49 protein-coding genes (2 of these 49 only partly in view) are annotated in these 56,736 nt (G+C 71.9%); 23 read left to right on the forward strand and 26 right to left on the reverse strand.

From position 1 onward, the window contains the following. From ACZ79I_RS14405 to ACZ79I_RS14420, 4 genes are all read left to right on the forward strand, one after another. On the forward strand, positions 1-226 hold the end of the coding sequence (locus ACZ79I_RS14405) for an APC family permease (RefSeq protein WP_471497572.1). 1,172 nt of this gene lie to the left of the window's left edge; only the last 226 of its 1,398 coding nucleotides appear in the window; its start codon lies beyond the left edge, outside the window; its stop codon occupies positions 224-226. 192 nt (positions 227-418) lie between these two features. Then, on the forward strand, positions 419-3,160 hold the full coding sequence (locus ACZ79I_RS14410) for an alpha/beta fold hydrolase (protein ID WP_471497574.1): 2,742 nt from the start codon (positions 419-421) through the stop codon (positions 3,158-3,160). Continuing rightward, positions 3,157-4,020, forward strand: a complete 864-nt coding sequence (locus ACZ79I_RS14415) for an ABC transporter permease (protein WP_471497576.1) — start codon at positions 3,157-3,159, stop codon at positions 4,018-4,020. Before ACZ79I_RS14410 ends, ACZ79I_RS14415 begins: the two co-directional genes overlap by 4 nt. Before the next feature lie 146 nt (positions 4,021-4,166). After that, positions 4,167-6,086: an AMP-dependent synthetase/ligase gene (locus tag ACZ79I_RS14420; RefSeq protein ID WP_471497579.1), complete on the forward strand. Its 1,920-nt coding sequence runs from the start codon at positions 4,167-4,169 to the stop codon at positions 6,084-6,086. 68 nt (positions 6,087-6,154) lie between these two features. Here the strand turns inward: ACZ79I_RS14420 and ACZ79I_RS14425 are convergent, their stop codons facing one another. Continuing rightward, on the reverse strand, positions 6,155-6,562 hold the full coding sequence (locus tag ACZ79I_RS14425; protein WP_471497581.1) for a rodlin: 408 nt from the start codon (positions 6,560-6,562) through the stop codon (positions 6,155-6,157). 257 nt (positions 6,563-6,819) lie between these two features. Between ACZ79I_RS14425 and ACZ79I_RS14430 the strand changes: the two genes are divergently transcribed. The 5 genes from ACZ79I_RS14430 to ACZ79I_RS14450 all read left to right on the forward strand — a co-directional run bounded on the left by ACZ79I_RS14430 (position 6,820) and on the right by ACZ79I_RS14450 (position 9,850). Beyond that, positions 6,820-7,230, forward strand: a complete 411-nt coding sequence (locus ACZ79I_RS14430; RefSeq protein ID WP_471497583.1) for a rodlin — start codon at positions 6,820-6,822, stop codon at positions 7,228-7,230. Between the two features lie 280 nt (positions 7,231-7,510). After that, the gene (locus ACZ79I_RS14435) at positions 7,511-7,702 is read left to right on the forward strand and encodes a chaplin (protein ID WP_381092495.1); all 192 of its coding nucleotides are present in this window, start codon (positions 7,511-7,513) and stop codon (positions 7,700-7,702) included. A 127-nt stretch (positions 7,703-7,829) separates the two neighbouring features. Continuing rightward, positions 7,830-8,486, forward strand: coding sequence for a chaplin (locus tag ACZ79I_RS14440; RefSeq protein WP_471497585.1), 657 nt, complete (start codon positions 7,830-7,832; stop codon positions 8,484-8,486). 362 nt (positions 8,487-8,848) lie between these two features. Then, positions 8,849-9,055 (forward strand): helix-turn-helix transcriptional regulator, encoded by a 207-nt coding sequence (locus tag ACZ79I_RS14445; RefSeq protein WP_471497588.1) that lies wholly within the window; start codon positions 8,849-8,851, stop codon positions 9,053-9,055. Between the two features lie 96 nt (positions 9,056-9,151). Next, positions 9,152-9,850, forward strand: coding sequence for a GNAT family N-acetyltransferase (locus tag ACZ79I_RS14450; RefSeq protein ID WP_471497590.1), 699 nt, complete (start codon positions 9,152-9,154; stop codon positions 9,848-9,850). On the opposite strand, the gene ACZ79I_RS14455 is transcribed toward ACZ79I_RS14450, so the two are convergent. Continuing rightward, entirely contained in the window at positions 9,753-10,796 is a 1,044-nt protein-coding gene (locus ACZ79I_RS14455) for a zinc-dependent alcohol dehydrogenase family protein (protein ID WP_471497592.1), read from the reverse strand. The two genes, ACZ79I_RS14450 and ACZ79I_RS14455, sit on opposite strands and share 98 nt — an antisense overlap. 67 nt (positions 10,797-10,863) lie before the next feature. Beyond that, positions 10,864-13,107 (reverse strand): MMPL family transporter, encoded by a 2,244-nt coding sequence (locus tag ACZ79I_RS14460; protein WP_471497594.1) that lies wholly within the window; start codon positions 13,105-13,107, stop codon positions 10,864-10,866. A 167-nt stretch (positions 13,108-13,274) separates the two neighbouring features. On the opposite strand from ACZ79I_RS14460, the gene ACZ79I_RS14465 reads away from it, so the two are divergent. The 3 genes from ACZ79I_RS14465 (at position 13,275) to ACZ79I_RS14475 (ending at position 16,924) form a co-directional block, all read left to right on the forward strand. Further along, complete coding sequence (locus ACZ79I_RS14465; protein ID WP_471497596.1) at positions 13,275-14,063, forward strand: TetR/AcrR family transcriptional regulator; 789 nt, start codon at positions 13,275-13,277, stop codon at positions 14,061-14,063. Between the two features lie 253 nt (positions 14,064-14,316). Further along, a complete protein-coding gene (locus ACZ79I_RS14470) occupies positions 14,317-14,556 on the forward strand; it encodes a heavy-metal-associated domain-containing protein (RefSeq protein WP_471497598.1) in 240 nt (79 codons plus the stop codon). 88 nt (positions 14,557-14,644) lie between these two features. Further along, on the forward strand, positions 14,645-16,924 hold the full coding sequence (locus ACZ79I_RS14475; protein ID WP_471497600.1) for a heavy metal translocating P-type ATPase: 2,280 nt from the start codon (positions 14,645-14,647) through the stop codon (positions 16,922-16,924). Between the two features lie 630 nt (positions 16,925-17,554). Here ACZ79I_RS14475 and ACZ79I_RS14480 read toward each other — a convergent pair. Further along, a complete protein-coding gene (locus tag ACZ79I_RS14480) occupies positions 17,555-18,844 on the reverse strand; it encodes a citrate synthase (RefSeq protein WP_471497602.1) in 1,290 nt (429 codons plus the stop codon). Positions 18,845-19,088: 244 nt separating this feature from the next. After that, positions 19,089-21,365: an SF1B family DNA helicase RecD2 gene (recD2, locus tag ACZ79I_RS14485; protein ID WP_471497604.1), complete on the reverse strand. Its 2,277-nt coding sequence runs from the start codon at positions 21,363-21,365 to the stop codon at positions 19,089-19,091. Between the two features lie 103 nt (positions 21,366-21,468). Between recD2 and ACZ79I_RS14490 the strand changes: the two genes are divergently transcribed. Continuing rightward, on the forward strand, positions 21,469-21,891 hold the full coding sequence (locus ACZ79I_RS14490) for a hypothetical protein (protein WP_471497606.1): 423 nt from the start codon (positions 21,469-21,471) through the stop codon (positions 21,889-21,891). Here ACZ79I_RS14490 and ACZ79I_RS14495 read toward each other — a convergent pair. The 7 genes from ACZ79I_RS14495 to ACZ79I_RS14525 all read right to left on the reverse strand — a co-directional run bounded on the left by ACZ79I_RS14495 (position 21,888) and on the right by ACZ79I_RS14525 (position 27,706). Then, entirely contained in the window at positions 21,888-22,118 is a 231-nt protein-coding gene (locus tag ACZ79I_RS14495; RefSeq protein ID WP_471497609.1) for a toxin-antitoxin system YwqK family antitoxin, read from the reverse strand. The two genes, ACZ79I_RS14490 and ACZ79I_RS14495, sit on opposite strands and share 4 nt — an antisense overlap. 134 nt (positions 22,119-22,252) lie before the next feature. After that, entirely contained in the window at positions 22,253-22,969 is a 717-nt protein-coding gene (locus ACZ79I_RS14500) for a hypothetical protein (RefSeq protein WP_471497611.1), read from the reverse strand. 565 nt (positions 22,970-23,534) lie between these two features. Next, entirely contained in the window at positions 23,535-23,903 is a 369-nt protein-coding gene (locus ACZ79I_RS14505) for a toxin-antitoxin system YwqK family antitoxin (protein WP_471497612.1), read from the reverse strand. Further along, positions 23,903-26,563 carry a hypothetical protein gene (locus tag ACZ79I_RS14510; protein WP_471497613.1) on the reverse strand — a complete coding sequence of 887 codons (2,661 nt, stop codon included), beginning with the start codon at positions 26,561-26,563 and terminating at the stop codon, positions 23,903-23,905. Before ACZ79I_RS14510 ends, ACZ79I_RS14505 begins: the two co-directional genes overlap by 1 nt. After that, positions 26,560-26,958, reverse strand: a complete 399-nt coding sequence (locus tag ACZ79I_RS14515) for a DUF6507 family protein (protein ID WP_471497350.1) — start codon at positions 26,956-26,958, stop codon at positions 26,560-26,562. The genes ACZ79I_RS14510 and ACZ79I_RS14515 overlap by 4 nt, the downstream gene beginning before the upstream one ends. Positions 26,959-27,003: 45 nt before the next feature. After that, positions 27,004-27,318, reverse strand: a complete 315-nt coding sequence (locus ACZ79I_RS14520) for a pore-forming ESAT-6 family protein (RefSeq protein ID WP_471497352.1) — start codon at positions 27,316-27,318, stop codon at positions 27,004-27,006. A gap of 61 nt (positions 27,319-27,379) precedes the next feature. Continuing rightward, positions 27,380-27,706, reverse strand: coding sequence for a hypothetical protein (locus tag ACZ79I_RS14525; protein WP_471497354.1), 327 nt, complete (start codon positions 27,704-27,706; stop codon positions 27,380-27,382). A gap of 225 nt (positions 27,707-27,931) precedes the next feature. Between ACZ79I_RS14525 and ACZ79I_RS14530 the strand changes: the two genes are divergently transcribed. Beyond that, complete coding sequence (locus ACZ79I_RS14530; RefSeq protein ID WP_471504954.1) at positions 27,932-28,858, forward strand: ribokinase; 927 nt, start codon at positions 27,932-27,934, stop codon at positions 28,856-28,858. 308 nt (positions 28,859-29,166) lie between these two features. Here the strand turns inward: ACZ79I_RS14530 and ACZ79I_RS14535 are convergent, their stop codons facing one another. From ACZ79I_RS14535 to ACZ79I_RS14545, 3 genes are read right to left on the reverse strand one after another with little or no spacing between them, the layout of a single operon-like run. Next, positions 29,167-30,006: a sugar phosphate isomerase/epimerase family protein gene (locus ACZ79I_RS14535; protein ID WP_471504956.1), complete on the reverse strand. Its 840-nt coding sequence runs from the start codon at positions 30,004-30,006 to the stop codon at positions 29,167-29,169. A gap of 38 nt (positions 30,007-30,044) precedes the next feature. Next, entirely contained in the window at positions 30,045-31,196 is a 1,152-nt protein-coding gene (locus ACZ79I_RS14540; RefSeq protein WP_471497614.1) for a dihydrodipicolinate synthase family protein, read from the reverse strand. Further along, a complete protein-coding gene (locus tag ACZ79I_RS14545; RefSeq protein WP_471497616.1) occupies positions 31,193-32,344 on the reverse strand; it encodes a Gfo/Idh/MocA family protein in 1,152 nt (383 codons plus the stop codon). Before ACZ79I_RS14545 ends, ACZ79I_RS14540 begins: the two co-directional genes overlap by 4 nt. A gap of 428 nt (positions 32,345-32,772) precedes the next feature. On the opposite strand from ACZ79I_RS14545, the gene ACZ79I_RS14550 reads away from it, so the two are divergent. After that, complete coding sequence (locus ACZ79I_RS14550; RefSeq protein WP_471497618.1) at positions 32,773-33,813, forward strand: LacI family DNA-binding transcriptional regulator; 1,041 nt, start codon at positions 32,773-32,775, stop codon at positions 33,811-33,813. A 297-nt stretch (positions 33,814-34,110) separates the two neighbouring features. Here ACZ79I_RS14550 and yczE read toward each other — a convergent pair whose 3' ends face one another. Beyond that, positions 34,111-34,773: a membrane protein YczE gene (gene yczE, locus ACZ79I_RS14555; RefSeq protein WP_471504959.1), complete on the reverse strand. Its 663-nt coding sequence runs from the start codon at positions 34,771-34,773 to the stop codon at positions 34,111-34,113. A gap of 74 nt (positions 34,774-34,847) precedes the next feature. Continuing rightward, entirely contained in the window at positions 34,848-35,645 is a 798-nt protein-coding gene (locus tag ACZ79I_RS14560; protein ID WP_471504962.1) for a glutamate racemase, read from the reverse strand. A 191-nt stretch (positions 35,646-35,836) separates the two neighbouring features. Between ACZ79I_RS14560 and yczR the strand changes: the two genes are divergently transcribed. Continuing rightward, entirely contained in the window at positions 35,837-37,324 is a 1,488-nt protein-coding gene (gene yczR / locus ACZ79I_RS14565; protein ID WP_471497620.1) for a MocR-like transcription factor YczR, read from the forward strand. Between the two features lie 21 nt (positions 37,325-37,345). Here the strand turns inward: yczR and ACZ79I_RS14570 are convergent, their stop codons facing one another. Beyond that, entirely contained in the window at positions 37,346-37,825 is a 480-nt protein-coding gene (locus ACZ79I_RS14570; protein ID WP_471497622.1) for a hypothetical protein, read from the reverse strand. A gap of 113 nt (positions 37,826-37,938) precedes the next feature. On the opposite strand from ACZ79I_RS14570, the gene ACZ79I_RS14575 reads away from it, so the two are divergent. Together ACZ79I_RS14575 and ACZ79I_RS14580 are read left to right on the forward strand one after the other, a co-directional pair. Continuing rightward, positions 37,939-38,904, forward strand: coding sequence for a bifunctional helix-turn-helix transcriptional regulator/GNAT family N-acetyltransferase (locus ACZ79I_RS14575; RefSeq protein WP_471497624.1), 966 nt, complete (start codon positions 37,939-37,941; stop codon positions 38,902-38,904). An 11-nt stretch (positions 38,905-38,915) separates the two neighbouring features. Continuing rightward, positions 38,916-39,716, forward strand: coding sequence for a sugar phosphate isomerase/epimerase family protein (locus tag ACZ79I_RS14580; protein ID WP_471497626.1), 801 nt, complete (start codon positions 38,916-38,918; stop codon positions 39,714-39,716). Positions 39,717-39,926: 210 nt separating this feature from the next. Here ACZ79I_RS14580 and ACZ79I_RS14585 read toward each other — a convergent pair whose 3' ends face one another. Then, positions 39,927-41,708, reverse strand: a complete 1,782-nt coding sequence (locus ACZ79I_RS14585) for a multicopper oxidase family protein (RefSeq protein WP_471497628.1) — start codon at positions 41,706-41,708, stop codon at positions 39,927-39,929. A 226-nt stretch (positions 41,709-41,934) separates the two neighbouring features. Beyond that, positions 41,935-42,522, reverse strand: a complete 588-nt coding sequence (locus tag ACZ79I_RS14590) for an RBBP9/YdeN family alpha/beta hydrolase (protein ID WP_471497630.1) — start codon at positions 42,520-42,522, stop codon at positions 41,935-41,937. Between the two features lie 50 nt (positions 42,523-42,572). On the opposite strand from ACZ79I_RS14590, the gene ACZ79I_RS14595 reads away from it, so the two are divergent. The 3 genes from ACZ79I_RS14595 (at position 42,573) to ACZ79I_RS14605 (ending at position 46,486) form a co-directional block, all read left to right on the forward strand. Next, positions 42,573-43,508, forward strand: a complete 936-nt coding sequence (locus tag ACZ79I_RS14595) for a LysR family transcriptional regulator (protein WP_471497632.1) — start codon at positions 42,573-42,575, stop codon at positions 43,506-43,508. Positions 43,509-43,927: 419 nt separating this feature from the next. Continuing rightward, positions 43,928-45,754, forward strand: coding sequence for a glycoside hydrolase family 3 protein (locus tag ACZ79I_RS14600; protein ID WP_471497634.1), 1,827 nt, complete (start codon positions 43,928-43,930; stop codon positions 45,752-45,754). A gap of 114 nt (positions 45,755-45,868) precedes the next feature. Beyond that, on the forward strand, positions 45,869-46,486 hold the full coding sequence (locus tag ACZ79I_RS14605) for a hypothetical protein (protein ID WP_471497636.1): 618 nt from the start codon (positions 45,869-45,871) through the stop codon (positions 46,484-46,486). A gap of 25 nt (positions 46,487-46,511) precedes the next feature. On the opposite strand, the gene ACZ79I_RS14610 is transcribed toward ACZ79I_RS14605, so the two are convergent. From ACZ79I_RS14610 to ACZ79I_RS14620, 3 genes are all read right to left on the reverse strand, one after another. Next, positions 46,512-47,936, reverse strand: coding sequence for a S28 family serine protease (locus tag ACZ79I_RS14610; RefSeq protein ID WP_471497638.1), 1,425 nt, complete (start codon positions 47,934-47,936; stop codon positions 46,512-46,514). A gap of 122 nt (positions 47,937-48,058) precedes the next feature. Then, positions 48,059-48,445 (reverse strand): hypothetical protein, encoded by a 387-nt coding sequence (locus tag ACZ79I_RS14615; protein ID WP_471497640.1) that lies wholly within the window; start codon positions 48,443-48,445, stop codon positions 48,059-48,061. An 89-nt stretch (positions 48,446-48,534) separates the two neighbouring features. Next, positions 48,535-52,278, reverse strand: a complete 3,744-nt coding sequence (locus tag ACZ79I_RS14620) for an ABC transporter ATP-binding protein (protein WP_471497642.1) — start codon at positions 52,276-52,278, stop codon at positions 48,535-48,537. 236 nt (positions 52,279-52,514) lie between these two features. Here ACZ79I_RS14620 and ACZ79I_RS14625 point away from each other — a divergent pair, with 236 nt between their 5' ends. Both ACZ79I_RS14625 and ACZ79I_RS14630 read left to right on the forward strand, forming a co-directional pair. Next, on the forward strand, positions 52,515-53,378 hold the full coding sequence (locus ACZ79I_RS14625) for an isocitrate lyase/PEP mutase family protein (RefSeq protein WP_471497644.1): 864 nt from the start codon (positions 52,515-52,517) through the stop codon (positions 53,376-53,378). Next, positions 53,375-53,641: a hypothetical protein gene (locus tag ACZ79I_RS14630; RefSeq protein WP_471497646.1), complete on the forward strand. Its 267-nt coding sequence runs from the start codon at positions 53,375-53,377 to the stop codon at positions 53,639-53,641. The genes ACZ79I_RS14625 and ACZ79I_RS14630 overlap by 4 nt, the downstream gene beginning before the upstream one ends. Positions 53,642-53,715: 74 nt before the next feature. Here the strand turns inward: ACZ79I_RS14630 and ACZ79I_RS14635 are convergent, their stop codons facing one another. The 3 genes from ACZ79I_RS14635 to ACZ79I_RS14645 all read right to left on the reverse strand — a co-directional run. Continuing rightward, entirely contained in the window at positions 53,716-54,636 is a 921-nt protein-coding gene (locus tag ACZ79I_RS14635) for a serine hydrolase (protein ID WP_471497648.1), read from the reverse strand. Positions 54,637-54,751: 115 nt separating this feature from the next. Further along, entirely contained in the window at positions 54,752-56,251 is a 1,500-nt protein-coding gene (locus ACZ79I_RS14640; protein ID WP_471497650.1) for a sensor histidine kinase, read from the reverse strand. Continuing rightward, positions 56,248-56,736 carry the 3' portion of a response regulator transcription factor gene (locus ACZ79I_RS14645; RefSeq protein WP_471504964.1) on the reverse strand. Its footprint extends 261 nt past the window's final position, so only the last 489 of its 750 coding nucleotides appear in the window; the start codon falls outside the window, past its right edge — the gene reads right to left on this strand; it ends in the stop codon at positions 56,248-56,250. Before ACZ79I_RS14645 ends, ACZ79I_RS14640 begins: the two co-directional genes overlap by 4 nt.

A 56,736-nucleotide genomic window follows, 5' to 3' on the forward strand; every position in this document is an offset into this window, starting at 1 on the left:
GCGCGGCGCGCACCGCCACGCCCCCGCGTGGCGGATGCCGCTGTGGCCCACGGTGCCGATCGTGCTGATCGCGGTCCTGGCCTATGTGCTCAGCCGGCAGGAGACGGGCTACCTGCTGTGGACCGGCGGCATCACGGCAGTCGCCACCCTGTACTGGGTCCTCTACCTCCGCCCGCGCCGCGAGACCCGCTGGCTGGTGTCGGTCCCGGAGGACGCGCAGGACTGAGCCGTCCACCGGGGCTCAGGAGGACCGGGTCCACCGGGGCTCAGGAGGACCGGGTCCACCGGGCCTCCGCGGGGTCCATGTGGCCGTACCACGTCCGCGGTATGCGGGAGTGGGGCCGTACGTCCGTGGGAGGTGCCGGAGTTCAGCCCGGCGGCTGCTTCGGTTGTCGGTGGCGGCCCGTACCGTTGACGCATGGATCTTCGACCGCCCGCCCTCCGAAGGCTGCGCCGAGGCACCGTGGCCGCCGTGGCCGCGGTGCTCCTCGGGTCGGCCGGTGCCGGCACATGGACGGCCGTCGCCTCGGACGACGCGCCCGCCGTGCACCGCACCGACACCGTCATGGAGATGGGCGGCGGGGTCCGGATCGACACGTCGTACTTCACCTCCGCCTCCGCCGGCCGCCGCCCGGCCGTCCTGCTCGCGCACGGCTTCGGCGGCAGCAAGAACGACGTCCGCGACCAGGCTCAGCAGCTCGCGCGCGACGGGTACGCGGTGCTGACGTGGTCGGCGCGCGGCTTCGGAGCGTCGACGGGGAAGATCGGGCTGAACGACCCGCGGGGCGAGGTCGCCGACGTCTCGCGGCTCGTCGACTGGCTGGCCCGGCGGCCGGAGGTCCTGCTGGACAAGCCGGGCGACCCCCGCGTGGGCGTCACCGGCGCGTCGTACGGCGGAGCGATCGCGCTGCTGGCCGCGGGACACGACCACCGGGTGGACGCGATCGCCCCGGCGATCACCTACTGGAACCTGGCGGACGCCCTGTTCCCGAACGGCGTGTTCAAGAAGCTGTGGGCCGGCGTCTTCATGAACTCCGGCGGCGGCTGCGCCCGCTTCACCGCCGAGTTGTGCACGATGTACGACCGGGTCGCGGAGTCCGGAAAACCCGACGCACGGGCACGCGCGCTGCTTCAGTCGCGTTCGCCCTCGGCCGTCGGCACGCACATCAAGGTGCCGACGCTGCTGGTCCAGGGCCAGTCAGACTCGCTGTTCCCGCTCGGCCAGGCCGACGCGGCGGCCCGTGCGATCCGGGCCAACGGAGCGCCGGTCGACGTCGACTGGATCGCGGGCGGACACGACGGCGGGGACATGGAGACCAGCCGCGTCCAGGCACGCGTCCGGGCGTGGTTCGACCGCTATCTGAAGGGCGACACGGGCGTCGACACCGGGCCCGCCTTCCGGATCACCCGTACCGGAGGCATCGACTCCACGGACGGCGCGGCCCAGCTGCGGGGCGCCGGCGGGGACAGATACCCCGGCCTGGAGAGCGGACGGCGGACCATCGCCCTCGACGGCCGCGAGCAGAGCTTCGCGAACCCCGCGGGCGCGAGTCCGCCCGCGGTCTCCGCGCTCCCCGGCCTCGGCGGGGCGGGCGGCCTGTCCCAGCTGTCGTCCCTGGGCCTCGGGGTCTCCCTCGACTTCCCCGGGCAGTACGCGCACTTCGACTCACGCCCCGTGCGCGACACCCTGTGGATCACCGGCTCGCCGACGGTCACCGTCCATGTGACCTCGACGAGCGACGACGCGGTGCTCTTCGGGAAGGTGTATGACGTCGGCCCCGGCGGCACCCCGCAGGTGCTGCCCGCCCAGCTGGTCACCCCCGTGCGGGTGGAGGGAGCCCGGCAGGGCAGGGACGTCACGCTGACGCTGCCCGCGGTGGACCACGAGGTGCAGAAGGGCCACCGGCTGCGGCTGGTCCTCGCCTCGACCGACCTCGGGTACGCGTCCCCGGCTGCGCCGGCCACGTACACGGTCTCCCTGAAGGGCGGCCTGGCGGTGCCCACGGCACCGGGCGTGACGACCGCGGCGGCCCCGCTCCCCTCCTGGGTCTGGTGGCTGCCGGCGGCCGGCGCGGTGGTGGCCCTGGCGCTGCTGCTGACGGGCCGCCGCCGCACCACGGCGCCGGCCCCCGACCCGGCGCTGGCCGACGTCCCGCTCCAGATCACGGACCTGAGCAAGCGGTACGCGAGGTCGGCGGACCTCCCCCAAGCTCTCGGCTCCGCTCGAGCAGGGGGGACCCCCATCGCGGTGCAGGACCTCTCCTTCCGTGTGGAGAAGGGCCAGGTCCTGGGCCTGCTGGGACCGAACGGCGCAGGCAAGACGACCACCCTGCGGATGCTGATGGGTCTGATCCGGCCGGACGGCGGCGAGATCCGGGTCTTCGGGCATGCGATCCGGCCGGGCGCCCCGGTGCTGTCGCGGGTCGGGGCCTTCGTGGAGGGCGCGGGCTTCCTGCCGCATCTGTCCGGCCGGGAGAACCTGGAGCTGTACTGGCGGGCCACGGGCCGCCCGCCCGGGGACGCGCACCTGGACGAGGCCCTGGAGATCGCGGGGCTGGGTGACGCGCTGGCCCGGGCGGTGCGCACCTACTCCCAGGGGATGCGCCAGCGCCTGGCCATCGCCCAGGCGATGCTCGGCCTGCCGGACCTGCTGATCCTCGACGAGCCGACCAACGGCCTGGACCCGCCGCAGATCCGCGAGATGCGCGAGGTCATGATCCGGTACGCGGCGGCCGGACGCACGGTCATCGTCTCCAGCCATCTGCTGGCGGAGGTCGAGCAGTCCTGCACCCACCTGGTGGTCATGGACCGCGGCCGGCTGGTCCAGGCGGGTCCGGTGCACGAGATCATCGGCTCCGGCGACACACTGCTCGTCGGCCTGGCGGCCGGCATCCCCGACCCCCTGGTGGAGAAGGTGGCCGCACTCCCCGGCGTGTCGTCGGCGCTGCGGACGGAGGGCGGGCTGCTGGTGCGTCTGGCGCCGGGGACGGCCGGCTCCGGCCCGGCCACCGGCGCCACCGCCGAGCCGGCCGGCTCCGGCTCCGCCGCTGCCGCGCGGCTGCTGGCCGAACTCGTCCGGCTGGACGTCCCGGTGGCCTCTCTGGGCCCCCACCGCCGTCTCGAAGACGCCTTCCTCACCCTGATCGGAGGCTCCGCATGAGCACCCTCGCACAGCGGGCCGAGACGGCCGACGGCTACCGGGCGCGGCGGACACTGCCGCTGCGCGTCGAGCTCGTCCGGCAGCTGAAGCGGCGCCGCACGCTCGTCATGGGCGCGATCCTGGCGGTGCTGCCGTTCGTGCTGGCCATCGCCTTCGCGATCGGCGGTGACCCCGGCGCCCGCAACGGCCAGGTCACGCTCATGGACACGGCGACCGCGTCGGGCGCCAACTTCGCCGCGGTCAATCTCTTCGTCTCCGCCGGCTTCCTGCTGGTCATCCCGGTCGCCCTGTTCTGCGGGGACACCGTCGCGTCGGAGGCGAGCTGGTCCTCGCTGCGGTATCTGCTCGCGGCGCCCGTCCCGCGCGCCCGGCTGCTGTGGTCGAAACTCGTGGTCGGGCTCGGCCTCAGTCTCGCGGCCATGGTGCTGCTGCCCGTCGTCGCGCTCGCGGTGGGCACGGCGGCCTACGGCTGGGGACCGCTGGAGATCCCCACCGGCGGCGCCCTCGCACCGGGCACGGCGGCCCAGCGGCTGGTCGTGGTGGTGGCGTACATCTTCGTGTCCCAACTGGTCACCGCCGGACTCGCGTTCTGGCTGTCGACGCGGACCGACGCGCCCCTGGGCGCGGTGGGCGGCGCGGTCGGCCTCACGATCGTGGGGAACGTGCTGGACGCGGTCACCGCCCTCGGCCACTGGCGCGACGTCCTGCCCGCGCACTGGCAGTTCGCCTGGGCCGACGCGGTCCAGCCCCGCCCCGAGTGGTCCGGCATGATCCAGGGCACGGTGGTCTCCACGACGTACGCGCTCGTGCTGTTCGCGCTGGCCTTCCGCGGTTTCGCGCGCAAGGACGTCGTCTCCTAGGGATCTCCCAGGGATCTCCCAGGGGTCTCCCCGGCCGGCCTCCGCCGAACAATCTCTGTCCGTGCCATTGAATTTCCTTAACTCGTGAGTAAGTTGACCTTCGAGTAAGTACGCATGTCCGCACCCGAGCCGCGACCGGAGCCGTCATGGGCGTACGCAGGGACCTGAAACGGGCACAGCGGCGCGGCGATCTGGCCGCCCGCACCGAGGTCGAGCTGATCAGGGACGAGAGCGGCACGGTCCGCGAGGTCCGCACCGCCCCGATCGCGCCGCGCGCCGCCACGGGCAGCACCGCCGACCTCCCCTTCACCAACGCCGCCGAGGCGCCCGACGCCGTGGTGCTGCGCCGCCAGGAGGGCACCGGCTGGCGGCCGGTGACCGCGGCCGCCTTCGCCGCCGACGTCACCGCCACGGCCAAGGGCCTGATCGCGGCGGGCCTGGAACCGGGCGGCCGGGTCGCGGTCATGTCCCGCACCCGGTACGAGTGGACCGTTCTCGACTTCGCGATCTGGGCGGCAGGCGGCCAGACCGTTCCCGTCTACGCCACCTCGTCCGCCGAGCAGGTCGACTGGATCGTCCGGGACTCGGGAGCCCGCTTCCTCGTCGTGGAGAGCGCCGAGAACGCGCACACGGTGGCGACGGCGACGTCCGGCCACCCGGAGCCCGCGACCGTCTGGCGGCTGGACGAGGACGCCCTCACTCTCCTCGCCGGCCTCGGCCGGGACGTTCCCGACGAGGAGGTCGCCAAGCGCCGCACCGCGCTCACCCCCGACACGGTCGCGACGATCTGCTACACCTCCGGCACCACCGGACAGCCCAAGGGCTGCGTCCTCACCCACGCCAACCTGCACGCGGAGGCCGCCAACACGGTCGAACTGCTCCACCCGGTCTTCAAGGAGGTCACCGGCCAGGTCGCCTCGACCCTGCTGTTCCTCCCGCTCGCCCACATCCTGGGCCGCACCCTGCAGATCGCCTGCCTGATGGCCCGTATCGAGCTGGGCCACTTCCCGAGCATCAAGCCCGACGAACTCCGGCCCGCGCTGCGGCGGTTCCGCCCCACCTTCCTGGTCGGCGTCCCCTACCTCTTCGAGAAGATCCACGACACGGGACGCGCCACCGCAGAGAAGATCGGACGCGGCGCCTCCTTCGACCGCGCCGACCGCATCGGGGTCCGCTTCGGCGAGGCGTCCCTGAACCGGTTCCTGGGCACCGGCAAGGGCCCCGGGCCCGGCCTGTACGCGGCGTGGGCCCTGTACGACCTGCTGGTCTACCGGCGCATCCGCAAGGAGCTCGGCGGCCGTATGCGCTACGCCATCAGCGGCGGCTCCCCACTCGACCGCAACCTCAACCTGTTCTTCTTCGCGGCCGGCATCGTCGTGTACGAAGGCTACGGCCTCACCGAGACGACCGCCGCCGCCACCATCGTCCCGCCCCTGCGGCCGCGCCCCGGCACGGTCGGCCTCCCGGTCCCGGGCACCGCCGTCCGCATCGCCGACGACGGCGAGGTCCTGATCAAGGGGGGCGTGGTCTTCGGCGCCTACTGGAACAATCCGGCCGCCACGGACGCCGTGCTCAGCGGCGACTGGTTCGCCACGGGTGATCTCGGCTCCCTCGACCAGGACGGCTACCTCACCATCACCGGCCGCAAGAAGGACATCCTCATCACCAAGGGCGGCAAGAACGTCTCGCCCGCCGTCCTGGAGGACCGGCTGCGCAGCCGCCCGCCCGTCGGACAGTGCATCGTCGTCGGCGACAACCGTACGTATGTCGCGGCCCTGATCACCCTGGACCCCGAGGCCGTCGCGCACTGGCTCGCCGTGCGCAAGCTGCCCCCCGGCACCCCGATGTCCGAGCTGGTCCGCGATCCCCGGATGCGCGCGGATGTGCAGAAAGCCGTGGACTACGCGAACCAGGCGGTCTCCCGGGCCGAGTCCATCCGGAGGTTCGCGCTGGTCGAGGGCGAGTTCACCGAGGAGAACGGCCTGCTCACCCCGTCCCTGAAGATCAAGCGTCACGCGGTGACCACGGCGTACGCGCGGGAGATCGAGGCGCTGTACGGCGACTGAGCACACATGAGCACACACGAGGAGCGGCCCGCCGAACAGTTCGGCGGGCCGCTCCTCGCGTGCCGGACTCAGCCGTTGCCGGTGCCGTTGGCCGACAGAACCGGAATGTCCTCCAGGAGGTGCGAGAGCGGCTCGTCGCCCTTGACCTGGGTGGAGTTCTCGCTGCACTGCTGGTTCTGCGGGGCCGACAGGACCGGGATGTCCTGGACCCCGACCGGCACGACGCCGACCAGCGAACCGGCGTTGACCTTCGCAGGGAGGCCGACACAGGGCTTGTTCAGCGAGCCCTGGACGAGCGCGAGCTGCGGGCTCATGTCACCGGAGGTGCTGGAGTTGCCGTACTGCTGCGCCGCGTTGTTGCCGCTGGTGGACGTCGCGTCACCGTCGTCGCCGAGCGCCAGGGCCGGCGCTGCCGCGGCGGCGGAGGCGCCGAGAACGGAAGCGGCGACTACCGCGGCAGCCATAACCTTCTTCATCACTTGCTAGTCCCTTCTGGAGAAACCCCGTCCACCGGAGCGCTCTGGACAACTGCCGCACACAGGCTTGGTTGCTCTCATTCACTCCGATGGCCTACACCGGGGAAGGGCTGGATTGCCCTTCTGCTCCCGCTGCGGTATCCGCAATCACTCCCCGTCGAACGCCCCGGACGGGTGAATCCTCGAAACCAATCCCAAAAGAACGGGTTGAGCGCCAGAGCAGGAACAGGTGCCTCTGCACAGGAAAGGAACGCGAAATGTTCAAGAAGGCAATGGCCATGGCGGCGGTCGCGGCTTCCGTCGTCGGCGTCTCAGCGGCGGCCGCCCCCCAGGCGCTTGCCCTCGGAGACGACGACAGCGCCACCTCGACCAGCGGGAACGATGCCGCGCAGACCTACGGGAACTCGGCCACCACCGGCGCGATGAGCCCGCAGTCGTCCCTCGCCGAGGGTTCCCTGAACAAGCTCTGCGTCGGCCTCCCGGCGAAGGCCAACGCCGGTTCGCTCGTCGGCGTCGTGCCGGTCTCCGCCGCCGACGTTCCCGTCCTGTCGGCCGCACAGAACCACCAGTGTGCCGAGAACTCCACCCAGGCCAAGGGGGATGAGCCGCTGTCGAACATCGCGAACGGCATTCCGGTGCTGTCCGCCAACGGCACCGGCAACGGCTGAGATCCTCTGCGGCCCCGGGCCAGCCGTGCGGCAACGGTGTGCGAACGCGTCCCCGTGTGCAGCATCCGCCTGAATTCAAGCGTGGCGTTCGAGTGAATTGCGCGGCGCCTCACGTAGGGGAGTTGCTTCGGCCGTCTATTCCTCGTTTCACAGACTGCAGGTCGTGCGGCGAGCGTTCAAGCTGTGCTCGCTCGGTTTCGGCCGTCACAGGGGCACGACCGCAACGAAGGGAAACTACGTGAAGCACAAGAAGAGCGCTGCCATCGTCGCCGGTGCCATCATGACCCTCGGAATGGCCGCCCCGGCCATGGCCGACGCAGGTGCCGACGCCGCCGCGACCGGTTCCCCGGGCGTCCTTTCCGGCAACGTCATCCAGGTTCCCCTGGCCATTCCCGTCAACGCGTGCGGCAACACCGCCAGCCTCGTCGGGCTGCTGAACCCGGCGTACGGCAACGGGTGCGCGAACTACTGACGACATAGCCCTCGAAGGCCGGTGCCGTCGCACCGGCCCCGGCTGTGTCACGGCCGGCCTTGGACTGCTCTCTTCGGCTCCAGGGCCGGCCCTTCCGGCTCATCCCACTTCTAGGAAGACAACGAGATTGCGACAGACCCTGAGCAGGGGAATGGTCGCGGCTGCCGCCGCGACAGGCATTCTGTCCCTGTGCGGCAACCCGGTGCACGCGGACTCCGGTGCCGCCGGCACCGCGAGCGGATCGCCCGGCGTCGCGTCCGGCAACACCGTCCAGGTGCCGGTGGACACGCCGGTCAACCTCTGCGGCAACACCGTCGACGTGGTGGCCGCGCTGAACCCGGCCTTCGGCAACGCCTGTGCCAACGGTTCCCGCACGGGATCCACGACCGTTCCGGCCCAGACTCCCCGCACCACCGTTCCGAGTGACAGTCACGACCGCCCCGGCACCGGCAACAGCCACGGCCCCGGCACCGGTAACGGCGCCGTCCACGGCCCCGGCAGCGGCAATGACCACGGGCCCGGTGTGCCGAACCCCGGCATGCCCGGCAACGGGCAGCAGGACCGCCCGTCGGGCAACGGCAGCACCCCGCCGCGCACGACGCCGGACCACCAGCCGAACGCGCCGCAGGCCGCCACGCTCCCGGGCACCGCTCCCTCGCGCATGGCACCCACGCTGGCCGAGACCGGCAGTGAGGGCGTGATCGCGGCTTCGGCGGTCAGCGTCGCGATGCTGGCCGGCGGGCTCGTGCTGTACCGGCGGAGCCGGGCGACGGCCCGCCGGTAGTGCGACGGGTGCCGGGCGCGGCGCGCCCGGCACCCGCGCCACCGTTCCCACACGTCTCCCCGAGTCGACGGCCCAGGGGCGGCGCCCACCGCGTGGGCGCCGCCCCTGGGCCGTCCCTGTCCATGAGCGGGGGGAGCGGGCACCGCAGCCGCCGAATTCGACGCCCGTGTCACAAAGAACCGGGTTCTGTCACACATGTCCCGCGTCCGCGGGCCTTCTGTCACACCCGGTTCACAGGCCCTGTCCGCCGCACGCTCCCCGTCGTTGACGGAGCACAGGCTTTGTGATCGCCAGCGCAGCGCCCGGTCCCCACGACGGCCTTCCCAGGCCGCCACCGCGGCGCGCGCGGGGAGGTGCTACCCATGACCGACCGTCGCCTCTGGTCCTACAAGGAGATCGCCGCGCACATCCGGGTGCAGCCGGACACCGTGAGGTCCTATCGCAAGCACGGGCTCCTGCCTCCACCGGACCACGTGGAGGGCGGCAGACCCTACTGGTACGCCGACACGGTCCGCTCCTGGGCCGCCTCCCGCCCGGGCAACCGGGGCCGCGGCCGCGGGGACACCTGACCACGTCCCCTGCCCGCCGAGTGGCCCGCCCTGCCGGGGCGGGCCACTCGGCGTTATTGCATTGCCCGGGGGTGCGCAGGCGCCGACAATCCCCGGATGGATCCCGCGAGTCCCCGCATCCCCGCCGCCGACTTCTCCGTCAAGCCGGTGCTCACCGGCGAGAAGGCGCTGCTTCGGCCCTTCACCGAGGAGGACGCCGTGCCGATCGCGCAGATCCTCGGGGATCCCGAGGTCATCCGGTTCACCTTCGAGCCGTCCACCGACCTCACCCCGCAGCGGCTGCGCTCCTGGTACGGCTCCCGGGCCGCGCAGACCGACCGGCTCGACCTCGCCGTCACCGACCGCGCCACCGGCGAAGTGCTCGGCGAGGTGGTCCTGTACGAGTGGGACCCCGCGGCCCGCGCCTGCTCGTTCCGCACGTTCCTCGGTCCGCGCGGCCGCGGTCGCGGCATCGGCACCGAGGCGACCCGGCTCATCGTCGGCCACGGCTTCGAGCGGCTCGGGCTGCACCGCGTCTCCCTGGAGCTGTACGCCCACAACCACCGCGCCCGCCGCGTCTACGAGAAGGCGGGGTTCATGGAGGAGGGCGTGCGTCGGCGGGCCCAATGGCGTGAGGGACGCTGGGTGGACGAGACGCTGATGGCCGTGTCCGAGCACGAATGGGCCGTCCACCGGGGTCGTCCCGCGGCCGGCGGGGTCAGCTCCACGGTTCGACGACCGTCACTCCCCGGCCCGGCGCCTTCCCCATCGCCGCAAGCGCCTCGGGGGCCGCGTCCAGCGGGATCGTCAACGTGACCAGGAGCTCGGGGCGCAGGGCGCCCGAGCGGACCATGTCCAGCAGGGGCGGATAGGCGTGCGCCGCCATCCCGTGGCTGCCGATGATCTCCAGTTCCAGGGCGATCACCGGGGCCATGGGCACCGGGGTCGTGCCGGTGGGCGACGGCAGCAGGCCGACCTGGATGTGGCGGCCTCGGCGGCGCAGGCCGTTGACGGACGCCGCGCAGGTCTGCGGGGAACCGAGTGCGTCGAGGGAGACATGGGCGCCGCCGCCCGTCAGGGCGCGGACCGCCGCCGCCGTGTCCTCGGTGTGCCTGGCGTCCACGCACTCCGTTGCCCCGAACTCCCTTGCCAGGTCGAGGGCTTGGGGTGATACGTCGACGGCCACGACCCTCGCCCCCGAGGCCGCCGCGATCATCACCGCGGACAGACCGACGCCCCCGCACCCGTGCACGGCGACCCACTCTCCCGCCGCCACCCGGCCCTGCTGGACGACCGCGCGGAACGCCGTGGCGAACCGGCATCCCAGGGACGCGGCCGTCCGGAACGACATCTCGTCCGGCACCGCCACCAGATTGATGTCCGCCCGCTCCAGTGCCACGTACTGGGCGAAGGACCCCCAGTGCGTGAACCCCGGCTGGGTCTGCCGCTCACACACCTGCTGGTCTCCCGCCGCGCACGAGGGGCAGGTGCCGCAGGCGCAGACGAAGGGGACCGTGACCCGGTCACCGGCCCGCCAGCCGGTCACCAGGGCGCCCACCTCCTCGACGACCCCGGCGAGTTCATGCCCGGGCACATGGGGAAGCGCGACGTCCGGGTCGTGCCCCATCCAGCCGTGCCAGTCGCTGCGGCACAGCCCCGTCGCCTCGACGCGCACCACGACCCCGTGCTCGGCGGGCCGGGGGTCCGCCACCTCGCGGACCTCGGCCCACTCGCCGAACCGCTCGAACACCACCGCACGCATACGACCGCACCCTTCGCCCGGGCCCACGATCCCCGGCGCCGCCGGAGATCATCTCTCCGGCGGAACGCTAGCCGCGCGCACCTGCCTTGTCCCGGTCCCGGTCCGCCTCCCTCACCTCGACGGCGGCCACCGGCTCCTCCTCCCGCAGCCCGAACCGCCGGTGGAAGCCGCGCAGCGGCGCCGGGGCCCACCAGGTGGCACGGCCGGTCAGCCGCATCACCGCCGGGACCAGCAGGCTGCGCACGACCATCGCGTCCATCAGGACCGCCAGTGCGATGCCCAGGCCGAGCATCTTGGTGTTGGTCACCCGGGAGGTCCCGATCGCGACCATCACCACCGCCAGGATGACCGCCGCCGCGGTGATCAGCCCTCCGGTGCGCTGCAGCCCGAAGCGCACCGACTCTCGATGGTCGCCCGTGCGGTCGTACTCCTCCTTGATGCGGGAGAGCAGGAACACGCCGTAGTCCATGGAGAGGCCGAAGGCCACGCAGAACATCAGGACCGGCAGGGTCGTCTCGATGGAGCCCGGGCTGGTGAAGCCGAGCGGGCCCGAAAGGTGACCGTCCTGGAAGACCCACACCACCGCGCCGAACATGGCCGTCAGGCTGAGCGCGTTGAGCAGCACCGCCTGGACGGGTATCAGCACGCTGCCGGTCAGCAGGAAGACCAGGAGCAGGGTGACCACGGCGATGAAGGCCGCTGCCCAGGGCAGCCGGTCGGCTATCGCGTGTTTGGAGTCGACCAGGACCGCCGCCGTGCCCGTCACGGAGGTGTCGAAGGGGGCGGCCGTCGCGCGCAGTTCACCGACCAGCCGCTGGGCGCCCGCGTCCACGGCCTCACCCTCGGGCTGGACCGCGAAGTACGCCTTCGTGCCCTTCACCAGCGGCCCGTCCACGCGCCGCACCTCCGGCAGCGCGGCGATCCGGTCCCGGTAGGCGGCGTACTGCTCCCGGGTCGCGCGTCCCTCGGCGAGCACCTCCAGGCCGCCGCCGGGACTGCCCGGGAACCCGTCCCGTATGTGCTGCTGCACCACGTGCGACTCGGCGCCCGAGGGCAGCTGGCGGTCGTCGGCCGTGCCGAACTTCACGCCCAGGAAGGGCAGTCCGAGGATCACCAGGCCGACGGTGGTGGCCACGGCGAAGACCGGCGCCCGCCGCATGACCAGGGCCGCCGTCCGGCCCCAGCCGGCTCCCCCGCCGGACTCCCGGGGCCTGCCGCGCCGCAGCAGCCGCCCGAGGTCGAGCGCGTTCACCCGGTGGCCCAGCAGCACCAGGGCCGCCGGGAGCAGCACCAGCGCCGCCGCGGCGGCCAGCAGCACCACCGCGATGCCCGCATAGGCGAACGAGCGCAGGAAGTACTGCGGGAAGACCAGCATCGCGGCCAGGGACACGGCGACCGTCAGAGCGGAGAAGAGGACCGTGCGCCCCGCCGTGCGCAGGGTGACCGCGACGGCGCCCAGCGGGTCGGGGGCCGTGGGCAGTTCCTCGCGGAACCTGCGCACGATGAACAGCGCGTAGTCGATGGCGAGGCCGAGGCCGAGGGCGGTGGTGAGGTTCAGCGCGAAGACGGAGACATCGGTCAGCTCCGTGAGCGCGCGCAGCACGGCGTTGGTGCCCAGGATGGCGACGATGCCGACGCCGAGCGGCAGCAGCGCCGCGACCGCGCTGCCGAAGACCGTCACCAGGAGCACCAGGGTGATCGGCAGGGCGATCAGCTCGGCCCGGGTCAGGTCCTCGCGGATGGTCTGCTGCATCTCCGAGCGCACGGCGACGGGACCGCCGACCGTGACCCGCACCGGGCCGTGCACGCCCCGGTAGTGGGGCGCGATGCGGTCCAGGGTGTCGCTCGCGGTCTTCTCCTCGCCCGTGATGCGTGCCGCGATCAGCGCCTCGCCGCCGTCCTCGGCGCGCAGCGCGGGCGCGCCCGACTGCCAGTAGGAGCCGACCCCTGTGACGCCCGGCTCGGAGGCGAGCCGCTCGGCCAGGCGCTTCGCCTCCGCGGCGACCGCCGGATCGTCCACGGCCCTGTGCCCGGAGTCGACGAGAAGCAGCAGATTGGGCTGCGAGTCGGGGAACTCCCGCTCCAGCGCCTGGGTCGCGTACGTGGACTGGGCTGCCGGGTCCTGCCAGCCGCCGCTGCCCAGCCGGTCGGCTACCCCGCTGCCCGCGACCACCGCGAGCGCGGTGAGCAGCAGCGCCGCGAACAGCGACAGCCGGGGCCGCGCGGTGACGAACCGGGTCCAGCCGCCCGGCCCCGGCCTTCCCCCTCCGTCGCCGTCTTCCCGGCCGTCCCCGCTGTTGACTTCGGACATGAGGCGGTGTCCCCTTCAGCAAGACCCCGCATCCCGTACATCCGTGCAGGCGGCATGGGTCGTCCATTGCCCATAGACTGGCAAACACGAGTCATCGCTCGCGTTCCACAAGAATGCGAGTGGTCGCTCGCGTTTGTCAATTGCGTTCCGAGAGCTGGGGACAACGCGTGCCGAAGAGTCAGCGAGCCGGCGAGCCGGCGACCGGGCCGGTCGAGGAGCCGGCGACCAGGCCGGCCGCGCAACCGACCACGGCGCCGAGCACGGCGCCGAGCACGAAGGCGGGCACGAAGGCGGGCACAGAGCCGGCCGCGGAGGCGGCCGGGCGACAGCACCCGGAAGGCAGACCGCGCCGCCGCCAGGCCCGCGGCGAGCGCCGCATCGCCCAGCTCCTGGACGCCGCGGCCGCGGTCTTCTGCCGCACCGGCTACACCGCCGCGAGCACCAACGCGATCGCCCGCGAGGCCGGCGTCTCCCCCGGCACGCTCTACCAGTTCTTCCCCAACAAGGAAGCGATCGCGATCAGCCTCGGCGACCAGCTGCTGCGGCAGTGGCAGGAGTCGCAGGGCAGGGCGCTGGCGGGCGAGAACATCGGGCTCCCGCTGAAGGAGATGCTGGACGCGGCGCTCGACCCGCTGATCGCGTTCAACGTCGAGAACCCCGCCTTCGGCGTCCTGCTGCACGGCCCCGACACCCCCGGGCCCATCGCCCAGGAGTGCAACGCCGTGCACGACGCCTCCCTCACCCGCATCGAGGAGATGATCGCGGGCTATCTGCCGGACGGCCCGCCGGACGAGCGGACGCGCACGGCGAACATGCTGCTCGCCCTCTTCAAGGCCGGCCTCGACCTGATCATGACCCACGAGGGCGCGGAACGGCAGGCGTACATCACCGAGCTGAAGACCGCGATGTACCGCTACCTCAAGCCGCTCCTGGACGGGGACGCCTCCGCCGGCTGATCCCGGCCACCGCGGCCCACCGCGGCCCACCGCGGCCCACACCGGACCCGTCAGGTCCGCCCCCCGATCCACCCCCGGCCCGGCCGAACCGGCCAGAGCGGACCACCTCGCACCGCTTCGGACGGAATCGGTCAGACTGGACCGAACCGGGCCCGAGCAGTTCCGGCCGACCCGGACCCCCCTTGGATCCATACCCCCTAGGGGTATAGTCTGGTTCACGTAAGCCCCACACGCCTCCCTGAGGAGTAAGAACATGACCGCGCAGACCGACACCACGGGTTCCGTGACGACCGTCTACAAGGTGAGCGGGATGAGCTGCGGACACTGCGAAGGCTCGGTCTCCGGCGAGATCTCCGCGATCGCCGGCGTCACCTCCGTCACGGCCGTCGCGTCCACCGGCGAGGTCACGGTGGTCTCCACCGCGCCGCTCGCCGAGGAGGCCGTGCGCGCCGCGGTCGACGAGGCGGGCTTCGAGCTCGTCGGCAAGGCCTGAACCGCCCAGCATCTGCTCTCCGCACCGGGCCGTGCCGACCAGCTGATACTGGGTCCGTACGGTCCGGTCCACTGTCTGGAGTCCGGACATGACCAGCACCGCAGCACCAGTACCAGCCCCGGCGCCACCACCCGCGCAGGAGACCGTGCCCTCCGAGGTCGAACTCGCGATCGGCGGCATGACCTGCGCCTCCTGCGCGGCCCGGGTCGAGAAGAAGCTCAACCGCATGGACGGGGTCACCGCCACGGTGAACTTCGCGACGGAGAAGGCGAAGATCTCGTACGCCCCCGGGATCGTGGTGGCCGACCTGATCGCCACGGTGGAGAAGACCGGCTACACGGCCGAGGAGCCGCCGCCACCGCAGCCGGAACCCGCACCGTCCGACGAGGCGGCGGCGGTATCCGCACGTGACCCCGAGTCGGACTCCCTCCGCCACAGGCTGACGGTCTCCGCCCTGCTCGCGCTGCCCGTCGTCCTGCTCGCGATGGTCCCCGCCTGGCAGTTCGACAACTGGCAGTGGCTGTCGCTGACGCTCGCCGCGCCCGTCGTCGTCTGGGGTGGGCTGCCCTTCCACCAGGCCGCGTTCACGAACGCCCGGCACGGCGCCGCCACCATGGACACGCTCGTCTCGGTCGGGACGCTGGCCGCCTTCGGCTGGTCCCTGTGGGCGCTGTTCTTCGGGGACGCGGGAATGCCCGGCATGCGCCACGGCTTCGAGCCCACCGTCTCCCGCACGGACGGGTCGTCCGCCATCTACCTCGAGGTGGCCGCCGGCGTCGTCGCGTTCATCCTGCTGGGCCGCTATCTGGAGGCCCGCTCCAAGCGACGCGCGGGCGCGGCCCTGAAGGCGCTGCTGCACCTGGGCGCGAAGGACGTCGCGGTCCTGCGGGAGGGCCGGGAGGTGCGCGTACCGGTGGCGCAGCTGGCCGTGGGCGACCGGTTCGTCGTACGGCCCGGCGAGAAGATCGCCACCGACGGGACCGTCGTCGAGGGCGCCTCGGCGGTCGACGCCTCCATGCTGACCGGCGAGTCGGTGCCGGTCGACGTGACCGTGGGGGACACCGTGACCGGCGCGACCGTGAACGCCGGGGGCCGGCTGGTGGTCGAGGCGACCAGGGTCGGCGCGGACACCCAGCTCGCGCGCATGGCACGGCTCGTGGAGGACGCGCAGAACGGCAAGGCCGCGGTGCAGCGCCTCGCCGACCGCATCTCCGGGATCTTCGTGCCCGTGGTGCTGCTGATCGCGCTCGGCACGTTCGGGACGTGGCTGGGCGTCACCGGTGACACGGTCGCCGCCTTCACCGCGGCCGTCGCGGTGCTGATCATCGCCTGCCCGTGCGCGCTGGGCCTGGCCACTCCGACCGCGCTGATGGTCGGCACGGGACGGGGTGCCCAGCTCGGCATCCTCATCAAGGGACCGGAGGTCCTGGAGTCCACCCGCCGGGTCGACACCGTCGTCCTGGACAAGACCGGGACGGTCACCACCGGCCGGATGGCCCTCCAGGAGGTGTACGTCGCCGAGGGCGGCGACGAGAAGCAGGTCCTGCGACTCGCCGGCGCCCTGGAACACGCCTCCGAGCACCCGATCGCCCAGGCCGTCGCGGCAGGCGCGCGGAAGCGCGCAGGTGACCTCCCGGCGCCGGAGCACTTCGAGAACGTGCCCGGCCTCGGTGTGCGCGGGCGCGTGGAGGGGCGCGAGGTCACGGTGGGCCGGTTCCCGGACGCGCTGCCGGAGGGGATGGCCCGGGCGAAGGCCGAGGCGGAGGCGGAAGGGCGAACGGCCGTCGTGGTCGCCCGGGACGGCGTGGCGCTCGGGGTCCTGACCGTCGCCGACGCGATCAAGGAGACGAGCGCCGAGGCCGTACGGGAGCTGCGCGCGCTGGGACTGACGCCGTTCCTGCTGACCGGGGACAACCGGACGGTGGCCGAGGCGGTGGCGCGGGCCGTCGGCATCGACCCCGGCGAGGTGATCGCCGAGGTGCTGCCGGAGGAGAAGGTGGACGTGGTCAAGCGGCTGCAGGCCGAGGGCCGGACCGTCGCCATGGTCGGGGACGGTGTCAACGACGCGGCCGCGCTCGCCACCGCCGATCTCGGCCTGGCCATGGGCACCGGGACGGACGCGGCGATCGAGGCGAGCGACCTGACACTGGTGCGCGGTGACCTGCGGGTGGCTGCGGACGCGATCCGGCTGTCGCGGCGGACGCTCACCACGATCAAGGGGAACCTGGTGTGGGCCTTCGGCTACAACGTGGCCGCGCTGCCGCTGGCCGCCGCGGGACTCCTCAACCCGATGATCGCGGGCGCGGCGATGGCCTTCTCGTCGGTGTTCGTCGTGACGAACAGCCTCCGGCTGAGGGCATTCTCATGACGCGGGTGTAAGAGTCCCTCTAGAGTCCAACGCGAGCCTCACATAAGCTCTTCACAAGGCTCGCGCATCATCCTTACGCTGGTTCCTCGATCGCTGTACCGGGTCTCTTGCGCACTTTCAGGACATATGCAAGAGACGCAGATCACAGTGAGGTGAACGTAACCAACGGAAGGCTTCGTGAGTCTAAGTTGGCGATGTCAGAAGCGTCTTGGGGGGCGCGACTGACATCTGGGGATGTCTTGGGGGACGTTCCCGGGAAACGGCGTTGCCGGGGCACGTACACCGGGGAGCTTTGAGCGGCCCTCCCGTCCGTACGCGTCCCGGCAGACCGCACCGCAGCGGTCTGCCGAGTTCTGCTCGTTTTGCTCGCAGCGATTCAGGCGCTGTCCCGCAGGCGCCCGGCCGGATCCCGTGGGGGGAATCCGCACCGGGACATGGGAAGGCGCCCTGTACGCCGGCCCGTGGGGGGACCGACTGCAGGGCGCCTTCCGTTTGTCTTCCGTCATCGCGTCCACAGGTGCGGAGCACATGGCGTACGCCGCGCCACGACCACGGCGTACGCCTCGGGCGCGATGGCGGGCACGTATCCGAGGCGTACGAGGTGCACGAGGCGTACGAGGCGTACGGCGCTCAGCGCTCCTCGACCGGGATGAAGTCGCGCTCCACCACGCCCGTGTAGATCTGGCGCGGGCGGCCGATACGGGAACCCGGCTCCTTGATCATCTCGTGCCACTGGGCGATCCAGCCCGGCAGACGGCCCAGCGCGAACAGGACCGTGAACATCTCGGTCGGGAAGCCCATGGCGCGGTAGATCAGGCCGGTGTAGAAGTCCACGTTCGGGTAGAGCTTGCGCTCGACGAAGTAGCTGTCGGACAGCGCGTGCTCCTCCAGCTTGAGGGCGATGTCCAGCAGCTCGTCATCCTTGCCGAGAGCGGAGAGCACATCGTGCGCGGCGGCCTTGATGATCTTGGCGCGCGGGTCGAAGTTCTTGTAGACCCGGTGGCCGAAGCCCATCAGACGGACGCCGTCCTCCCTGTTCTTCACCTTGCGGATGAAGGTGTCGACGTCGCCGCCGGAGTCGCGGATGCCCTCCAGCATCTCCAGGACGGACTGGTTGGCGCCACCGTGCAGCGGGCCCCACAGCGCGTTGATACCGGCCGAGATCGAGGCGAACATGTTGGCCTGCGACGAGCCCACCAGGCGGACCGTGGAGGTCGAACAGTTCTGCTCATGGTCCGCGTGCAGGATCAGCAGCTTGTCGAGCGCGGAGACGACGACCGGGTCCAGGTCGAACTCCTGAGCGGGGACCGAGAAGGTCATGCGCAGGAAGTTCTGCACGTAGCCCAGGTCGTTGCTCGGGTAGACGAAGGGGTGGCCGATCGACTTCTTGTAGGCGTACGCGGCGATCGTCGGAAGCTTCGCGAGCAGGCGGATGGTGGAAAGGTTGCGCTGCTTCTCGTCGAAGGGATTGTGGCTGTCCTGGTAGAAGGTGGACAGCGCGGAGACGACCGAGGACAGCATCGCCATCGGGTGCGCGTCGCGCGGGAAGCCCCGGTAGAAGTTCTTGACGTCCTCGTGCAGCAGGGTGTGCTGCGTGATGTCGTTCTTGAAGGCGGAGAGCTCGTCGACGGTCGGCAGCTCGCCGTTGATCAGCAGGTAGGCGACCTCCAGGAAGGTGGAGCGCTCGGCCAGCTGCTCGATCGGGTAGCCGCGGTACCGGAGAATGCCCTTCTCGCCATCGAGGTAGGTGATGGCGGATTTGTAGGCAGCGGTGTTCCCGTAGCCGCTGTCCAGGGTGACCAGACCGGTCTGGGCACGGAGCTTCCCGATGTCGAAGCCCTTGTCACCGACGGTGCTGTCGACCACCGGGTAGGTGTACTCGTTACCGTCGTACCGCAGTACTACAGAGTTGTCGCTCACGTCTTCCCTCACCGACGTAGTGCCTCATCTTCGAGGTGCCCTGACTGTCTCTACCATCCCCCATTTGGCGCAGGAGAGTGCACTCGGGGACGACCATTGGGCTCATCGGCGGCACTGAGTGCCGTCAACCTGCTCATCCTGCCCGCCTCATCCTGGATGCGGAAGTGGTGTGTGACCTTTGCGACTCGTTTGATCGATCATTTTTTTTCGGCGGCTGGTCCAGAGGGGCCCAAAGGGGGCACGCTCAGCCCCGGAGGGGTCTGGGCGACAGCCTGAAGTCCAGGGCCGTACAGCGCCGGCCCGCCGACACCGTGCGCACCGCCTGCCCGATCGCCTTGCGTGAACCGACGAGGACGACCAGCTTCTTGGCGCGGGTGACCGCCGTGTAGAGCAGGTTCCGCTGGAGCATCATCCACGCCCCGGTCGTCACCGGAATGACCACCGCCGGATACTCGCTGCCCTGCGAGCGGTGAATGGTCACCGCGTACGCGTGCGCCAGCTCGTCCAGCTCGTCGAATTCGTACGGAACCTCCTCGTCCTCGTCCGTCAGCACCGTGAGGCGCTGGTCGACCGGGTCGAGCGAGGTGACCACGCCCACGGTGCCGTTGAAGACACCGTTCTCCCCCTTCTCGTAATTGTTCCGGATCTGGGTCACTTTGTCGCCGACACGGAAGACGCGGCCGCCGAACCGCTTCTCCGGCACGTCGGGGCGGGCGGGGGTGATCGCCTGCTGGAGCAGGCCGTTGAGCGTGCCCGCTCCGGCGGGTCCCCGGTGCATGGGCGCGAGCACCTGCACATCCCGGCGCGGGTCGAGGCCGAACCGGGCCGGGATCCTCCGTGCCGCCACATCCACCGTAAGTCGGCCGGCCGCCTCCGTGTCGTCCTCGACGAACAGGAAGAAGTCCTTCATACCGTCGGTGAGCGGATGCTGCCCCGAGTTGATGCGGTGCGCGTTCGTGACGACGCCGGACTGCTGGGCCTGGCGGAAGACGCGGGTGAGACGCACGGCGGGGACGGGGCTCCCGTCCGCGAGCAGGTCCCTGAGCACCTCGCCCGCGCCGACGCTGGGCAACTGGTCCACGTCACCGACGAGGAGCAGGTGGGCACCCGGCGGCACGGCCTTGACCAGCTTGTTGGCGAGCAGCAGGTCCAGCATGGACGCCTCGTCGACGACGACCAGGTCGGCGTCCAGCGGGCGGTCCTTGTCGTAGGCCGCGTCACCGCCCGGCTTCAGCTCCAGCAGCCGGTGGACGGTGGACGCCTCGGCACCCGTCAGCTCGGACAGGCGCTTGGCGGCCCGTCCGGTGGGCGCGGCGAGCACCACCTTGGCCCGCTTGGCCCGGGCGAACTCCACGATGGACCGCACGGTGAAGGACTTGCCGCAGCCGGGCCCTCCGGTCAGCACGGCGACCTTCCGGGTGAGTGCCAGCCGTACGGCCTCCTCCTGCTCGGGCGCCAGATCGGCCCCCGTGCGGTCCCTGAGCCAGGCCAGCGCCTTGTCCCAGGCCACGTCCCGGAAGGCGGGCATCCGGTCCTCGTCGGTGCGCAGGAGGCGCAGCAGCTGGGCGGACAGGGAGAGTTCGGCGCGGTGGAAGGGCACGAGGTAGACGGCGCTGACCGGCTCTCCGCCCTCGGGTCCGGGCACCGTCTCCCGTACGACACCGGGGTCCGAGTCGTCCTCCGGGGGCGCCCCCAGCTCCGCCAGGCACTCGATGACCAGGCCGGTGTCGACCTGCAGGAGCTTGACCGCGTCCGCGATGAGCCGCTCCTCGGGGAGATAGCAGTGGCCCTGGTCGGCGGACTGCGACAGCGCGTACTGGAGCCCGGCCTTCACCCGTTCCGGGCTGTCGTGCGGGATGCCGACAGACTGGGCGATCTTGTCGGCGGTGAGGAAGCCGATGCCCCAGACGTCGGCCGCGAGGCGGTAGGGCTGGTTCTTGACGACGGAGATGGAGGCGTCGCCGTACTTCTTGTAGATGCGCACGGCGATGGACGTGGACACCTGGACGGTCTGGAGGAAGAGCATGACCTCTTTGATCGCCTTCTGCTCCTCCCAGGCGTCGGCGATCCTCTTCGTGCGCTTGGGGCCGAGTCCGGGGACCTCGTTCAGCCGCTTGGGCTCCTCCTCGATGATCTGGAGTGTGTCGAGGCCGAAGTGCTGGGTGATGCGGTCGGCGAAGACGGGGCCGATGCCCTTGACCAGACCGGAACCGAGATAGCGGCGGATGCCCTGGACCGTGGCCGGCAGGACGGTGGTGTAGTTCTCCACGGTGAACTGCTTGCCGTACTGGGGGTGGGAGCCCCAGCGCCCCTCCATCCTGAGCGACTCGCCCACCTGCGCCCCGAGAAGCGCGCCCACGACGGTGAGCAGATCACCGGCGCCGCGGCCGGTGTCGACGCGGGCGACCGTGTATCCGTTCTCCTCGTTGGCGTACGTGATCCGCTCCAGCACGCCCTCCAGCACGGCCGGCCGCCACTCCCCGGCCCCGCCCTGCCCCTCCCGGCTCTCCTCCTTGCTCATGACCCGACGCTACCTTCCGGGTGTGACAGTGCGGGAGCGGACGCGGTGGCGATCGAGCCGGGCGACCCTCACCCCCGTGACCGTCCCGGTCTAGGCTCTGAGTATGAGCGACGTGTTTGCCCTGGACCTGGCCCTTGATCTTTCGCTCTCCGCACCGAGCGCGGTACTCGACGATCTGTGCTGGCACCTCGGCGTCACGGAAAACGGGAGTAGCGCGGTCGACGACATGGCCGACCTGGTGCCCTTGCTGTCGGCTCGTGGACCGGCAGTGCGCATCGGCGGTGTGCTGACGGGTGAACTGGTCCGCAGTACGGACCGTTGGTGCCTGACCGCACGTCAAGAACTGCACGCCGAACTGTTGCCCGAACTGGATTCACTCGCGGAGAGACTGGCTTTCAACGCCAAGACGCAAGGAGTCATCGGTCAAGTCAGGTTCTACGAGGACGAGGTCCCAGAACTGCTCGTCAACAGGTCGGGGACACTGGTCAAGACGACGCTGCGCCCCGCCGGGTCAGCAGGCGCTTAGCGGAAAGATCCCGATCCGGCCCGGGCAGTGGTTTCGGACCGGAGGGTGCCATCCGGGTACCACTCGCGACCGGGACCGTGCGGCAGGCCGTCGACGTACGACTCGACACTGACGAGGACGCCTCCGAGCCGCTCCTCCACCTCACCGGTGAACAACTCGCCATGGTGGAGCAGTCGTCGGCCGAGGTCCATGCCCACGTCGGGGCCGTCGATGTCGATTCGCCGCATCCCGCTCCTCTCAGTACCGGCAAGCGCTGTCTCCCGAGCCGGGCTCGGGCGTCCCTCGGGGGTGGAGGACCGACGGGGGCCAGACCGCCGTGGACGCGGTGGCCGGCCGGCGGACCGCGACCGCACCGCGCGGCTCAGTGTGCGCCCGCGAGCCTCTTCGTCGCCGACTCGATGAACGCGGCCGCCTCCCGTTCGGAGATCTCCACATGGTCGACGTCGTTGTGGCCCAGTTCGTGAAGACGCAGGTACTCGGTCGGCTCCCAGTGGAGGTTCCGGGTGAACGCCTCGTCGTGCGTCTCCCCCTCCCTGCCGACAAGACGCCGCCGCACGATCCCGCGTGGGTTGCTGCGGGGATACCCCTCACTGATCTTCGCGTAGTACGTGATCCGGCCCTCCGCCGCCTCGTCGAGCGCGTCGAGCGTGCTCGGAGCCAGCCACGGGAACGGCTCGGCACCGAGGTTGGACCGGAAACTCCCGTGCGGGATCATCACGCCGTACAGGTCGATGAACTCCTCGACCGAGTAGCCGCCACCCCGCTCGTACATGCGCAGCAACAGCTCGTACGGGTCGGGGAGTTCCGGGAGCACGTCCTCGCTCTCGGCCTTGAGCGCCGCCCAGCGCACGGCACCCCGGCACGTCCTCGCCGTGGACGGCGTCGGGACCTTGTGTGCCAGGAACGCCTCCAGTTCGGTCTCCAGATCCGGGTCCAGCCGGAAGCCGGAGCCGACGAACTCCGTGACGTCGAAGAAGGGCCATTCCTCCTCCGCGCCGTACGCCTCCGCCCAGACGGCGGCGCGCCGCAGGTACTCCCTCATGAGCAGCGCGCGCGAACGGGTGTGGACGGTGGCCACGTCCCAGTCGCCGTACCAGTCGACAGCACGCAGGCGCTCCAGGACCGCGCGCGACGGTTCGGCACTCGCCGACGTCCCGTGGCTCGAAGCTCGCCGCCTTCTCGGAGTCAGAGGCCCAAAGGTAGCCGAGCAGCTCTCTGCGGTCACCGTGTACTGGCACGTACCGAACGTCTCCCTGGGCAGTGCGCCGATAGCCGATCCTCCCGAAACCGGGAGCATGCGTAAACAGGTCGTAGCGGGTCGGCACCTCGAAACTGCCCCACACGTCCGATGCGCTGCCGTCGGGATCGAAGAAGTTCTCAGCGCCCGTCTCGGTCGGCTTCGCGAAATACGTCGGATCATCCGGGTCCGTTTCGGAACCCAACACCTCGGACAGATCACGAAGCGCCTCGGACAACCGAGGGCCGTTCGCCGCGTACACCTCGGGCTGAGGCCGCCCCTTCAGGTCGTACGGCAGCCACACATCGGTGTGCGCCATCAGATCCACCGTGCCGAAGTCGGCGAAGGACGAGGCACCGAGCTGGAACAGCTTCTCCTGGCATGGCTGGCCGACGCCAGCTCACAATCAATTGCTTTCCGCGTGCCAGTCTTTCGTCATGTTGCCTTCCTCATCCCACTCGAACTGCGCCAACTGCCGAAGCCCGTTGTCACTCATGACGGTCCGGGCCGCGAGTCTGCCGTTCGGGTGCCACCGCTGGAATTCACCAACAGGGAAACCGCCACGCATGACGCCCTCCGATCTGAGAGTGCCGTCCGCGTACCACTCGCGGACGGGGCCGTCTTCGTAACCGTCCTCGTACGTGATGAGACTGACGAGCGCACCGCGCTGGTATTCGACGGCCTCTCCGGTGAAGGGAGTTCCCCGATAGTAGAGACGCTCGCCTTCGTCCATGGTGGCGTCGGGATCATCGATATCGATTCGGTGCAGGCTCATCAGGGAATCCAGTTCTCAGGTCCGGGCGGGTCCTTCAGGAAGCGCCCATAGCTGCTGGGCACTCCATCCAGCATATGGTTGCAGTTGCCGCAGAAGGGCGCCGGGCGCGGATGTAGTCCTGTCTCCGGGTTCGCCTGGAACGGGAACTGTACTGACGCCCGCATCTCCCTCAACACGGAGGCGTCGTCGGGGAGACCGAGTTCTCGGCGCGCCCACAGCAGCTCGTTCGTCGCCTTCACCTCCGCGTGAGCGAGGATCGGCGCGCGGTGAAGTGGTGCGTCAGCGATCTGCTCGTAGCGTTCCAGCAACGTGGGATGCAGACGGTCCAGAGGGAGTAGCCCAGCAGCACCCTTGGGTCCGTTGATTCCCTCAAACACCCGACCAGTGCGCAGGTCGATCACCGATCCCACGCATGCTCCCGTCTGGGCACGTGGGAAGGTCCCGGATTCCTTCGCCTCCAGGTACTCCAGAGCACGTTCGTGAGAGAGCTGGTCCAGGAATTCGGTGACGGGTCGGCCGTCAACGTGTGAGATGAGGCCGTCTGCCGTACGTTCGACTCGGCTCTCAGGCAACTCGCCGAGGAACTTCTCGCCGGGCCCGACGGGGGGCAGGGGGCCGTCTCCGACCTGGAGATCATCGAAGGGGGGCGAACCTTCATGGCCGTGCGGGGAAGCTGCCTCATGACCGGCCTCGTGGTGCGCTCCACCTGTGTCATGGGATGCGCCGTGATGGTCGGAGTGTCCGCTGACGCTGTGATCCTCGGTGTGCGTGCCCTGCCCCTGACCGCCGTCATGGCCGCCGCCGTGGTGACCGGTGCTGCCAGGACCGTCCGAATGACCGCCCGTGTGGCCGTTCGGCGGTTCATGGCTCGCGGACGGACCCGCCCCGTGCTCGTGGGCACCGCCGCCGGGAAGGTGGTCCGCGCTTCCGCCCGGCAGGTGGTCGCCCGCGTGGCCGCCGGGGAGGTTGTCCCCCGCGTGGCCGCCCGGCAGGCCGTCGCCGCCGGCGTGCACGGTGGGGGCCTCCCCGCCCGCGTGGACCGTCGGCACGTTCTCGCCGCCCGCGTGCACCGCCGCGTTGTCGCCGGTGCGGCCCACGTCGCCGAGGTCGTTGCCCAGGCTGTCGCCGAGGCGGATGTGCTGACCGGCCTGCTCGGCGGTGTGGGCGCCCGCGCCCACGAGGGCCGGTTCCCTGACCGGGGAGGGCGTGTGCGGCACGTCCGAGCCCGAGGCCGGGTCGAGGTCGGTGCCGCCCGGTTCCCTGGGGGCGTCGCCGGCGTGCTGCACGACGTTGCCCTTGTCGTCGAGGATGTTGCCGTGCGGGTCCAGGTACTGCGCCGGGGCGCCCTCGTGTGTCGGGAGCTTCGTCGTGCCCTCCGGCAGCACCGTCGCGTCGTGCGGCAGCCGGAAGTTGCCGTCGGGCAGCTTGACCGCACCCTCGGGGATCACCGAGCCCTCGGGCAGGCGCACGGTGCCGTCCGGCAGCTTCAGCGCGCCCTCGGGCAGCGTGATGGCGTTCTCCGGCAGCTTGGGGATCTCGACGTTGCCGATGCCCTTGAGGGCCTTGGTGATGTCGCCGATCTTGGACAGGCCCGCGCCCGCGGCCTTGCCGACATACGTCATCGGATCGATGATCCGGCCCGCCTTGCCCGCCACCGACAGCGCCCTGGCGACCGCACCCGCCTTCCCCGCACCCGACGCCGCGCCCCCCGCACCACCGGTGAACACCGTCGTCAGCACATTGAACGTCACCGCACCCGCAGCACGAGCCGGGTTCTTGCCCCACTCGTCCCACGCCACCAACGCCTTGCCCGTCTCCTTCATCGCCGTACGCGAATCACGAAACCACGACGGCAACTTGTCATCCGGCAACGCCCAGAACATCGTCCCCAGACCAGGAATCGACGAGATCGCCAACCCCGTCGCCAACTGCGCCAGACCCTTCCACGCCTGACCCATCGCATCCCAGCCACCAAAACCCACCAGCGTCCCAAGGCCCTTGATCGTGCCCCAGATCCCATCCACGATCAGCCCGTCCCACACAAAGGACTTCACCCAATGGCCGATCTCATACCAGTGGTGCTTCTCCTCCACCGGGTCACCCCAGGGAAGCTTCGCATTCTTCATATCGGCCGCATCAAACCCATACTGGTCCTTACGGTCCGAACCATCCCCCGCCACCATCTGCGTCCCACCGAACAACGCAGTGATCTTGTTGTGACACGTCCGCTCCGCCGCCCAGAACGCCGCCACCGCAGCCGTCACGTCATCACGGATCCGATTGTGCCTGTCGACCTTGTCCCCGTCGTACTCCCAGTCCTCGTCACCCCTGACCGAGTCCACAAAGGACGCCGCATCGACCTTCAACTGCTTCAGCCTGTCCACCAGCGGACGGATCTCCGTCGCATACGACGACAACGCCGACGACACCTTCTCCAAGCCGTCCGCGAAACCATCCGCCCGATCCTCGACCGGCTTCGTCGTCGCGAACAACCGCTCCGCCTCAGGCGCCGTGTAATACCCCCGCAACCCCTGAAACTGCCTGTGCACATCCCGACCCGTCGACCGGACATGCGACGCATCCGCCTTCAGATCCCCGTAATCCTTCTCCAACTGCGCCAGATCACCGGTGAACTGCGGAATCTGCTCCGGCTGGATCACGCCTTCCCCACCCCCGGCAGATCAACCCGCGGATCCGCCAGCGCCTTACGCTGCGCCTGAGCCGCCATCGCCTCATCCCCCCGCAGATACGCCGTCGTCGCATCCACCGCACCCTGCAACGACCTACCCGCCCGCGCCGCGATGAACTGCAGATCCTTCGACGCATGCTCCGCATACTGCGACAACGCAAGAGCCACCAGACCCCCCTGGGCCTTCTCCCCCTTGCCCCCACCACCCCCGCCGCCACCCTCAGCGGAGATCGTGCCCGCACTGGACGCCGCCGACGTCAGATGCTCCCCATACGCCTTCGCATGATCCCCGATATGCGACGCCGTCTCACCCGTCGTCTTCAGCACCTGCTGAATACCCTGCGGCTTCAAATCCCAGCCGGACACGACATACCCCCGTGGTAACCGATCCTGACTCCGCCTACGCCCGCGTCAGCCGATGTTGTCGACCGCCGCCTTCGCCTTCGCGATCGTCGACTGCGCCGTCGAGTCGTTCTGCTCCAACGTCGACTTCACCAGCCCGATGATGTTCTTGACCTCCTGCGACGCACGATTCCACCGCAACTCCTTGCCGTGGTACTCATCCGCCACACCATCCGCCGTGAAGTCCGCCATCGCCGCCTTCACCTGACGGTCCCGCGCCGCGATGACCTCCTCCAAACGACCGATCACCGCCTGCAGACCACCCTGCACATCCGCCGACGCACCCGTGTCGTACGACCGACGATCCGCACCCGAACCCGCCATCACACACCACTCCCCGTGAAGAAAACGAACAACCCCGCCACACCACGAACAACCCCGCCGCTCAGCGGAACCGCGCCCCGTCGAAGTTCGCCGCCGACATCTGACGCCGCGCGTTGTCGCCCTGCTCCTGATCACCCGAACCGAACGCCGAGTCCATACCCGACTGACCACCCAAAATCGCCGCCAGCGACGCGTTCAGCTCCTTGGTGATCCCATCCGCCCGCAACTTGAACTGATCGAACGCCACCCGCCCCGCACCGTTGAACTTCCCCTCCAACGGCTGCGCCGCCTGCACCAACTGACGGATCAACGTCCCCAGATCGTCACTCGACCCACGCGAGTCCTTCATCAACGTCGACAGGGTCTGTGCCCCCATGTCGAACTTCATCCTGCCTCCCCCTGCGGTGAGTTGACCTCACTGAACGATTCTTCACCCTCCATGTTCACTGCCGTGCGTCACACTCGCAACCACCTGAAGTCACAGCCCTGCTACAGGAGCCGGGCAGGTGCGCCGGGCCGGTTGTCGGCATCGGCGGCGCGTCCCGCCGTCCGGCCGCCGTCAGGGCGGGCACGCTGTACGCGTATGCCGGTGGGATCCATGGGGAGGCAGTACATGTACGACTACGACCTCCTGGTCGTGGGGTCGGCCAACGCCGACCTGGTGATCGGGGTCGAGCGCCGGCCCGCGGCCGGGGAGACGGTGCTCGGCTCCGACCTGGCCGTCCACCCGGGCGGCAAGGGCGCGAACCAGGCGGTCGCCGCCGCCCGCCTCGGCGCCCGTGCGGCGCTGATGGCCCGGGTCGGCGACGACGCGCACGGCCGGCTGCTGCTGGCCACGCTGGGCGGAGCGGGCGTCGACACGGTGGGGGTCCTGGTCGGCGGGGCGCCCACGGGGGTCGCGCTGATCACGGTGGACCCGTCGGGGGACAACAGCATCGTGGTCTCGCCGGGCGCCAACGGGCGGCTCGCTCCGCAGGACGTGCGGGCCGCGCGCAGCCTGCTGCACTCCTCCCGCGTGGTCTCGGCGCAGCTGGAGATCCCGCTGGAGACGGTCGTGGAGGTCGTACGGAGCCTGCCGCCCGGCACCCGCTTCGTGCTGAACCCGTCGCCGCCGCGGCCGCTGCCCGCCGAGCTGCTGGCGGCCTGCGACCCGCTGATCGTGAACGAGCACGAGGCGCGGGTCATCGCGGGCCGTGAGCTGGGCGGTTCGCCCGAGGACTGGGCCGCCGGGCTGCTGGCGCTCGGCCCGCGGTCGGTCGTGGTGACGCTGGGCGCGGAGGGCGCGCTGGTGGCGACCGGCGACGCCGTGAGCCGGGTGCCGTCCCTGGCGGTGGACGCGGTGGACACGACGGGTGCGGGTGACGCGTTCACCGCGGCCCTGGCGTGGTGGCTGGGCAGGGGCTCCCCGCTGCCGGACGCGGCGGCCTACGCGGCGCGGGTCGGCGCGGCCGCGGTCACCCGTCCCGGCGCGCAGGCGTCCTTCCCGACGGCCGAGGAGGTCGCGGCGGTCGCCGCGCTCTGCGGAAGGCCGGTGCCCTGAACCGTCGACTCGCGGACGCGCCGGTCGAGTACGGGCCGTTCTTCCGGCGGACGGCTTCGAGGGGGCCCGTGTATCGACCGGGCCCCCTCGGGATTCCCCTCCTCCGCCAGAACCCCGCGATCCCCCCCGGGTTCCCTCCCAGGGGCTCTGACGCCGTGTACGACCCACGGGAAGCCGGAACGGTTGCACGGCTCGCCGGTTCAACTCCGGTTCCCCCGACGGGTGCTCCGGCGATACCCGTCACGGGCCCGGGCTCAGCCGCGGGATCCGTTCCCCCTGTTGTCCGCGACGCGCTTGGCGTCGCTCAGTCACTCGCCGGGCCGCCGGGCCGGGTGGTGCGGCTCCTCAGCCGGCACGGCGTGCTCCGTGAAACGCCGCACCGTCTCCGCGAGGACCTCCCGCCCGTCCCGCGCCCACAGCCCCTCGCTGAAGAGCTCGACCTCGATCGGCCCGGTGTACCCGGCCGCCGCCACGTACCCCTGCCACTCCCGCATGTCGATCGCGCCGTCACCGATCTGCCCGCGCCCGGTGAGGACGCCCTCGGGCAGCGGGGTGGTCCAGTCGGCGAGCTGGAAGGCGTGGATGCGGCCGCCCGCGCCCGCGCGCGCGATCTGTGCCGGGGCCGTGTCGTCCCACCAGACGTGGTACGTGTCCACGGCCACGCCCACCTGCTCGGCGGGGAAGCGTTCGGCGAGGTCGAGCGCCTGGGCGAGGGTGGAGACCACACAGCGGTCGGAGGCGTACATCGGGTGGAGCGGTTCGAGGGCCAGCCGCACCCCCCGCCCGGCCGCGTACGGGCCCAGCTCCCCCAGCGCGTCGGCGATCCGCTCCCGCGCGCCCCGCAGGTCCCGGGAGCCGGCCGGCAGTCCGCCCGACACCAGCACCAGGGTGTCCGTGCCCAGCGTCGCCGCCTCGTCGACCGCACGGCGGTTGTCATCGAGGGCGCGGGCCCGCGCGTCCGGGTCGATCGCCGTGAAGAAGCCGCCCCGGCACAGCGTCGTCACCGTCAGCCCCGCGTCACGGACGAGGTTCGCCGTGGCCCGCACGCCGTTCGCCCGGACGGGCTCGCGCCACAGGCCCACTCCGTGCACCCCCGACTCCACGCAGGCGTCCACCAGTTCCTCCAGCGAGAGCTGCCTGACCGTCATCTGGTTGATGGAGAAACGCTCCAGTACCGTGCTCGCGCTCACTGGGACACCCCGTACACGGACAGCAGGCTCCCCATCCGCGCCTGCGCCAGGTCCGGGTCGGGGAACAGGCCGAGCCCGTCGGCGAGTTCGTAGGCCGTCGCGAGGTGCGGCAGCGAGCGTGCCGACTGCAGTCCGCCCACCATCGTGAAGTGCTCCTGATGGCCGGCGAGCCAGGCCAGGAGGACCACGCCCGTCTTGTAGAAGCGGGTCGGCGCCCGGAACAGGTGGCGGGACAGCTCCACGGTGGGGTCGAGGAGCGCGCGGAAGCCCTTCGCATCGCCCGTGTCCAGGACCCGTGCCGCGTGTGCCGCCAGGGGGGCCAGCGGGTCGAAGATGCCGAGCAGGGCGTGGCTGAAGCCCTGCTCGTCGCCCGCGATCAGCTCGGGGTAGTGGAAGTCGTCGCCCGTGTAGCAGCGCACGCCGCGCGGGAGCCTGCGGCGCAGATCGGTCTCCCGCCACGCGTCGAGCAGCGAGATCTTGACGCCGTGCACCTTGTCCGGGTGCGCGGCGACGACCTCAAGGAAGACGTCCGTGGCCGTGTCCAGGTCGCCGGATCCCCAGTAGCCCTCCAGCGCCGGGTCGAACATCGGGCCGAGCCAGTGCAGGATCACCGGGTCGGCGGCCTGGCGCAGGAGGTGGCCGTAGGTCTCCAGGTAGTCCTCGGGGCCCCGGGCCGCGGCGGCCAGGGCGCGCGAGGCCATCACGACGGCCTGCGCGCCCGCCTCCTCGACGACGGCGAGCTGTTCTTCGTACGCCGTCCGGACCTCCGCCACGGAGCCGGCCTGGAGCTGGTCGGTGCCGACGCCGCAGACGATGCGGCCGCCCGCGGCGCGGGCCTCGGCGGCGGAGCGGCGGATCAGCTCCGCCGCGCCCGCCCAGTCCAGGCCCATCCCGCGCTGGGCGGTGTCCATGGCCTCGGCGACGCCCAGCCCGTGCGACCACAGGTGGCGGCGGAAGGCGAGCGTCGCGTCCCAGTCGACGGCGGCGGGCGAGCCGGGGGACACGTCCGCGTACGGGTCGGCGACGACGTGCGCGGCCGCGAAGAACGTGCGGGAGGTGAAGGGGGCCGCGGCGGAGCGGGCGAGGGGTGCGCGGCGCGGCTCGTAGGTCCTGAGCCGGCCGCGGGCGTCCGGGAGTCGGATGGTCACGGCTGGATCTCCGGCACCTCGATGCGGCGGCCCTCGGCCGAGGACTTCAGGCCCAGTTCGGCGAGCTGGACGCCGCGGGCCCCGGCCGCCAGGTCCCAGTGGTAGGGGGCGTCGGCGTACACGTGCCGGAGGAACAGCTCCCACTGCGTCTTGAAACCGTTGTCGAACGGGGCGTTGTCCGGTACCTCCTGCCACTGGTCGCGGAAGACCTCGGCGGCGGGGACGTCCGGGTCCCAGACCGGCTTCGGGGTCGCCGACCTGTGCTGCACCCGGCATGTCCTGAGCCCGGCGACGGCCGACCCCTCCGTGCCGTCCACCTGGAACTCGACGAGGTCGTCGCGGTGGACGCGCACGGCCCACGACGAGTTGATCTGGGCGATCGCCCCGCCCTCCAGCTCGAAGATGCCGTAGGCGGCGTCGTCGGCGGTGGCGTCGTACGGCTTGCCCTTCTCGTCCCAGCGCTGGGGGATGTGGGTGGTGGCCAGGGCCTGCACGGACATCACGCGGCCGAACAGCTCGTGGAGCACGTACTCCCAGTGCGGGAACATGTCGGCGACGATGCCGCCGCCGTCCTCGGCGCGGTAGTTCCACGACGGGCGCTGCGCCGGCTGCCAGTCGCCCTCGAAGACCCAGTAGCCGAACTCGCCGCGGACGGAGAGGACCCGGCCGAAGAAGCCGCCGTCGACGAGCCGCTTCAGCTTCAGCAGACCCGGCAGGAAGATCTTGTCCTGGACGACGCCGTGCCTGATGCCGGCGGCGCGCGCCAGGCGGGCCAGCTCCAGGGCGCCCTCCAGGCCCGTCGCCGTGGGCTTCTCGGTGTAGATGTGCTTGCCCGCCGCGATCGCCTTCCTGACCGACTCCTCGCGGGCCGAGGTGAGCTGCGCGTCGAAGTAGATCTCGACGGCCGGGTCGGCGAGGACCGCGTCCACGTCCGTCGACCAGTGGTCCAGCCCGTACCGTTCGGCGATCGCCCGCAGGGCGTGGGCGCGGCGGCCCACGAGGACCGGTTCGGGCCACAGCACGACGCCGTCGCCCAGGCCGAGGCCGCCCTGCTCGCGGATGGCCAGGACGGAGCGGACGAGGTGCTGGCGGTGGCCCATGCGTCCCGTCACACCGTTCATGGCGATCCGCACCGTCTTGCGTGTCACGTCGTTCCCTTCCCGTGTCACGTCGTTTCCCCCCGTGTCACGTCGTTTCCTCCCGTGTCACGTCGTTCCCTCCGTACGCGCGTCGGTGCGGCGTGCACCTGCGGGAGAGCATGGCAGCAAGCGCTTTCTACAGCGTCAGACGCTAGCCTCTGCCCAGCGGATCGGACAAGACCGCGGGGGCGACGGAAGCGCGTGTCGCGGAGGGCGTGACGCGGAGGGCGTGACGCCCAGGACGCCCCACGTGGCACGAGTGACACCGCGGTCGCCGGGCGCCGGACCGGCCGGCCTGTCGAACACGCAGGACCGTGGACCTGTACACGGGTGTCCGGCGAGCTGTAGGCAGAGCATGCACAGGGAGCATGCACAGGGGCCTGCGGGGGACCCCCTTGCCCTGAGGACGACGAGAGCACGACCGGAGGACGACGACGATGACGGTGACCCTGGCGGACGTGGCGGCGCGCGCACAGGTGTCGCCCGCCACCGTGTCACGCGTGCTGAACGGGAACTACCCGGTGGCGGCGTCCACCCGGGACCGGGTGCTGCGCGCGGTGGACGAGCTGGACTACGTCCTCAACGGCCCGGCGAGCGCACTCGCGGCGGCCACCTCCGACCTCGTGGGCATCCTGGTCAACGACATCGCCGACCCCTTCTTCGGGATCATGGCGAGCGCCATCCAGTCGGAGATCGGGGGGCCGGGCGGCCGCGCCGGCGGCGAACGGCTGGCGGTGGTCTGCAACACCGGGGGGTCGCCGGAGCGGGAGCTGACGTATCTGACCCTGCTGCAGCGGCAGCGGGCGGCGGCGGTGGTGCTGACCGGCGGCGCGGTGGAGGACGGCGCGCACGCTGAGGCCATGGGCGCGAAGCTGCGGAAGATGGCCGAGGCGGGGACGCGCGTGGTGCTGTGCGGGCGGCCGCCCGCCCCCGAGGCGATCGCGCTGACCTTCGACAACCGAGGCGGCGGCCGGCGGCTGACCGAGCACCTGACCGGGCTCGGGCACCGGCGGCTCGGGTACATCGCGGGCCCGGAGGAGCGCACGACCACGCGGCACCGGCTGGAGGGGCACCGGGCGGCACTGGCCGTCGCCGGCATCGAGGACGACCCCGGGCTCACGGTGCACGGCCGCTACGACCGCCGCTCCGGCTACGAGGCGGCACTGGAACTGCTGCGCCGGGAGCCGTCGCTGACGGCCATCGTGGCGGCGAACGACACGGTGGCGCTGGGCGCGTGCGCGGCCCTGCGGGACTCCGGTCTGCGCATCCCCGAGGACGTCTCGGTCGCCGGATTCGACGACCTCCCGTTCGCGGTGGACGCGGTACCGGCGCTGACGACGGTGCGACTGCCGCTGTCCGAGGCGGGCGCCCGGGCGGGCCGGATCGCGATGGGCCGGGAGGAACCCCCGCCGGGCGGCATCGCGACGGTACGGGGCGAGTTGATGGTGCGGGGGTCCACGGCGGCGCCTCGGGGGTGAACAGCTGGGTCGTGAGCGGCGGGGGAACGGCGGGGGGGGACGGCCGGGAGGGTGAACCGCCGGCGGTGAACAGCCAAGGGCGTATGACGGCCGCTGGCCGATGGCGGGGAAGCCCGAGGCGGCGGCCTCGACGGCGCCACAGGAGGTCTTCGACCGAACGGTGCCACAGGCCACTTCGCCACACACGGGGCGCCGTGCGCGGCGGTGGCGCACCGGCCCCACGCGCGGTCCGCCGCGGCCTCGCGTCCCGGCACCGCGTCCCGGCACCGGGTCACAGCACCGGGTCACGGCACCGGGTCACGGACGCCGCCGACGGGGAGGGGGAGACGCCCGGGACCCGTCTCGGCCCTGACAGGCGAACCGCGGTATGAAGAACTGAGTGATCGGGCCGACTGCGAGTGCGTACAGCACGGTCCCCACGCCCACGCTTCCGCCGAGAACCCAGCCCACAGCGAGCACGGTGACCTCGATCAGCGTGCGGATGAGCCGGATGGAGCGCCCGGTTGCCGCGGACGCACCGGTCATCAGTCCGTCCCTGGGGCCGGGGCCGAAACGCGCGCCGACGTAGACGGCGACGGAGAATCCGTTGAGGAGGACACCCCCGGCCAGCAGGGCGGCCCGGGCCAGGAGGCCGAGGTGCTGAGGGATGAGCGACAGGCCGAGGTCCGACGAGTACGCCAGGACGACGATGTTGGCGACGGTCCCGAACGTCGGTCTTTGCCTGAAGGGAATCCACAGCAGCAGCACGACGACGCCGATGGCAGCGCTGATCGTGCCGAAGCTCAGGGACGTGTGGTGCTCCAGCCCCTCGTACAGAACGCTCCAGGGGTTGACGCCCAGCGAGGCCCGCACCATCAGCGAAAGACTGAAGCCGTACAGGGCGAGGCCGGTGAACAGCTGGGGAAGGCGCCGGAGCGGATGCGTACCGAGGGGGACGTAGGTCAGCGGCGGAAGAGGCAGGCGCGTGCCCGGTGTCCGTGCAGTCGCAGCGTGACGTTCCGGACCGGAGGCCCTCAGACGGGGCGCATCGCCCTTCACGGACGGACCCCCGGCGCGGAGCCGGCAGGCTGCAGCAGCCGGCCTTCGCGATAGGCCAGCGCCGCCGCCGGAAGGGGCGCCTTCCGCCCGTTGAGCATCACGGTCAGGGTGCCCTCGGCAGGCGCCTGTGGGGCGGGGCCCTCGCCGATCCGGCGCAGGGCCTGAGCGGCGACCGCGCCGGCAGAGCCGTGGAGGACGAGCGGCGGCATACCGGGCTGTCGCACGGCCTCGCGGATGCGCTCGCCGACGAGTTCGTAGTGGGTGCAGCCGAGGACCACGGCCCTGGCATCGTCCGGGGTGCGCTCCGCCGCGGCAGCGATCGCCCGGGCCACGGCCGCCTCGTCCGCGTGCTCGACGGCGTCGGAGAGCCCGGGGCACGGCACCCCAGTCACGCTCACGCCGTCCGCGAACGTCCGGATGAGGTCGCGTAGTCGGCGGCTTCCGAGGGCGGCCGGGGTTGCCCAGACGGCGACGGGTCCGCCACCCGCGGCGGCCGGTTTGACCGCCGGGACCGTGCCGATGACGGGGGTGCCGGGTTCGAGGCGGGCGCGCAGAACGGGCAGGGCATGCAAAGTGGCGGTGTTGCAGGCGACGATCAACGCGTCGGGGCGGTGTGCGGCAGCCGCCTCGGCGATCGCGAGGGCGCGGGCCGCGATGTCCTGCGGGGTGCGTGGCCCCCACGGCATGCTGTCGGGGTCCGAGGAGAGGACGAGATCGGCGTCGGGCCGCAGGCGGCGCACCGCGGCGGCCGCCGCCAGCAGCCCGATTCCGGGGTCCATGAGTGCGATCTTCAGCCGACCGCTCCGGGTCGGTGCCGGCGCAGTCGTGACGCGCTCCTCGTGACCGTGCGGACGTTCAGGCTCGCAACGGTCCCTGCTTTCCTGACCCACGCCAGTGCCTCCGACGGTGCTCGCTGTTCCCGGTACTGGCGGCGAGTTTGTACAGTGATTGGCTCTGGCAGCATGGCCAATTCCGGGAGAGTGGTATGGCTGACTCGACTCCGTCCCGGCCCGTGGACAGGGCGCATCGCGTCAGGCGAACACTGGGGAGCCGACAGCTCGCCGCCATGCTGCCCGACCCCGCTGGGACGAGACCCGCCTACCGCCACCTGGCCCAGGCGATCAGCGCGCTCATCCTGGACGGACGGATCGCGTTGCACGTCAAGCTCCCCGCCGAGCGGGAACTGGCCACCGCCCTCCGCACCAGCCGCCCCACCGTCACCGCCGCCTATGACCTGCTGCGCGAGAGCGGTTACGCGCACAGCCGCCAGGGCTCCGGCACCTGGACGGCCCTGCCCGAAGGGCGTGTCCCCAGTAACGTCACACGGGTCCTCGCACCCCCGGACACCGCGATCGACCTGGCCAGGGCAGCCCCCGGGCTGCCGGAGCAGACGCTCGCCGACGCGCTCGCCCAGATCGCCCCGCAGCTCACCGAGCATGCGCACACCCCTGGTTACCACCCCTACGGCCTTCCGGAGCTGCGCGCCGCCATCGCCGAGCGTTTCACCCGGCGGGGGCTGGCCACCGTGCCCGAGCAGATCCTGGTGACCTCCGGTGCCCAGCACGCGCTCACGCTGGTGCTGGGGCTGCTGTGCCGCCCCGGCGACCGGGTCATGGTCGAGGACCCGTCCTATCCGAACGCTCTTGAGGCCATGCGTCGCGGCCGGCTCCGGCCGGTGTCGGTCCCGGTGACCGACGACGGCTGGGACATCGAGATCGTCGAATCGACGCTTCATCAGGTGGTGCCCCAACTGGCTTACCTGATCCCCGACTTCCACAACCCCACGGGGCTTCTCATGCCCGGCCGTGAGCGCACCCGCATCCTGCGCGCCGCTCAGCGCTCCGGCACCTGGCTGGTGATCGACGAGACCCTGGGCGGCCTCGCCCTCGACGTCCCCGCCCCGCCGCCCCTCGCCTCCCGTGCCGCGCCCGGTGGCTCCGGCCAGGTCATCACCATCGGCTCCATGAGCAAGACGCACTGGGGCGGCCTGCGCCTCGGCTGGCTGCGCGCCACCTCGCAGCTGGTGACCGAACTCGCCGGGCAGCGGGTCGCCACCGACATGGGCGGCTCGGTCCTGGACCAGCTCCTGGCCCTCGCCCTCCTGGCGCGGGGCGCAGAGCTGCTGCCGCAACGCCTTGAGCAGCTACGCGAGCAGCGTGCGGCCCTGGCCGCGGCCCTGGCCGAGCACATCCCGAAGTGGACCTGGCGGCTGCCGCCCGGCGGACTGTCGCTCTGGGTCGATCTGGGCGAGCCCATCGCCTCGGCGCTGAGTGAGCGAGCACTGGACTACGGCGTGCGGATCGAGGGCGGTTCCCGCTTCGCCACCGCCCCTGGCATCTTCGAACAGCGCCTCCGCATCCCCTACACGATGCCTGCCGACACCCTGCGCGAGGCGGTGCACCGTATGGCCGCCGCCCTCGCCGGCGGCCTCCCGGCCTCGTCCACCGCCCGTCGGCCGCACTGGGTCGCCTGAGCACCTGGCGCCGCCTGCTGTTCAGCTCCCGGGACGCGCCGCCTCAGCCCCGTTCCCGGGGAGGCGTGGCCTTCTGAACCACTGGCCTGCGCTGCCCTGGCTCAGCAGGACGACCACCGTGATCGCGCCCAGCAGGGCGAAGGCGCCTCCCGGGACGCCGCGGGCGGTGCCGCCGAGGGCCAGCAGGATCTGGATGCTCGCCAGCACGATCGACGTGGTGCGGACACCGGTGCCCGCCGTGCGGTAGCGGAAGGCCAGGACGAACAGGACCAGGCCCATCAGGTTCTGGCCGAAGGTCTGGCCCGCGGCGCGCGGCCCCTCGGCGAGGCCGACCAGGGGCGACACGAGCAGGATCAGTCCCGTCATGGCCCAGATCGTGATCTGGGCGGCGCGCACCACGCCGGGCATCGCGAGCGGCGCGGCGGGCGCGTACGGGTACGGGGCCGCGTAGGGGCCCGGCTGATGCGGCGGCGGCTGATGCGGCGGCGGTTCGTCAGGCATGCCCATGACCCTAACCGTCCGGAGGCGCGCGGAACCCATGGACGGCGGCCATGAGCCGTCGTAGGCTCGGACCCGCATCCTCTGACTGAGTCAACCATCGGGCGAGGCCGATCATGACCGTCCAGGACATCCGCTCGTTCAACCGCTTCTACACGAACGTCATCGGCGCGCTCGACTACGGCCGCCACCTCTACGCGCCGTACACGCTCACGGAGTCCCGCGTGCTGTACGAGCTGGCGCACTCGCCGCGTACGGACGCGGCCGACCTGCGCGCGGCGCTCTCCCTGGACGCGGGATACCTGAGCCGCATCCTCAACAAGTTCGAGCAGGACGGGCTGGTCCGGCGGGCGCCCTCCGACAAGGACCCGCGACGCCGGCGGATCACGCTCACCCCGCGCGGCCGCGACGCCGCCGCCCTGCTGGAGGAGCGGGCGCGCGAGACCGTGGCCGCGCTGCTCGACACCGTCTCCCCCGCCGACCGGCCGCGCCTGGCGGAGGCGATGCGCACCATCCGCTCGGTTCTCGGCAGGAGCCGGACCCCCCGTCCGCAGGACGTGGTGCTGCGCGAGCCCGCACCCGGCGACCTGGGCTGGATCGTCCAGCGCAACGCCGCGGTGTACGCCGCCGAACACGGCTGGAACGCCGACTACGAGGGACTGGTGGCGAGGATCGTCGCGGACTTCGCCGAGGACCACGACCCGCACCTGGAGCGGGTCTGGATCGCGGAGTGGGACGGGCGGCCGGTGGGATGTGTGATGTGCGTACGGGACGAGGTGCCGGCCACCGCCCGGCTCCGGCTCCTGCTCGTCGAGCCCGACACCCGCGGACTGGGCATCGGCGACCGGCTGGTCGAGGCGTGCATCGGCTTCGCACGCGGCGTCGGCTACCGCGACCTGGTCCTGTGGACGAACGACGTCCTGGCCGCCGCGCGCCGCATCTACCAGCGCCACGGCTTCGTCCTCGTCTCCGAGAAGCCCCACCGCTCCTTCGGCAAGGACCTCGTCGGCCAGGACTGGCGGCTGGACCTGCACACGGCGCCCGAACAGCTCCGAGGGGCGGTACCCGGCGGTCACGAGTAGGGTCCGTGAGCATGAAGCTGGCGTTCTCCACCCTCGGCGTCCCCGGCCTGCCCGTACCGGACGTGGTGCGGCTCGCGGTCACGCACGGCTACCACGGCGTGGAACTGCGCGCCCACCCGGAGGAGCCGGTGCACCCCGGCATCGGCCCGGACGAACGGTCACAGGTGGCCGCCGAGTTCAAGGCGCAGGGCATCGAGATCCTGGGGCTCGCGGGGTACGTGCGGGTGGCCGAGCCCGGTGCGGACGAACCCGTTCTCACCGCCGTCCGCGACCTCCTCGACCTCGCCCACGACCTCGGCGCCCCCTTCGTCCGCGTCTTCCCCGGCGGCCGCCCCGGACAGCCCCCCGAGGAGGCCGACGCCCTGGCGGCCCGGCGCCTGGGCACCGCCGCCGAGTACGCCGCCGGGGTGGGCGTGCGCATCCTGCTGGAGACCCACGACTCGCATCCCACCGGCGCGGACGCCCTCCGCGTGCTGGGCGCGGTCGGCCACCGCCACGTGGGCGCGCTGTGGGACGTGATGCACACCTGGCTGGGCGGCGAGCAGCCGCAGGAGACGTACGCGGCCCTGTCCCCGTACCTCGGCTACGTCCAGGTCAAGGACATCGCGTCCGCCGACGACACCACCCCGCTGCCGCTCGGTGCCGGTGTCCTCCCGCTCACCGAGTGCGTGGAGGTCCTCTCCCGCCACGGCTGGGAGGGCTGGCTGTGCTGGGAGTACGAGAAGCGGTGGTACGAGGCGGCGCCGCCCCTGCCGGAACTCCTCGGTCCGGGACGCGAGCACCTCGCCCGGCTGCTGAACGAGTCGGCTTGACATCCTCTCCCCTGAAGCTGAGGGGGGCTTCCCGTCCCCTGAAGCTGAGGGGGGCTTCCCGCCCACCGCGCCGTTGAGGGCTGACGGGCGGCCCTGTACGCCAGCATGGCCGCGAACGCCGGCCATCCGGCGTCGTGCGGGAACTCGCGGCGCGCGTGCGCGACACGGGCATGTGCCCGAGTCCGAGGGCGATGCCCGGCTCGGGCGTCGTCAGGCGACGCGGTAACACTGCATCATGTCGTGGTCCTCGTGATCGACGATGTGGCAGTGCCACACGTAGTCGCCGGAGTAGACCTCGCGGGCCGCGATCGGGAACGGCGCCGCGCCGCACCCGAAGGGCACCGCGATCCGGGTCACCATCCCCGGGGGTGCCTGCACGGTGTCCTTCCAGCCCATCTCGTTCGGGGCGGGCGGCTGGAGGGCCCCGGTCAGGTATCCGCGGGGCGAGGGCGGCGGGTAGGGGCCCGAGCCCGCCGTGACGCGGCCCGACGCGTCGGCGTAGACCTCCCTGCGGTAGCGGCGCGCGTCGAACGGCTGCCGTCCCAGCACCTGGAACTGCACGAGGTGGACATGGATCGGGTGGGTGTCGGGCGTGGTGTTGACGAACTCCCAGACCTCCAGGGTGTCCGGGGTGACCGGATGGGAGGCGTACGCGGGGTCGTGGAACGAGCGGTTGTTCTGCAGGACCATCAGCACGCTGCCGGTCGCCGGGTCCGTGATCTCGACGAGGCTGTGCGTGCGGACGGGGGCGCTCGCGGCCGGCCGGTCCAGCCGCCGGACCGGGGTGACCGGGCGCAGGCACATCCCGGCGATGGGCCGGCGAGGCGCCCAGCCCGTTCTCCCGGTCACCCGGAACTGCATGATCTGCCGCAGCGCGGGCGTGCCCGGGGAACCGGCCGGATAGGGGGCGGCCGCGCTGTTGCCCACCTCGAGCACCGTCCCGGGCGCCAGGCCCCGGAAGTCGACCAGAAGATCGGCGCGTTCCGCCGGTGCGATGAGCAACTGCTTCATACGCACCGGGCTGTTCAGCAGGCCGCCGTCACCGCCGATCTGCCAGAAGGGCAGCACGGCGCCCCTCCCCCGGACCGTGATGCCGAGGCGGTAGAAGCGGGCGTTCGAGGCGTTCAGCAGCCGGAAGCGGTAGACCCCCCGGTCCACCGTCAGATACGGGCGTGCCACGCCGTTGACCACCGGGGTGTCCCCGAAGGACTCGCTGACCCACGGCGCCGGGGGGAAGTACAGCTCCCCGGCAGCGGTGAACGCCTTGTCCTGGAGGATGAGCGGGATCTCGTGCGGTCCGGCCGGCAGCATCGTGCCGTCACCGGTGTCGATGCCGGTGTCAGGGGTGTCCCGGATCAGATAGCCGGCGGCGAGGCCGGCGTACACGTTGAGCCGGGTGATGCCGAGGGCGTGGTCGTGGTACCAGAGGGCGGTCGCGTCCTGGTTGTTCCCGTACCGGTAGGTGGTCGGGTTCGGGAAGGGCGGCTGACCGGCGCTTCCGCGCGGGAACGTGTCCGTCGGCCCGCCGTCGTCCACCGGTCTGGAGTTGGCGCCGTGCAGATGAACGGTCGTCCGGGGCCGCGTCCTGTCAAGGGCGGACGCCCCGTGCAGGGCGGTGTCGACGCAGGCGGCGAGCGGATGGCGGGTGACCTGGTTGGTGACGGTCACGGTGGCGGGCGTTCCGGTGCGGACGACGATGGTGGGGCCGAGGTAGCCGGAGGTCGTCCCCGGCACCATGACCTTGCCCTTCGTCAGCCGGTACGCCAGAGTCCGCGCCGCAGTGCGGGAACTGCCGAACCGGTGCGTCGTGTTCTCGATGCGCAGGTGCACGGGACTGCCGCCGTCCACGAGGTCCGGCCAGGTCAGCGGATCGCCGAATGTGCCGCCCGTGGCGGACGGGGCACGCGCCGCCGTCTCCCCGAGCCCCAGCGGGGCGGCCATGGCCGCCCCGGCGATGGCCCCCCTCAGAATCTGCCTGCGGTCAACGGCCATCGCCGCCCCCCTTAAGACGATCAGAGACCATGCGGGGGCGGACGCATGGTGCGGTCGGCGCGCCTACTCCCCCGGCATGTGCCGTACGCAGAGAGCTTTTCCGTAATGAACCGGATGTAAGTGCCGTACCAATGACAGTCATACGATGGTGGGACTGATTCGGAAAAAGGACTCTAAGCGAACCCGAGCTCGCTACACTCGCCGCACCCAGCGCCGGGTGCCGGGGCTACACTCCCGCGCCGCGCCCCGTGATCCTCACGGAGCCGTCCAGGCACCACTCCAGTACGGCGGGCCAGGAGCCGTAACCGGCGTCCAGGTCGAGGTGGGCGCCTCCGGGGACGATGTCGGCCGGAATGCCGAGGGGATCGCCGAAGACGGCACGGGCGCCCTCCGGGCAGTACGGGTCGTCGTCGCCCGCGACGAGACGGGTGGGGCCCGGCAGCGCCAGCCCGTCGAGGGGCGGCGCGGCGAAGGCGCGGACCTGCGGATACCGGGCGAGGACGGAGCCGGACGGCGGGGAGACCAGCAGCACCCGGTCCACGTCGAGGCCCTCGGTCCCGCGCGCGACGGCGTGCAGCCACAGCACGGCGGACGCGCTGTGGGCGACGACGACCCGCTCCCCGTCCCGCGGCAGAGCGCCCAGATGACGGGCCAGTTCCGCCAGCCACACCTCCAGGTCGGGGTCGTCGGGGTCGGGGAGCTGCGGATACGCGACGTGGTGACCCAGCTCGGTGAGCCGGTCGGCCAGCCAGTGCTCCCAGTGGTCCTTGGGGCGGCGGTTCTGCCAGCCGTGGAGGATGAGACAGGCGTTCATACGGTGATCTTTTCGGACCATCACTCACCAGGTCCAGTTAATCTTTCTCGATGGAACGGATAAGCGAGACCTTTGCGATCGACCTGCGTCGCCTGACCGTGCTGCGGGAGCTCCAGCGCCGGGGCAGCCTGGCCAGGACGGCTCAGTCGCTGCACCTGACGCCGTCGGCGGTCTCGCAGCAGATCGCCGCGCTGGCCCGCGAGGTGGGCGCGCCGCTGACGGAACGCGACGGCCGGGGCGTACGGCTGACGGGCCAGGCACGCGTCCTGCTGGCCCACGCCGACGTCATCGCCGCCCAACTGGAGCGGGCCCGCGCCGACTTGGCCGCGTACGGGGAGGGCGGCCGCGGGCAGGTCACCATCGGCTGCTTCTCCAGCGCGATCCTCGGCCTCCTGCCGACGGCGCTGAGGGCCCTGGGGGAACGCCTCCCCCATGTCCGCGTCGACGTCGTCGAGGCCGAGCCCCCGGACCTGTTCACCGCGCTCGACGCGGGCCAGGTCGACGTGGCGGTGGCCGTGGACTTCGCGGCGGCGCCCCCGCACACGGACCCCCGCTACCACCGCGCCGACCTGTTCACCGACGTCATGGATCTCGCGGTACCGGCCGGCCACCGCCTCGCGGGCCGCGACCGGGTCGCGCTGCGCGAACTGGCCGCCGAGCCCTGGATCGTCGGCGACGCGCGCAGCTGCTGCGGCGCGGTCGCCCGCTCGGTCTGCGCGGCGGCCGGGTTCACCCCGGACATCCGGCACGCCGTGAACGACTGGGGCGCGCTGGCGGCCCTGGTGGAGGCGGGCCTGGGGGTCGCCCTGGTCCCCCGGCTCGTCCGCGAGCTGTACGCCCACCGCCGACTGGCCCTGCTGACGACGCGGGGCGCACCGCCGTCGCGGAACGTCTTCGCAGCCGTGCGCACGGGTTCAGAGGGGGATCCGGTGCTGACGGCGGTGCGCGATCAGCTGCGCCTGGCTGCCGCGGAGCCGGCCGGCTGAGGACGCGGACGCACCGCCCCGTGCCGCTCGGGTCGCCGATCCGCCGCGTCCGGGCCGGGGCCCGCTGCCGGAGGGGACGTCGAGGTCCCCCTCGGCCACCACGCCCCGTCGGCCACCCCCGCCCCGACTTGCGGAATGCCGGCGTTTTCGGGGAACCCGTCCCGGCCCGGCCCCGTCCAACGCACGCACTGCCGGATGAGTCCCCGCGCCGCGGTGTCGGCCTCGCTGCCGGCAGCGATCGCTGACCACCCTCTCCGCCGCACGCGGCCGGCAGCACGCCGTCATCGGCGCGCCCCCACACAGCGCCGATGACGGCCCCCTCGGCCGTTGCCGTGCGCTCCCTTGACTGGCAGAAACTTCCCGGATATTGGTGACTCCTTGGAAGTTTCCTTCAGCGTTCTCCTCCGGAAGGAGCGCACGTGCACGACGCCGGCACGGGAAGCACCGCGAGCCCCTCCAGACGTACGGTCCTCGCAGCCACCGCGGGCCTGACCGCGGCCCTCGCCCTCACCCCGGACACCGCCCGCGCCGTCGGGCACGACGACAAGCCGCTACGGGCGCTGATCGCCCGTATGACGCTCGAAGAGAAGGTCGGCCAGCTCTTCGTGATGCGGGTGTACGGCCACTCCGCCACCGACCCCGACCAGGCCGACGTCGACGCCAACCTCAAGGAGATCGGCGTACGGACGGCCGCCGAGCTGATCGCCAGGTACCGCGTGGGCGGCATCATCTACTTCACCTGGGCCCACAACACCCGTGACCCGCACCAGATCGCGGACCTCTCGAACGGGATCCAGAAGGCGTCCCTCGACCTGCCGCGCGGGCTGCCGGTGCTCATCGCCACGGACCAGGAGCACGGGATAGTGGCACGCGTGGGCAGGCCCGCCACCCTCTTCCCTGGCGCCATGGCCATCGGCGCGGGAGGCTCCCGCTCCGACGCCCGGACGCTCGGCCGGATCGCCGGCGCCGAGCTGCGCGCCCTCGGCATCCGCCAGGACTACTCGCCCGACGCCGACGTGAACGTCAACCCGGCCAACCCGGTCATCGGCGTCCGCTCCTTCGGCGCCGACCCGGACGCGGTGGCGGGCCTGGTGGCGGCCGAGGTGTCCGGCTACCAGCGCTCCGGCGTCGCGGCGACCGCCAAGCACTTCCCCGGCCACGGCGACACCGCCGTCGACAGCCACTTCGGCTTCCCCGTCATCACGCACAGCCGCGAGCTGTGGGAGACGCTGGACGCGGTGCCGTTCCGGGCCGCGATCCGCGCCGGGATCGACTCGGTCATGACCGCGCACATCATGGTCCCCGCCCTCGACGACTCGGGCGATCCGGCGACGCTCTCGCGCCCGATCCTCACCGGCATCCTGCGCGAGGAGCTCGGCTACGACGGGGTCGTGGTGACGGACTCGCTCGGCATGGAGGGCGTGCGCCAGAAGTACGGCAACGACCGCGTGCCCGTGCTCGCCCTGAAGGCGGGCGCCGACCAGCTGCTCAACCCGCCCTCCCTGGACGTCGCGTGGAACGCGGTGCTCCAGGCCGTGCGGGGCGGGGAGCTGACGGAGGCACGGCTCGACGAGTCGCTCCTGCGCATCCTGCGTCTGAAGGCGAAGCTCGGGCTGCTCGACCGGCCGTACGTCGCCTCCGGCGGTGTCGACCGGACCGTCGGCACCCCCGCGCACCTGCGCGCGGCGGACCGCGTCGCGGACCGCACGACCACGCTGCTCGTCAACGCGCGGGGCCTGCTGCCGCTGTCGCGCCGTACCCACCCGCGGCTGCTGGTCGTGGGCGCCGACCCGGCGTCGCCGTCCGGCACCGACGGGCCGCCCACCACCGTGCTCGCGAACGCCCTGACCGGGCTGGGCTTCACGGCCACCGCGCTGTCCACCGGCACCGCACCGTCGGAGGCGGCGATCGCCCGGGCGGTGACGGCGGCGGGGGACGCGGACGCGGTGGTCGTGGGGACGTACAACGTGGGCGCGGCCAGCCCCCAGCGGACGCTGGTGGACCGGTTGCTCGCCACGGGGAAACCGGTGATCGCGGTCGCCGTCCGCAACCCCTACGACGTGGCCCGGCTGCCCGAGGTGGACGCCTGCCTGGCCTCCTACTCATGGACGGACGTCGAACTGCGCGCGGCCGCGCGGGTGATCGCGGGGCGGGTGAGACCGCGCGGGAGGCTGCCGGTGCCGGTGCAGCGTGCGGACGACCCGGCACAGGTGCTGTACCCCATCGGGTACGGGCTGTCGTACTAGCGGTACGCCCGGGGCGGCGCGTCGGGCCCCCAGGAGTCGCAAAGCACCCGCATCGTCTGGCGTGGGCCGTGTCCGCCGGTCACGCTGGACGCGGGGTGGACCGGGGGGTTCGCGATGCGAGGGACACGGGCGCTGCTGGGTGCGCTGGGGGCGGTCGCGCTGGGGGTGGCGGGGCTGTCCGGATGCCGGGCGCCGTCGGGGGCGGCCCGGGACCGGCCGGCCGGGGCCGCCGTGTCGTCGTCCTGGTACGGGGCCGAGTTCCTCGCGGTCGGCGAGTGCGGCTCCTTCGGGACGACGAACTCCACGGAAGTGCCGTGCACCAGCGAGCGGGCCGCGGCCCGGGTCGTCGCGCGCTACGACGGGAACCCCTCGAACGGCCCCGCCTGCCCCGCCACCACGGACTTCGTCCTGCACATCACCGAGCCGGGACCGGCGGCGGACGAGGACGGGGACGGGGCGGTGGCGCAGGGCTACGCGTGTATGCGGAACCTGGAGCCGCCGCACCCGGGCGACCCCGGCGGCGGGGGCGGACCGCGCACCGTCGTCGGGGACTGCGTGTACGGCGCGGGCCGGGGCGAGGTCCGCGAGACGTCCTGCGCCGGCAGGGGCGCTCACGCGCCGGAGTACAAGGTGACGTCGGCCGTCCGGCGCCGCGCGCAGTGCCCCTCGTCCACGGTGCTGTACGTCCAGCTCGGCGGGGACCGGCCGGTGGGCTGCGCCCGGCGGGTCTGAGCCCCCGCCGGGCGCAGCCCGGTGTTCACGGCCTGAGGGCCGGCTCGCGCTCCACGTCGCGGCGGTCCAGGCGCGCGTCGTACGCGGCCAGCGGCCTGGCCGCCGACGGGTCGGACCGCACCGCCGGGGACGCCACGCCCGCCCAGTCGAGGATGCGGGCCGTGGCCAGCGCCTTCTCGTCGGGCACTAGCCGCGCCACGTTCGCGCCGTGGTTGAGTCCCGGGGCCGTGAAGACGAAGGAGTCGCGGGCGCCCGCGCCGAGCCGGAAGCGTTCCGCGCCCCATGGGTCGTTCTGGCCGTACACGAACAGCATGCGGTGCGCGTGGTGCCTGACCCAGGTGTCCACGTCCCGCATCGCCCATGGCTGGAACCTCATGGGGATGGAGCGCGGCACGAAGTTCCGGGGCGGCTGGTAGCCGTATCGGATGTACCGCTTCTCGATGTACGGGAAGTGGATCGTCGGCGCGCCCAGCTGCGTGCCCGCCTGGTAGTAGTACGGCGTGTACGGCTCCAGGCCCTGGTCGGTGTAGAAGGAGAAGCCGGAGATCGTGTCGACGGAGTTCCAGATCTCGTCGTCGGTGGCGTTCTTCGCGTCCGCCGGGACGGTGTCGCAGTCCGACAGGAGGCTGTACTGCCAGAAGCCCCACACGTAGTCCAGGACGACCGCCTCGTACGCCCGGTCCAGGCCGCCGATCGTGTCGAAGGTGTAGGCGTTGTCGGCCGCGTACGCCGCGTACTTCTTCTCCAGCGGTTCACGCCGCACCAGCGCCTCGCGCTGCACCGCGTTCAGCCGGTCGCGGCACTCCTTGGTGCCGACCACCGCGAAGAAGCGGTCGTAGGCCGAGTCCTCGGTGTTGACGACGTCGTTGGGGGCGACGTACGCGACGACGCCGTCCATGTCGCGCGGGTAGAAGCGCTCGTAGTACGTCGCCGTCATGCCGCCCTTCGAGCCGCCCGTCGCGATCCACTTGTGGGAGTAGAGCGGCTTGAGCGCCTCGTAGATGCGGTGCTGGTCGCTCGCCGCCTGCCAGATGTCGAGCGTGGACCAGTCGGCCGGGGCGGGACGGGACGGCGTGAAGAAGCGGTACTCCATCGAGACCTGGTTGCCGTCCACGATCTGGGTGGGTTCGCGGCGGCCGGGTGTCGTGGAGACGTTGTAGCCGCCGGTGTAGAACACCGTGGGGCGTGAGACGTCCTTGTGGAGCACGGTGATCCGCTGCTGGAACGTGCCCTTCGACGGATGCCGGTGGTCGATCGGCTGGGTGTAGTTCAGGACGAAGAAGCGGTAACCGGTGTAGGGCTTCTCCTGGACCAGGCTCATGCCCGGGATCGCGAGCAGCCGGTCCTTGATGTCGCTCGGCTCCTGCTGGGAGGCGGTGGCCTCCCCGGCGGTACCGACGGTGCCGATGAGCACCATGAGCGCCAGCAGCCATCTGAGCGCCTTGCGCATGCACCCTCCCCTGTGTACACGGATGTCCGCCGGAACCTAGCGGAGCAACTGCCGTCACACCAGGGGACGTTGGGAACCCGCCCGGGCAGGAACGGGGGTTGGGCCCCCGGGCCGGCGCTCCCTCAGCACAGGAACCATCCCGAACTGACCGACGCCGAGCCCACCGAGCCCCTCACCCGCACGCACCGGTGCCCGGCGTGCACGGTCACGGGCCCGGCGTGATGCAGGTACGCCCCGGTGTCGCTCACGGGACGGCTGCCCCGCGCCTGCACACTGACCGACATGGACCTGCGGCCGGACGTCCGCTTCACGACGGTCACCGCGCACACATAGCCGTCGCGCTTGTAGACCTGCACCGAGCCGGCCGAGAACGGAAGCGTACGGACCTTGCGTCCCGAACAGTAGGCGGCCGCCTGCGCGTCGCCGGGGCCCGCCACCGCGAGCAGCCCTCCCGCCGTCAGCACGGCCAGGCCGAGCGCCAGGCGCCGGCGTATCGCACCACTGTTCACTGTCGTCCCTCCCCGCGCATCGACGTACTGATGTACGGACGCCTGCCGTACGCCGGATGGTTGCGTCGCGCGGGTCCGCCCGGGGCGGTTCAGGCCGTGGAGCCCACCGTCTCCTCCGGCTCCGGCTCCCCGGCGAACGTCCGCCACAGCCGCGCGTACCGGCCGCCCCGGCCCAGCAGTTCCTCGTGCGTGCCGTCCTCGACGACGCGGCCGTGGTGCATGACCACGACCCGGTCCGCGCGGGCGGCCGTCGTCAGCCGGTGGGCGACCACCAGCGTGGTACGGCGGCGGGCGAGGCGGTCCGTGGCCCGGTTGACCTGCGCCTCGGTGGCCAGGTCGAGCGCGGCGGTCGCCTCGTCCAGCAGCAGGACGTCGGGCCCGACCAGCTCGGCACGTGCCAGGGCGATCAACTGCCGTTGCCCGGCGGACAGGTTGCGGCCGCGCTCGGCGACCTCGTGCAGATAGCCGCCGTCGAGCGTGGCGATCATGTCGTGCGCGCCGACCGCCCGCGCCGCGGCCTCCACCTCGGCGTCGGACGCGTCCGGGCGCCCGTACGCGATGGCGTCCCGGACGGTCCCCGCGAACAGGTACGCCTCCTGCGGCACGACGCCGAGCCGGTGCCGGTACGAGGTCAGGTCGAGGGACCGCAGATCGGTGCCGTCGACGAGCACCCGCCCGCGCGTGGGGTCGTAGAACCGTGCCACCAGCTTGACCAGGGTCGACTTGCCCGCGCCGGTCTCGCCGACGAAGGCGACCGTCTGCCCGGCCGGGACCACCAGGTCGATGCCGCGGAGGGCCTCTTCGTCGTCGCCGTAGGCGAAGTGGACGTCCTCGAAGGCGATGTCGCCGCGCAGCGACGGCACCGGGAGCGGTTCGTCGGCGGTCTTCGTCGAGGTCGGCTCCCGGAGCAGTTCCTGGATGCGGCCGAGCGACACCGTGGCCTGCTGGTAGCCGTCGAAGACCTGCGACAGCTGCTGCACCGGCGCGAAGAACAGGTCGATGTACAGCAGGTACGCGACCAGCGCACCGGTCGTCAGCGTCCCGCCGTCCACCCGGTGCGCGCCCACGATCAGGACGGCCGCGGCGGCCACCGACGACAGCAGCTGCACGAAGGGGAAGTACACGGAGATCAGCCACTGGCCGCGGATGCGTGCCCGGCGGTAGCTGTCGCTGCCCTCGCCGAACCGCCGCCGGCCGTCCCGCTCACGCCGGAACGCCTGCAGGATCCGCAGCCCGGACACCGACTCCTGGAGGTCCGCGTTGACCACCGACACGCGTTCCCGGGCGAGTTCGTACGCCTTCACGCTCGCGCGGCGGAAGAAGACGGTCGCCACGGCCAGCGGCGGCAGGGTGGCGAAGACGACGAGCGCGAGCTGCAGGTCGATCACGAGCAGCACGGCCATGATGCCGAAGAAGGTGACGACGGAGACGAAGGCGGTGACGAGCCCGGTCTGCAGGAACGTCGACAGCGCGTCCACGTCGGTCGTCATCCGGGTCATGATCCGGCCCGTCAGCTCCCGCTCGTAGTAGTCGAGTCCGAGCCGCTGGAGCTGGGCGAAGATCTTCAGCCGGAGCGAGTAGAGGACCCGTTCGCCGGTCCGGCCGGTCATGCGCGTCTCGCCGATCTGCGCCGCCCACTGCAGAAGGACGGCGAGCAGTGCGAGCAGGGACGCGGACCACACCGCGCCGAGGGCGAGCCGGGAGACGCCCTGGTCGATGCCGTGCCGGATCAGGATCGGCAGCAGCAGGCCCATGCCCGCGTCGACGGCGACGAGGGCGAGGCCGGCCAGCAGCGGCAGGCCGAAACCGCGCAGCAGCCGGGTGAGGCCGTACGACTCCTCCGGCCGGACCGCGCGGGCCTCGTCGACACCGGGGGTGTCGGTGGCCGGGGGCAGCTTCTCGACCTGGGCGAGGAGTTCGGGGGTGGCCGGGGTCCCGGCCAGCGCGTGGTCCTTGGGCTCGCGGTCGCCGGTCCACAGACGCGGGGTGACGCCGCGCTCGGCGTCGAACTCGGCGTCCAGCTCCTCGCGGACGCTCGTGTCCTCCTGCGGGGACGCGGCCGGGGCGTGGCCCGGGGAGACGCCGCCGAGTTCGTCCGGGTCGGTGAGCAGCCGCCGGTACAGGGCGGAGCGCGCCTGGAGTTCCTCGTGCGTGCCGATGTCGGCGAGGCGGCCGCCGTCGAGGACCGCGATGCGGTCGGCCAGATTGAGGGTGGAGCGGCGGTGGGCGATCAGCAGGGTGGTGCGGCCCTCCATGACCTGCTTCAGCGCCTCGTGGATCTCGTGCTCGACCCTGGCGTCCACCGCGGAGGTCGCGTCGTCGAGGACCAGCAGCCGCGGGTCGGTGAGGATCGCGCGGGCCAGGGCGATGCGCTGGCGCTGGCCGCCGGACAGGGTCAGGCCGTGCTCGCCGACCTTGGTGGCGTACCCGTCGGGCAGTTCCGCGATGAAGCGGTCGGCCTGGGCGGCGCGGGCGGCCTTCTCGATCTGCTCGTCGGTGGCGTCGGGACGGCCGTAGGCGATGTTGTCGCGGACCGTGTCGGAGAAGAGGAAGGAGTCCTCGGGGACGAGGCCGATGGCGGCGCGCAGCGACTCCAGCGTCAGTTCGCGCACGTCGTGGCCGCCGACGAGGACGGCCCCGTGGGTGACGTCGTAGAAGCGGGGCAGCAGGAGCGAGACCGTCGACTTGCCGGAGCCGGAGGAGCCGACGACGGCGAGGGTCTCGCCGGCGCGGATCTCGAAGGAGAGACCGTCGAGGACCGGGCTCCTGCCCTGTGCGGTGCCCTGGTACGCGAAGGAGACGTCGTCGAACTCGACGGTCGCGGGCGCGTCGGCCGGCAGTTCCCGGGTGCCGTCCCGCAGCGACGGCTCGGTGTCGATCAGCTCCAGGACGCGCTCGGTGCTCGCGCGTGCCTGCTGGCCGACGGTGAGGACCACGGCGAGCATCCGCACGGGGCCGACGAGCTGGGCGAGGTAGGAGGAGAAGGCGACGAACGTGCCGAGCGTGATGTGCCCGCGCACCGCGAGCCAGCCGCCGAGCGCGAGCATGGCGACCTGGCCGAGTGCGGGCACGGCCTGGAGGGCCGGGGTGTACGTGGCGTTCAGCCGGATGGTGCGCAGCCGGCCCGCGAACAGCCGGCTCCCGACCTCCCGGAGCTTCCCGGTCTCCTGTTCCTCCTGTCCGAAGCCCTTCACCACCCGGACGCCGGTGACGGCACCGTCGACCACGGTCGCCACGGCGGCCGCCTGGGCCTGTGCGTACCAGGTGGCCGGGTGCAGCCGGGTGCGGCTTCGCTTGGCGACGAACCAGAGGGCGGGCGCGACGGCCAGCGCGACCAGCGTCAGCGGCAGCGACAGCCAGGCCATGATCACCAGGGAGATCAGGAAGAGGAGGACGTTCCCGATGGTCATCGGGAGCATGAAGAGAAGGCCCTGGATCAGCTGGAGGTCGCTGGTGGCACGGCCCACCACCTGCCCCGTGGACAGCTCGTCCTGGCGGCGCCCGTCGAGCCGGGTGATCGTCCCGTACATCTCCGTGCGGAGGTCGTGCTGGACGTCGAGGGCGAGCCGGCCGCCGTAGTAGCGGCGGATGTAGGTGAGGGCGTAGACGAGGACGGCCGCGCCGACCAGGGCACCGGCCCAGGGCGCCATGGACCGGGTGTGGCCGGTGACGACATCGTCGATGATCACCTTGGTGATCAGCGGGACGACCGCCAGGACGGCCATGCCGCCGAGCGAGGACCCGAGCGCGAGCAGGACGTCCTTCGGATACCGCCACCCGTACGCGGCCAGCCGTCGTGCCCAGCCCGGTTTCTCCCCCTCGTGCGCTGCCACGCCGGTCCCTTCCTGCCGTCCCTGCCGTCCTGATCTTCCTCAAGGCACCAACGCGGGCCAGGGCGGATTTCATCCCGCAACAGTCCGGCGAGACCTGACCGGCCGACGGCCAGTGACGTTTCTGCGGTGAAGGTCCTGAGCCGACCGGGTGAGTAAAGGCTTCGTACAGGAATGGATTCCAAAAGGTATAGACATACTCCAGGAAAGGTAAAATCCCCAGATGGGAAGGGTGGACGGTGTCCTACGGAAACCGGCTGCGGCAGCGGATCGCCGCACAGGGAACCACACCGCTGATCGGTGTCTACGACATGTACTCGGCCTCGGTCGCGGCCGAGCACTACGACGGAATGTTCGTGTCCGGGTTCGGGTTCGCGGCATCGCACTACGGCCTGCCGGACATCGGCTTCATCGCCTGGCCGGACATGGTGGCGTTCGTCCAGCGCCTCAGGGGCGCGTTCCCCCGCCACCATCTCCTCGTCGACATCGACGACGGGTACGCGGACCCCGAGGTGGCCTGCCACGTGGTCGGGACACTGGAGCGGGCCGGGGCCTCCGGGGTGATCCTCGAGGACCAGAAGCGGCCGCGCCGGTGCGGGCACGCCGACGGCAAGCGGATCCTGCCGCTGCCCGAGTACCTCGACAAGCTGGAGATGGTGCTGGCGACGCGCCGTGACCTGGTGGTGGTCGCCCGCACGGACGCCACAAAGGAGGAGGACATCCTGAACCGGGCCAAGGCGCTGGCCGCGACCGACGCCGACGTGCTGCTCGTCGACGGAGTGCGCAGCGTCGAGTGGATCCGGCGGATCCGGGACGTGATCGGGGACAAGCCGCTGCTGTTCAACCAGATCGCCGGCGGCAAGTCACCGCGGCTGTCGCTGACCGAGCTGTCCGAACTCGGCGTGGACGTCGCGATCTACAGCACTCCGTGCCTGTTCGCCGCCCACGAGGCGATGGACTCGGCGCTGGCCGACCTGAAGGTGGCCGACGGACGGCTTCCGGCCGTGGACCGGCCGGGCGGGGTCGGCGTCGCCGTCTCCACCAAGCTGCTGGAGCGGAACATCGCGCGCCTGCGGCCGCAGCGGGCGGGCGTGGCCGGATGACCGGCCGGGTCCGGCGCACCCGGGCCGCCCTGTCCCTGGCGGCGGTCCTGCTGGGCGCCGCGGCGCCCGCCTCGGTCGCGGACGACAGCCTGGTCACCGTGCTCGACAACTCCCAGGCCGACTCGATCCTGGAGGTCGACCGGACGGCCGACCTCCAGGCCGGCAGCGGCACCGCCGGCAGCGACCACGACGGCAGCGCGGTCGACGTGGTGGAGGCGCTCGTCGCCGCCGGAGCGGACCGCGGCGATGGGGACGGCCGCTGAACGACCGGTGCCGGAGGCGCGGCGCACGGCCGGCCGGGTGCGGTCCGCGCCCGGCCGGCCGTGCCCGGGCCGCGTCAGCTCGCGGGGACCGCCGGGAACGCCTCGCGCGGCGAACCCGTGGGAATGTACGTGCTGGTGGCGCTGGTCGTCGGCACGAGGTCCCGGTGGATGGCCCTGGCGACGTTCTGGATGGTGGTGACGCCATAGCTCATGGTGCTGTTGCCGTGCGTGAGCACGGTGATCATGTAGTCGTGGCCGCGGCCGTTGAACGTGCCGACGCTGTGCACGCGCCAGCCGTAGGTGGACCGCTGCAGCCAGCCGTTCTTCACGTGCACGGCGACACCGGAGGGCGTACCCGCCGGGGTGCCCCAGCGCTGCGAGGAGATGACCTTCCCCATCAGCTTCAGGATGTACGCGCGGGAGTTGTCGCTCAGCACCGGGTTCTCGGCGGTGATCAGCTTGAGCAGCTTCTGCTCGTCCTGCACGGTGATCTGGGTCAGGCCCCAGTAGCCGTCGGCGCCCGGCTTGGTCCGGGTCATGCCGGCGGCGGCGAGGAAGCCCTTGATCTTCGTCAGGCCGAGCTGCTTCCACAGCGCGCTGGTGGCGCTGTTGTCCGACTTGGTGATCATGGCCGTGGCGAGGCTCGCCTCACGGCTCGTCAGATAGCGGTTGTGCTTCTTGGCGTCCCACAGCAGCGTGGCGAGCACGGTGACCTTGACGACGCTGGCCGAGTCGTAGGCGGAGGTGGCGCGCAGCGAGCACGTCGTGTCGGTGGAGCGGTCGTAGAGGCCGACCGCGATCGTGCCCTTGCGGCCGGCGAGGGCCGCGGTGATGTCCTTCTGCAGTTTCGCGGCCAGCCCCGCCTTCCCCGATGTGCAGCTGACCGTCGGTGTCGCGGCGGCCGCGGGCGTGGCGGCCACCGCGAACGGTATGAGCAGTCCGGCACCTAGGCCCGCGCAGAGCACCCGGGCACGCCGGGGCATCCGGTGAGTCATGGAAGTCCTCATCCCCCTTGGGTGGAGTCGGACGTGCTCCCGGCACGTCCGCTCTCTTGACGCGCGGACACCGGTGAAAGGTTGTACCGGAACACAGGGGCGGCACGCTCCTCCCCTACGTCCGCGCGTCGCTGCGGCCGGGGCCCCGTGCCCCGGCGGTGGCCCCGCCCGTCTTCGCGGCGCGTGCCGGATGCGATGCGAACCGCGCCACCGCGCGCGGGCGGGCGACGGGCAACCGGTCCTCGGGCGCTGCCGCCGGTTGCAGCCGGACGACGGCGTCGATGCCGCCGCCGGGCGCCTCCTGGAGCGTGATGTCGCCGCCCCCCGCCCTGGCGAGCCGGCGCACGATGGGCAGCCCCAGGCCGGAGCCGTCGCTGTGGGTGCCGGGGGCCCGCCAGAACCGGTCGAAGGCGCGTTCCCGCTCGGTCGCCGACATGCCGTGGCCCTGGTCGACGACGTGCAGTTCGGCGGTGTGCCGGGTACGGCGCCCCGCCAGGGTGATGGAGGTGCCGGGCGGCGCGACACGCAGGGCGTTGGCCAGCAGGTTGTCGACGATCTGCTCCAAGGCGCCGGAGACGGCCACCACCGGGCCGACGGGCTGCCCGGCGACGGCGATGTACACCTGCTGCTCGGCCGCGAAGGGGGCCCACATGGCGGCGCGGTCGGCGATGACGGCGTCGAGGTCGACCGGCTCCGGGGTGGTGGCGCTGTTCTCCAGCCGGGCGAGGGCCAGCAGCCCGTGGATCATGCGGTCGAGGCGCTCCACCTCGCCGATGGCCTCGTCCAGGCTGTCGTGGGCGCGCGGATCGAGGTACGGCTCGAAGTTCTCCAACCGCAGACGCAGGGCCGTGAGCGGGGTCTTGAGCTGGTGCGAGGCCTCGGAGGCGAAGGACCTCTGGGTCTGCAGCAGATGGTGGAGCCGGGTGGCGGTACGGGTGAACGTCGCGGCCAGCCGGCGAAGTTCGGGAGGGCCGTCGTCGGTGACCGGCGTCTGCGCGAGGTGGCCGTCGGCGAGCTGTGCGGCGGCGCGTTCCAGGGCGAGTACCGGGCGGGTGATCCAGCGGGTGAGGGCGAGCGCCGTCAGCGCCGCGGCGGCCAGGACACAGGCCCCGCCGATGGCGAGGGCGAGCCAGACCTCGTGGATGCGCCCCCGTACGGGTCCCAGCGGGTAGCTCAGGCGCAGTGCGCCGTGCACCGAAGTGCCCGACCAGGCGGGCATGGTGGCGTAGAACTCCTCGGCGCCGCCGGGGTCGCGACGGGTGCCGGTGGCCGACCGGTCACGCAGGGCGGAGGCGATGTCGGGCTCCCTGGACAGGTCGCGCCCCAGACCGGCGGACGCGCCGGAGTCGGCGAGCACGGTGCCCTTCCGGTCCACGACGACGACACGGCCGCCGGAGCGGTGCGCGTAGTCGGCGGCCAGGCCCGGGAGCATGTCGGTGGAGTGGGCGTCGATGATCTCCTCGGCGAGTTCCGCCAGCATCACCGCGTCACGGTCGACGGCACCGGTGAAGCGGTTCAGTTCCCCTCGCGCGTACACGTATCCGAGCGGAAGCTCCAGGGCGAGCAGGGCCAGCAGCACCAGGCTCAGGTAACTGACCAGCAGACGGCGGGTCACGGGGAGCCGCCCGCCGGGTCCGCGAGGCGGAACCCCACACCGCGTACGGTCTCGATCCACCCCGGGTCGCCGAGCTTGCGGCGGAGCGCGGCCACGTGCACGTCCAGGGTCCTGGTCGGGCCGAAGTAGTGCGGGTCCCACACGGCGTCCATGATCTGCTGCCGCGAGCAGAGCGCCCCCGGGTCCTGCGCGAGGTACTCCAGCACACCGAACTCCTTGGGGGCCAGGGCGATCGGCTGACCGTGGAGTTCCACGCGGTGGGTCCGGCGGTCGATGGTCATGGCCCCGATGCGCTGGGCGCTGTCGGCCCGGCCCGTCCACGGGACGGGCACGGCCGACGGCCCGGCCACCGCGCCGGAGGCGGCACCGCCCTGACCGCCCGCGGCCGCCGCGACGGCCCGGGTGCGCCGGGTGACGGCACGGATGCGGGCGACCAGCTCCCGTACCCCGAAGGGCTTGGAAAGGTAGTCGTCCGCGCCGAGTTC

This window comes from Streptomyces sp. PSU-S4-23, from assembly GCF_055632315.1.

What these genes read in the sequence shown, in the direction of transcription:
- ACZ79I_RS14410 (WP_471497574.1), top strand. Translation starts at nt 419, where the DNA reads ATGGATCTTCGACCGCCCGCCCTCCGAAGGCTGCGCCGAGGCACCGTG.
- ACZ79I_RS14415 (WP_471497576.1), top strand. Translation starts at nt 3,157, where the DNA reads ATGAGCACCCTCGCACAGCGGGCCGAGACGGCCGACGGCTACCGGGCG.
- ACZ79I_RS14420 (WP_471497579.1), top strand. Translation starts at nt 4,167, where the DNA reads ATGGGCGTACGCAGGGACCTGAAACGGGCACAGCGGCGCGGCGATCTG.
- ACZ79I_RS14425 (WP_471497581.1), bottom strand. Translation starts at nt 6,562, where the DNA reads ATGAAGAAGGTTATGGCTGCCGCGGTAGTCGCCGCTTCCGTTCTCGGC.
- ACZ79I_RS14430 (WP_471497583.1), top strand. Translation starts at nt 6,820, where the DNA reads ATGTTCAAGAAGGCAATGGCCATGGCGGCGGTCGCGGCTTCCGTCGTC.
- ACZ79I_RS14435 (WP_381092495.1), top strand. Translation starts at nt 7,511, where the DNA reads ATGACCCTCGGAATGGCCGCCCCGGCCATGGCCGACGCAGGTGCCGAC.
- ACZ79I_RS14445 (WP_471497588.1), top strand. Translation starts at nt 8,849, where the DNA reads ATGACCGACCGTCGCCTCTGGTCCTACAAGGAGATCGCCGCGCACATC.
- ACZ79I_RS14450 (WP_471497590.1), top strand. Translation starts at nt 9,152, where the DNA reads ATGGATCCCGCGAGTCCCCGCATCCCCGCCGCCGACTTCTCCGTCAAG.
- ACZ79I_RS14455 (WP_471497592.1), bottom strand. Translation starts at nt 10,796, where the DNA reads ATGCGTGCGGTGGTGTTCGAGCGGTTCGGCGAGTGGGCCGAGGTCCGC.
- ACZ79I_RS14460 (WP_471497594.1), bottom strand. Translation starts at nt 13,107, where the DNA reads ATGTCCGAAGTCAACAGCGGGGACGGCCGGGAAGACGGCGACGGAGGG.
- ACZ79I_RS14470 (WP_471497598.1), top strand. Translation starts at nt 14,317, where the DNA reads ATGACCGCGCAGACCGACACCACGGGTTCCGTGACGACCGTCTACAAG.
- ACZ79I_RS14475 (WP_471497600.1), top strand. Translation starts at nt 14,645, where the DNA reads ATGACCAGCACCGCAGCACCAGTACCAGCCCCGGCGCCACCACCCGCG.
- recD2 (WP_471497604.1), bottom strand. Translation starts at nt 21,365, where the DNA reads ATGAGCAAGGAGGAGAGCCGGGAGGGGCAGGGCGGGGCCGGGGAGTGG.
- ACZ79I_RS14490 (WP_471497606.1), top strand. Translation starts at nt 21,469, where the DNA reads ATGAGCGACGTGTTTGCCCTGGACCTGGCCCTTGATCTTTCGCTCTCC.
- ACZ79I_RS14495 (WP_471497609.1), bottom strand. Translation starts at nt 22,118, where the DNA reads ATGCGGCGAATCGACATCGACGGCCCCGACGTGGGCATGGACCTCGGC.
- ACZ79I_RS14505 (WP_471497612.1), bottom strand. Translation starts at nt 23,903, where the DNA reads ATGAGCCTGCACCGAATCGATATCGATGATCCCGACGCCACCATGGAC.
- ACZ79I_RS14520 (WP_471497352.1), bottom strand. Translation starts at nt 27,318, where the DNA reads ATGGCGGGTTCGGGTGCGGATCGTCGGTCGTACGACACGGGTGCGTCG.
- ACZ79I_RS14525 (WP_471497354.1), bottom strand. Translation starts at nt 27,706, where the DNA reads ATGAAGTTCGACATGGGGGCACAGACCCTGTCGACGTTGATGAAGGAC.
- ACZ79I_RS14530 (WP_471504954.1), top strand. Translation starts at nt 27,932, where the DNA reads ATGTACGACTACGACCTCCTGGTCGTGGGGTCGGCCAACGCCGACCTG.
- ACZ79I_RS14535 (WP_471504956.1), bottom strand. Translation starts at nt 30,006, where the DNA reads ATGACGGTCAGGCAGCTCTCGCTGGAGGAACTGGTGGACGCCTGCGTG.
- ACZ79I_RS14550 (WP_471497618.1), top strand. Translation starts at nt 32,773, where the DNA reads ATGACGGTGACCCTGGCGGACGTGGCGGCGCGCGCACAGGTGTCGCCC.
- yczR (WP_471497620.1), top strand. Translation starts at nt 35,837, where the DNA reads ATGGCTGACTCGACTCCGTCCCGGCCCGTGGACAGGGCGCATCGCGTC.
- ACZ79I_RS14570 (WP_471497622.1), bottom strand. Translation starts at nt 37,825, where the DNA reads ATGCCTGACGAACCGCCGCCGCATCAGCCGCCGCCGCATCAGCCGGGC.
- ACZ79I_RS14575 (WP_471497624.1), top strand. Translation starts at nt 37,939, where the DNA reads ATGACCGTCCAGGACATCCGCTCGTTCAACCGCTTCTACACGAACGTC.
- ACZ79I_RS14580 (WP_471497626.1), top strand. Translation starts at nt 38,916, where the DNA reads ATGAAGCTGGCGTTCTCCACCCTCGGCGTCCCCGGCCTGCCCGTACCG.
- ACZ79I_RS14585 (WP_471497628.1), bottom strand. Translation starts at nt 41,708, where the DNA reads ATGGCCGTTGACCGCAGGCAGATTCTGAGGGGGGCCATCGCCGGGGCG.
- ACZ79I_RS14590 (WP_471497630.1), bottom strand. Translation starts at nt 42,522, where the DNA reads ATGAACGCCTGTCTCATCCTCCACGGCTGGCAGAACCGCCGCCCCAAG.
- ACZ79I_RS14595 (WP_471497632.1), top strand. Translation starts at nt 42,573, where the DNA reads ATGGAACGGATAAGCGAGACCTTTGCGATCGACCTGCGTCGCCTGACC.
- ACZ79I_RS14605 (WP_471497636.1), top strand. Translation starts at nt 45,869, where the DNA reads ATGCGAGGGACACGGGCGCTGCTGGGTGCGCTGGGGGCGGTCGCGCTG.
- ACZ79I_RS14610 (WP_471497638.1), bottom strand. Translation starts at nt 47,936, where the DNA reads ATGCGCAAGGCGCTCAGATGGCTGCTGGCGCTCATGGTGCTCATCGGC.
- ACZ79I_RS14630 (WP_471497646.1), top strand. Translation starts at nt 53,375, where the DNA reads ATGACCGGCCGGGTCCGGCGCACCCGGGCCGCCCTGTCCCTGGCGGCG.
- ACZ79I_RS14635 (WP_471497648.1), bottom strand. Translation starts at nt 54,636, where the DNA reads ATGACTCACCGGATGCCCCGGCGTGCCCGGGTGCTCTGCGCGGGCCTA.